Source organism: Porphyrobacter sp. MBR-49, from assembly GCF_053628655.1.
In genome coordinates, this window is record NZ_JBRJGU010000012.1 from 1 (window position 1) to 56386 (window position 56386).

The window sequence follows — 56386 nt, forward strand, 5'->3', positions numbered from 1 at the left end:
CCCGCATCGGCCTTGGTGGGCGAAGAGGGGAAGGGGTTCCGCTACATCCTGTCAGGCATGAACGCCGAACGCATCCTGATCGCGGCGGAATGCATCGGCGATGCCAAGTGGTTCATCGAAAAAGCCACCGCCTACGCCAAAGACCGTAGCGTGTTCGCGCGGCCCATCGGCCAGAATCAGGGCGTGCAATTCCCGATCGCGCGCGCCTATGCCCAGATGCGCGCGGCGGAACTGATGGTGCACCACGCGGCGCAGACCTATGATGAGGGCGGCAATCCCGGTGCGGAAGCCAACATGGCCAAACTGCTCGCCTCCGAAGCCAGTTGGGCAGCAGCCGACATGTGTGTGCAGACCTTCGGCGGGTTCGGTTTTGCCGAGGAATATGACGTCGAACGCAAGTTCCGCGAAGCGCGGCTTTATACCGTCGCTCCGATCTCTACCAACCTCATCCTGTCCTATCTGGCCGAACACGTGCTCGGCCTGCCGCGCAGTTATTGAAAGGGAGCGTCTTTATGAAGATCGATGGTTCGACCGCGGCTGTCGTTACCGGTGGGGCATGGCACCTCGCTAGGGCAGGGGAGTAGTGTCGTGACCTACGCCTATATAATCGATGCGGTGCGTACGCCGCGCGGGATCGGCAAGCTGGGCAAAGGCGCGTTGGCGCACCTCCATCCGCAGGATCTTGGGGCTACGGTTCTACGCGCCTTGCGTGACCGCAATGACCTCGACACCAGCCGTGTCGATGACATCGTCTGGTCTTGCAGTCAGCAACGCGGCAAACAAGGTGGTGATCTGGGCAGGCTCTCCGCCTTGTGGGCAGGCTATGACGTCAAGGCAAGCGGGGTGACGCTTGATCGCTTCTGTGGCGGCGGGATTACCAGTGTCGGCTTCGCTGCCGGCCAGATCATGGCAGGCTTCGAAGATGTTGTCATCGCCGGCGGCACTGAAATGATGAGCCATCATGCCGAGGCCGATAGTTGGGAGGAGGGGACGGGATTTGCCCGGCTGGGTCGTGCACGCGGCAATGAGGAACTCTACCGCGACCATCCGATATCTGCTGTGGGCGTAGCTGCCGATGCCATTGCGGCGATGGAAGGGATCACGCGGGCCGAACTGGAAGCGCTCGGGGTCGACAGCCAGCGCAAGGCCAAGCTGGCCCGGGATGACGGCCGCTTTGACCGCAGTATCGTGCCAGTCAGTAATCGTGACGGCTCGCTCGCGCTCGCGCATGACGAGTATCCGCGCCCGGACACGACATCGGAAAGCCTGGCCGGGCTCAAGCCAGCCTTTGTGGCGATGGAACAGGTTGCAGCCGCCACCGATGGCACAACCATGCGGCAAATGATCGAGCGCAAGTACCCGCAGCTCGAATGGGAGCCTGTCCATCACGCCGGCACCAGCTCGGGGGTCGTCGATGGTTCGGCAGCTTTGCTGCTCGCGTCCGAGCAAGGTTTGAAGGACAATGGCTGGAAACCCCGCGCACGAATAGTCACCGCCGTCAACGCTGGTGATTGTCCGACCCTTATCCTTAATGCACCCGTACCCGCTGCCCGCAAAGCGTTGGCGCGGGCCGGGCTCAGCGTTGAAGATATCGACGTGTGGGAGATCAACGAAGCCTTTGCGGTTGTGACTGAAAAGGCAATCCGTGATCTCGGCATCGATCGTGCCAGGGTGAACATCAATGGCGGTGCGATTGCGCTTGGGCATCCCATTGGCGCAACTGGCTCGATCCTCATCGGCACAGCTCTGGACGAGCTGGAGCGATCAGGCGGTCGATATGCCTTGATCACAATGTGTGCCTTTGGCGGCATGGCTCCGGCCATCATTATCGAACGTGTCGATGCCGTCGTGCATTCTTGAAATTGAAAGTCGATTGAAGGGAGATCGAAGTGCCAGGTGTGCTTGACGGCGTGACCGTTATCGAATTCGCCGGATTGGGCCCCGCGCCATTTTGCGGCATGATGCTGGCCGATCACGGCGCGCGTGTAATCCGGATCGAGCGTCCGGGTCACGCAGGTCGCTTTGGCGACAGCGGCAATCGTGACATCCTGAACCGTAATCGCGAACGGCTTGAGCTGGACCTCAAGCAACCCGAAAGTATCGCGCAGATCATGGAGCTGGCGCAAAGTGCCGATGCCCTGATCGAAGGGTATCGCCCCGGCGTGCTGGAGCGGCTGGGGCTTGGTCCGGATGAGCTACTGGCAATCAATCCCCGGCTTGTGTTCGGCCGGATGACGGGCTGGGGCCAGGATGGCCCGATGGCGCCGATGGCCGGGCATGACATCAATTACATTGCCCTGTCAGGGGCGTTGCACACCTATGGCCGAAAAGGCGAGAAGCCAACGTTCCCGGTAAACGCAGTCGGCGATTTCGGCGGGGGAGGAATGATGTTGGCGTTCGGTGTCGTCGCCGCGATTCTCAACGCCCGAAGCACAGGTGTCGGTCAGGTGGTCGATTGCGCGATGGTCGACGGTGCGGCGATCCTGTCGGCCATGACCTATACCTTTTTCGGGAACGGCCAGTGGCGTGACGAGCGCGGGGTCAACCTTCTCGATTCCGGGGCTCACTTCTACGACACCTATGAAACTGCAGACGGGAAATGGATCTCGCTCGGTTCCATCGAGCCGCAGTTCTATGCGCTGCTCATCGAGAAGGCCGGCCTCGCTGATGAACCTGACTTCGCGCAACAGATGGATCAGGAGCGGTGGGAGGGACTGAAGGAGCGCCTTGCACAACTGTTCCTTACCAAGACGCGTGACGAGTGGTGTGCCGTGATGGATGGCACCGACATATGTTTTGCCCCGGTACTGAGTCTAGCAGAGGCGCCTCGTCATCCTCACAATGTGGCCCGGAGCACGTTCGTTGAACAGGGTGGCATGACGCAGCCCGCACCTGCGCCGCGCTTTTCTGCCACACCGGCACCCAGGCCTCGGCTCGCATAGTCAGGCCTTAGTCCATTTCACCCATTCTCGGAGGGCAAACGAACCATGAACCAGATCGGCACAACTGAAGTAATAGATGGGGTCGGGATTCTCACGATCGACTATCCACCGGTGAATGCGCTCAGCGTGCATACGCGGCGGGCGCTAGATGAAGGTTTTCGCCAGTTCGCGGCTGACGATGACGTAAAGGCCATAGTCCTGATTTGTGCCGGTCGCACCTTCATCGCCGGGGCGGACATTTCCGAGTTCGGCAAAGACATGGGCGGACCAAGCCTGCAGGACGTGTTCGAGATAATCGAAAATGGCGACAAACCGGTTGTGGCGGCCATTCACGGAACCGCGCTGGGTGGTGGCTATGAGCTGGCGTTGATTTGCCACTACCGCATCGCGGTTCCCAGCGCGAAGGTCGGCTTGCCGGAGGTGGCTCTGGGCCTGTTGCCGGGGGCCGGGGGAACGCAACGACTACCGCGCATTGTTGGCATCCCGGCTGCGCTGGACCTTATCACCGGCGGAGCTCCGACTGGCGCGCGAAAGGCGCTGGAGTTGGGCATGATCGACGCGCTCGCGGAAGAGGGCAAACTTCGTGAAGACGCCATCGCATTTGCAGCAGACCTGATCCAAAAGGGCGGGCCGCTCACACGAGTCAGGGACCGGCAGGATAAAGTTGAGCCCTATCGCGGCAAGCCCGAGATCTATTCCGAATACCTGGCAAAGCACGCGCGCGCTTTCCGCGGGTTCAAGGCGCCTTTTAATATCGTCAAAGCTATTGAAGCGGCGGCTGAACTGCCATTTGAGCAGGGGATCGTGAGGGAGCGGGAACTGTTCCAGGAACTGGTGACCAGCACCGAAAGCGCCGCCCAGCGATATTATTTCTTTGCGGAGCGGCAAGGTGCAAAGGTGCCTGATCTTGCCAAAGATGTGCAGCCTTTGCCGATAGCAAAGGTCGGCGTCATTGGTGCAGGCACGATGGGCACCGGGATTGCCATGGCTTGTCTCGATGCGGGTCTGTCTATCACGATGGTCGAACGGGAAGAGGCTGCTCTCGATCGTGGTGCCGCGACCATTGCCGACACCTACAAGAAGCAGGTGGAAAGAGGGCGGCTAAAGCCGGATGTGGCAGAACAGCGGCTGGGGAAGCTTGACACTGCGCTTTCCCTTGATGCCGTCAAGGAAGCCGACCTGATCATCGAGGCGGTGTTCGAGGATATGGGTATCAAGAAGGGCCTCTTTGCCGAACTGGATTCAATAGTGAAGCCCGAGGCGATCCTCGCTTCCAATACCTCGTTCCTCGACCTCAACGAGATTGCTGTTGCGACATCGCGACCATCGCGTGTCGTCGGCCTGCACTTCTTCTCGCCAGCCAATGTCATGCGTCTGCTGGAAATCGTCCGCGGATCGGCAACGTCAGATACCACGCTCGCCACTGCCCTGAGTTTCGCCAAGAAGATTGCAAAAGTCCCGGTCGTCAGCGGGGTGGGGCCGGGCTTCATAGCCAACCGGGTCATGGCCCCGCGCAGCCAGCAGGCGCTGCAACTGGTGCTGCAGGGGCCTGAACCTGAGCAGATCGATCAGGCCATGTTTGATTTCGGGTTCGCTATGGGACCCTTCGCCATGGCGGACCTCGTCGGGCTGGATGTCATCGGTCGTGGCTCAAATGAACGCACACTCCAATCGGATCTGATAAAGATCGGGAGGCTTGGTCAGAAAAAAGGCGGTGGCTTTTACGATTACGATGCCAGTCGCAAGGCGACGCCAAGCCCGGTGGCCGCTCGGGTCATCGCGGATTTCGCTGCTGCGAAGGGCGTATCGACCAAGATCGAGTTTACGGCAGGCCAGATCGTGGAGCGGATGCTTTACCCGGTGGTCAACGAATGCGCCAAAATTCTCGATGAAGGGATTGCTGCAAGGGCCAGTGACATCGATGTCGCCTGCATTCTTGGCTATGGCTGGCCGGTCTACAAAGGTGGCCCGATGTTCTGGGCCGATACTGTCGGGCTGGGCAAAGTTGTTGAAGGCCTCGAAGCAATGGGCATGGAGCCGGCCAAACTGCTGAAAGAAAAGGCCACGAACGGCGAAAGCTTCGCGCGCGGCTAGGATGCAAGTGCGCGAACCAGATCCTTCTGCTGCTTCTGTCGAACCACGGCTTGCTGCAACCGTTCTGCTCGTCCGCGATGATCCGTTCCAGGTGTTGCTGGTAAAGCGCAGTGCAATTGGTTCGTTTCCGTCCCGCCGCGTTTTCCCGGGCGGCGTTGTAGAGAGGGAAGATATGGATGAGAGGTGGCGTAGCCTCTGTCGAGGCGGGGATGACCTCAACGCTTCCGATCTGGCATTTCGTATTGCAGGCATTCGTGAATGCTGGGAGGAAGCTGGCGTTCTGTGTATGGTCAATGGTGATCTCGATGGCCTGTCTGGTTCGAGAAGCGATGGTCTGTTCTCGCTCATGGAACGATGCGACGTGCATTTCGATCTGGGGCACATGGCTGACTTCGCCCACTGGGTGACGCCGCCGACTGCCCCAAAACGATGGGATACGCGGTTTCTCCTTGCCCGTGCGCCGCGTGATCACATCCTGTGCTGCGACGGTGTCGAAACTGTCGCAGCGGACTGGGTGGAACCGAAAGAGGTGCTGGAGCGCGATGCGGATGGCATTCACGGCCTCCTTTTTTCGACCAAGGCCAATTTGCATCTGCTGGCCCTGTCAGATTGCGTCGATGATGCACTTGAGGCTGCTCGCAATCGCCCTCTCTTTCGAGTGACACCGTCCGCTCAGCGAAAGGACGGCAAGTTTCTCGTTTCGATTCCATCTGAAGCCGGATATCCGGTCAGTGAAGGGTGGGTTGATGATGCTCCCCGGCTCTAGGCGATTGGCCTAGAATTCATCGATCAATCAGCTGGCGCGGTGTTAGTGGCCGAGCGCATCCACGGTGGAAATGTCAAACTTGCACAAGTTCAACAATTGCCGCCTGTTCGGCCATATAAGGCATATCACTCCCGCAGAGGCAGAAGCCCACTACTATTTGGCCGAGGAGGACGTGACTTGAGCGAGGAAACCGAGATGTCTGGACTTGTAACGGTTTTGCGCCGGTCGCCAGAGCGTTTAGAGCTCGAGGGCAGGAGACCGACGAGATGATGAGCGTTCCGAAGAGTTCAAGCAAGAGGCGGTATGGATCGCACTGACCAGCGGGCTATCGCGTGAGCGCATGGCCAAGGCTTGCTGTCACTGGCCATGACAACCATCGCGGGGAGTGCTAAATGCCAGCCTTCAAGATGGGCGCGATGGCCAACCAAAGTCCCGCCTTTATCCACAGAAGCACGGAGTGTTGGGGGCCAGATTGGGGGCCTTTGAATTTGCTCATTTCAAATATTGAATTGAATTCAATTGCTTGTGTAGCTTATTGGCTTCCCTTCACCCATTAGAGTAAGTCGGTGGAAACAGCCGCAACTGCGCGCTCTGTGGGGAATGCCTTGCAAAGTGGCAGCGAGTTTGCGATTCCGCGCTTATGCAGATTGGTCCTCGCGGTGGGGGCATGGCGAGGGGTGCTGATTGATAATGGCCGGTTATGAGGTTTCGCTAGAGCGCACGGCTACGCGGTGGAAGCAGAAATTGCGAAAATTCTTCGGGCCATGGGGCGTCTTTTTCCAAGGTTTTCTGGAGCATCCGGTGATGGTCGGTTCGATCATCCCGTCGTCCCGCTTCACGATCAGGAAGATGCTTGGGCCCGTTGATTGGGGCCGCTGCAAGCTGTTCGTTGAATATGGCCCCGGGGTGGGCACCTTCTGCCGCCCGGTGCTCGACAAACTGCGGCGCGATGGAACCTTGATCGTCATCGATACCAACAAACTGTTCATCGACTATCTCAATCGCACCATCAGCGACAGCCGCTTCATTGCCGTCCATGGTTCGGCGAAGGATGTGGAGGAGATCATCCGCGCGCATGGCCACGATCAAGCGGATTATATCCTGTCGGGCCTGCCATTTTCCACGCTGCCGGAGGGTCTTGGCCCCTGCATTGCCGCAGCTACCCATCGCGCGATCCGGCCGGGCGGGGCGTTCCTTACTTATCAGTTCAGCAAATCGGCCCAGAACCTGACCGCGCAGTATTTTGATCGGGTGGACAGCGGCTTTGAATTGCTGAACATCCTTCCCTGCCGCCTGGCCTGGGGCTGGAAGGACACCGAATAGGGGGCGGCGTTTCCACCGCCCCCGATTTCGGCGGGTTGCCCAATCGAGCGCAGGCGCACGTAGGCTATGCTGTCGGTTCCGGCCGATCAGAATTGGAAGGTTTCCGATGACCACCCCACGCGAGTATTTTGTCAGCCATCTTGAATGCGGGCTCACCGGCACACGCCATGAGGCTGGCCAGATCCATGGATTGTCGCCAGCCGGACGGCCGCTGCTGGTGCGCTATGATCTGGATGCCCTGCGCGCGGCGGTGACGCGCGAAACCTTTGCCGCGCGCCCGGAGACGCTGTGGAAATGGCGCGAATTGCTGCCTTTGGCCGATTTTTCCAATCGTCTTGAACTGGGCGAGGTCGCCACTCCGATCCTGCCGCTTGAACGCACGGCGGCGCGGCTGGGCGCACGGGCGGTGCTGGTCAAGGATGAAGGCCGCCTGCCGACCGGATCGTTCAAGGCGCGCGGGTTGGCACTGGCGCTGTCCATGGCCAAGGAGTTAGGGGTTGCCAAGATCGCCATGCCCACCAATGGCAATGCCGGCGCGGCGGCGGCGGCCTATGCAGCGGCGGGGGGAATCGAGGCGGTAATCTTCGCCCCGGAAGAAACGCCCGAAATCAACATCCGCGAAATCGCGGCATACGGCGCGCGGGTTTACCGGGTCAACGGCCAGATCGATGATTGCGGCAAGCTGGTTGCGGCAGGCAAGGACGCGCAGGGGTGGTTTGATCTTTCGACGCTGAAAGAACCCTACCGGATCGAAGGCAAGAAGACGATGGGGCTGGAACTGGTCGAACAGCTCGGCTGGCGGGTGCCCGATGTGATCTTTTATCCGACCGGGGGCGGCACCGGGCTGATCGGGATGTGGAAAGCCTTTGCCGAACTCGAAGCGATTGGCCTGATCGGCCCCGAACGTCCGCGCATGGTGGCGGTGCAGGCCGAAGGCTGCGCGCCGATGGTGCGCGCCTATGAGCAGGGGGAACGTCACGCTGTGCGCTGGGATGATCCGGCCACCGTTGCTGCGGGCATTCGTGTGCCGCAGGCGGTGGGCGATTTCCTGATCCTTGACGCGGTGCGCGAAAGCGGCGGGTTTGCAATTGCCGTGTCCGATGCTGCCATCGAAGAAGCGGTATCGGCGGTCGCCCGCGAGGACGGCACGTTGCTATGCCCGGAAGGCGGGGCGACGCTTGCGGCCTATGAAAAGGCGCTGCGCAATGGCCTGGTCAGCGCGGATGAGGAGGTTCTGCTGTTCAATTGTGCATCAGGGCTGAAATATCCGCTGGCCGATCAATCGCGGCGGCTTGACCGGCATCAGCCAATCGACTGGGCCAATTTGTGATCAGCTGAATTCTGCGCCCCATGCTTATACCAGCACGCTGAGATGCTCACGCATCACGCGCTGGAATTGCTCAAACGCCGCACAGGCTTAACCAAAGCGCGATGAGTCAGACTCATCGCGCTTTGGTATTACTCCGCTATTCGCTTGGCCGGGGTGATGGTTTGCGCTGCGATGTCATCGGCGTGGAACGGCAGGCGGTGCCAGGCCTTGGCGGCGTAGGCGTTGGTCTGATCGGTGAAGTGCGCGGAGGCCGGGTCGGTCGACTGGCTGTAGCTGAGGATCGCGTCGACCACCGGGCCAGCATCATCAAACCCTACGATTTGGATATAGCTGGTTCCGTGCACCGGCACCAATCCGCCGCCGGGTGCAGGGCGCGCGTCCTGATAATTGAGCACGCCTGCGGTGCCGGGGCCGCCGTGGATGGCGATGCGCTGATCACCGTCCCGCCATTGTTGCACGCTGCCCCATTCGGCATCGAGCGCAATCCCGGCGGCATCAAGTTCGGCCACCGCATCGCCCAGCGCGGCCAGCAGTCTGTCACCGATGGCCGCGGTGTTGAGATCGCGCGGGGTGTTGACCGGATCGGCGGCATCGAACGGCACCGCCCACAGTCCGGGGATGCGCGCAGCCTTGGCCCAGAACGCGCGGAACAGCGCCGCGCCCTTGCTGGACGCTTCATAGCGGCGATCCCAGCCCGCCAGCGCGGTGCAGCCGCGTGATGGCTCGGCAGCGTCCGCGCACAGCGCCAGCAGCGGTTCCAGCGTCATATCAGCGGCCAGCGTCTTGTTGGCGAACACCATCGCCTTGGCCCGCGCCCGGTCAACCTTGCCCGCTGCCAGCAGCGCCTCGGTTTCGGTGAAGTTCGACCGCACCCGCAGAGTCAGCTCGCTGGTATGGCCGCCAAGGATTGGCGAAAGCGCGGCGTGCGGCATGCGCGGATTGCTGAGCCAGTAGCTGTTGTTGGAGTTGGTGAGGTATTCGCGGGCGATGGTTGCGGCCTGATCGCTGGCGGGCATCAGTCCCGGTTCGGGGGTGCCGGGGGCCACGTCCCAATCACATTCCGCGCGCGTGCCGTCGAGCAGCGTGGCGAGCGAGGCGAACAGCCCGGAAATCGGGGTGGAACAGGCGGCGATCTTGGCTGCCGAAACATTGGGAACAGCGGTCACATCGGCGTGCAGCGCATCGCCGTGGCGATCCGCCGCGATGGTGTTGACCCACGGAATGCCGAGCGTTTCGCTCACCGCTGCGTTGATCTCGCCCACGCTTTTCGCCTGACCGATCCGCAGCCAGGTGTCGATCGCGCGCATATTGCCGCGATTGGCATCCTTCATTGCAAAGGCACTGGTCGCGCTCCACGTTACGCCCGATTGCGGGGCGACGAACACGGGGCCGTGGCGGGTGGAATAGAGCGTGCGGGTGACGTCCGGCGCGCCATCGGGCATCGGCACGGTCACGGTAAGCGGGGTCATCGCCACGCTTTCACCGTCGACCATATAGCGCGTCGGATCAGCCGGATCGAGCGTCAGCGCAAAAAGCGTGAAATGCCGCGCGGCGGTGACGGTGTGCGTCCAGGCGACATCGCGGTTAAAACCCAGCGTCGGGATCGGCGAACCGGCAATGCCCACCCCCATCGCGTCATAACCATCAGGGCCGCTGACGTGCATCTGCCAGAACCGGCTCGGCCCGTTCCACGGGAAATGCGGATTGCCGATCAGGAAGCCGCGCCCATCCGAAGTGGCATCGCCGCCGAATGCCCAGCCATTGCTGCCCAGCCCCAGCTCGTCCGCACGGGGAAGCGTCTGATCGAACCGGGCGAGCGTCTTGCCCGGAGGCGCGGCATTGGCGATGCCAGATGCCAGCGCCAGCGAACTTGCCAGCAGCATCTGTTTTTCGGTGAGGCGCAGCACATCATCAAGCGTGATCGGCTGCACCCAGGCCTTGCCCCGGCATTCGGCGGGCACACCCTCCGCGCCAGCATCTTTCAGGAAGCGGTTGTAGCCCGCGACATAGCCTTCGGCCAGCAACAGCGCCTCACGGCCTTGCGATTTTGCGCCTTTGCGCAGCATCGGCAGATCAATCATCGCGCGGAAGAACACGTCGGAAGAAAGGTTGTCGACCTCCTGAAAGCCCAGCACTGCCTTGGCTTCCGGCCCGAAATGCTGCGAGCGCGTGCCCGCCACGGTCGCGAATTCCTCTGCCAGCAGGCACAGGTTATCTTCGGCATAGGCATAGGCGACCCCGTATCCGACCCCCTGCCAGGTATCGGCGGTGATATGCGGGATGCCGAAAGTGGTGCGGGTGATGCTGGCTTCGTATCGGCTCTTGGCCTCAGCCTCGGCCACCGGGGTCAATGCCAGCGCAGCGCAGCCAACTGCCAGAACCGCAATCCGCTTCATCGTCTCTCTCCCGCATGCCTGTTATCAGTTGTCGGGAGAAACCTATCGGCAAGTGCTGGGAAAAGTAAAGGGGCGCCCTGCCATCCCGGCAGGGCGCCCCTTCATGCCAGCAATTGTGCCTGAGATCAGAACGCGGCCGTAACCGAGAACACTATGGTCGCATCAGCGATCTTGCCGCCGTTCAGTTTGGAAAAATTGGGTAGCAGAAATGCGCTGTCGGCAGCCGAGATGTCGGTGTCTACATAGGCGGCTGACAGCGTCAGCCCTTCAATCGGCACAACATCAATGCCCAGCGACCAATCGAAATAGGTGCCGGTCGGCGCGATGCTGGTGCCATTGGGGCCAAGCCCGGCATTGCCATCCGAATAGCCGATATGGGCATTCAGCGTGACCGGCGTACCGGAAATGCCATAGGCCGCGTCGCCATACAGGTAGAGGTTGTCTTCCTTGTCGCCCGGATCATCCGGGATACCGGCGGCGGCCGCCGCGCCGGTCAGGAACACCTTGCCCAGCGCCTCTTGCGACGGCGCGTAGGCGACCCCTGCGGTCAGCGATAGCGGGCCGATATCACCCGAGACACTGGCGTAAAGTTCGGCGAAATCGCTGGTGTCCGCGCCTTCGGGATACATGAACCAGGTGAGCCCCAGATCGAAATTGGCATTACCCGCGCTGAAGGCATAGCCGGCGATCAGGTCAAGTTCCGTATTGGCGCCGCCAAAGGTGCCCCATCCGGCGAGGCTAGAACCCCAGGTGCCGACATAAAAGCCGCTTTCATGGCCGATGGTAAAGCCGCCCTGGATGGCGATACCTTCGTCAGACTGCGAAACGCCGCGGAAGCGGTAGTCCGATGTCAGCGTGGCGCTGCCCGAAACGGTGATTGCCGGTTCGGCATCATCAGCGTGGCTGGCGGTGGCAAGGTCAATCGGTTCGATCGCGCGCAGCGAGCCAGCAGCCGGTTGGCTTTGACCGTCAGCGATTTCAAGAATGGGGCCGACATCGGCGTCTTGCGCTTCTCCGGCAAAGGCGGGAGTGGAAAGACAGGCGACGAGAGCGACGGCGGAAGCAGCCGAGGCAAAACGAATAAACATAAGGAACGCTCCATAGAGAGGGTTGGATCGTTCCACCTGCGTGCTGCGCGGAGCCTCTTGTTCTTTTGATCGGGCATCCGTCGCGGCGCACTCATGGCCTGCCAGATTCTTCGCACTTGCACAATTGTTTTGCGACCGGCCTTCCTTACATTCCGTTTGTTGCGTTGCAAACTTGCATCAGTCGCAATTGCGCTTTGCCCTCACGTTGTGCGCAAGCTCTCCATGTCGATCACGAAGCGGTATTTGATATCGCTGGCTTCCATCCGGTCATAGGCGTTCTGGATATCCTGCATCGCGATCACCTCGATATCGGGCAGGATGTTATGCTCCGCGCAGAAATCGAGCATTTCCTGTGTTTCAGCCAGCCCGCCAATGCCGCTGCCGGTCAACACCTTGCGGCCCAGCAGCACGCTGGTGTGCAATTCGGGCATCATCCCGATCATCCCGACCAGCACCTGCACCCCGTCGACCCGCAACAGGTGCAGATAGGGCACCACATCGTGCCGCACCGGAATGGTGTTGAGCACCATGTCGAACGTGCCGCGCGCGGCCTTCATCGCCACTTTGTCTTCGGTGTTGAGAAAGGCGTGCGCGCCCAGCTTTTCGGCATCGGCGCGCTTGCTTTCGCTGCGGCTGAGCACGGTCACCTGTGCCCCCATCGCCGCTGCCAGCTTCACCCCCATGTGCCCCAACCCGCCAAGCCCCGCGACGGCGACCTTGCTGCCGGGGCCGGTCTTCCAGGTGCGAAGCGGTGAGTAGGTGGTGATCCCGGCGCACAGCAACGGCGCGGCTTCGGCGCTGGGCAGGTTGGCGGGGACTTTGAGCACGAATTCCTCGCGGCACACGATCCGTTCGGAATAGCCCCCAAAGGTGGGTGTGCCATCGTGCCGGTCAACGCCGTTATAGGTGCCGGTATTGCCGCCATCGAGGCAATATTGTTCAAGATCAGCGGCGCAGTGGCGGCACTCCATGCAGGCATCGACCATGCAGCCAATCGCCACCCGGTCGCCGACCTTGTGACGGGTAACGCTCTCGCCCACAGCGCTGACCGTGCCGACGATTTCGTGTCCCGGCACAATAGGATATTTGGTAAAACCCCAATCGTTGCGCGCTGTATGCAGATCGGAATGGCAGATGCCGCAATGGCTGATTTCGATCAGCACATCATCATCGCGCAACCCCCGGCGGATGATCTGCATTGGCCCCACGCCGCTATCGGGCGCAGTCGCGCCGTAAGCTTTGGTGGGGTATTCGTTGGTTTGGGCAGGCATGATAAATCCTTTTGTTCGAGCACTGATCGCACCCGAAGGGTTCGCAAGTGCACCAAAGTGTTCCGGTGCCCGTCGGCCGGTAGGCCGCCCCTCGGAGGCGCTGGCGAAGCCAGCTAGCCGTGAGAGATCATTTAGGCGGCATTCTGATCGCCCCGTCCAGCCGGAACTGGTGGCCGTTGATGTAGGAATTGCGGGCAATTTCCAGCACCAGCGATGCAAACTCCTCCGGTTCGCCGAGCCGTTTGGGGAAGGGCACGGATGCGTTCAATTGCGCCCACATCGGCGGGTTGCGATCTTTCATCCCCAGCATCAGCGGGGTCGCGAAGATGCCCGGCATGACTGAATTGACCCGGATGCCCATGTCCATCAGATCGCGCGCCATCGGCAGGACGAGACCATTCACCCCGGCCTTGCACGAACCATAGATCACCTGCCCGATTTGCCCGTCCTGCGCAGCGACGCTGGCGGTCAGGATGATCGCGCCGCGTTCACCATCATCATTCACCGGATCGGCATTGGCCATGCCCAGAGCCGAGATGCTGGCGACGCGGTAACTCGCGACCAGAATCCCTTCCGCTCCGAAGGCGTAATCCTCGGTCGAAAGGCGTTTGAACGCGCCCGCCTGCTTGTCCCACCCCAGCGTCTTGCCGCGCCGTGAAGCCATCGCGCAGTGCAGCGTCACACGTTCCTGCCCGTGGGCCGCGCGCGCGGCGGCAAACCCGGCTTCGACGCTGGATTCGTCCATGATGTCGACATGGTGGAATGTCCCGCCAATCGCGGCTGCGTGGGCTTCACCCGCTTCGTCGTTAATGTCGAAAATTGCGACTTTCATGCCCGCTTCGGCAAAGGCCTGCGCGCTCGCCTTGCCCAACCCACTCGCGCCGCCGGTGACTACCGCTGCCATGCCCGGTTTGATCTTCATCGGTTCATTCTCCCACTGTCATGTTTGCCCGATGCTAGGCGCTTGCGCGGCGGTGCGCCACACCTCTCATTGCGGCAATTGCGCAACATTTCATCATGTCATTGATCCGTCATTGCGCGGTCGCGTGTCTGTCATTGCCCGCGGTTAAGCGCGTCCCCGGAAGCGGCCCCAAGTCGGGCCAGCACAGGGGAAATACCACATGATTCGCACCCAATTTCTCGTCGGCAGCGCGGCTGCGGCGCTCACAATCGGTTTGGCCGCGCCTGCCTTTGCCAACACTGCCGATCCGCAGGCGACCGCCGCTGCGCTGCAATCGGGCGGGGCCTTGGCCGAGACTGACGAGAGCGAGGACGACCGCATCCAGACCGCCAAGGAAATCGTCGTGCAGGGGAGCATCGGTTTTCGCAACCGCAGCGATTCTGCCGAGCCGATTCTGGTCTATGATGAAGAATATTTCCAACGCTTCGAACCGCTGACAGCGGGCGATGCGCTGAAACGTGTTCCGGGCGTGACCTTCCTGTCGGACGTGATCGAAAGCGATGGCGCACGGCTGCGCGGGCTTGACCCGGGTTATACCCAGATCCTGATCAATGGCGAACGGGTGCCGGGCGGCCAGTCCGACCGTTCGTTCTTCCTTGACCGCATCCCGGCCGAATTGATCGAGCAGGTCGAAATCGTGCGCTCGTCATCAGCGCGGCGCACCGGCGATGCGGTGGCAGGATCGCTCAATATCAAGCTGCGCGACGGGTTCTCGCTTGATGGCGGCTATGTGCGCGCGGGCGGACTGTTGTTCGACGATGGCGAATTCAAGCCTTCGGGCGGGTTTTATTACGGCGGCGAATTGGCCGGGGGGCGCGTGCTGATCGGGGCGAACGTGCAAGGGCGTTACAACCCCAAGGAAAAGTTCAGCCAGCGGTTCACCGACTCGCCCGAAAACAACCCCAATTTCCGCACCGAAGATTTCGACAACCGCGAAGACCAGACCGATACCCGCGACGGCACTGATTATGCCTTCAATGCCAGTTGGGGGATCGAGACCGAAACCACCGAGTTCGAAATCCTCGGCAATTTCGTGCGCACCGAACGCACTGAGGATGAACGCTCGTTCGAATATGACGATCCGACCGCGATCAACGGCCCGGTGCGCACGGCCAATCCCGGCAACCTTTTGACCGACAATGCCAACGTCAATGATATCACCACCGAAAGCTGGTCAGTGATCGCCAAGCTGGATCACGAATGGAGCCTTGGCGAAACCCAATTGCGGGTTGGCTACGCCAACTTCACCGATTTTCAGGACGAGTTTGAATTTGAGGTCGATTTCGACCGTTCAACCCCGCGCTTTACCGGCGACCTTCAGGTGGTCGACATCGATGACACGGAGGTTTTCGTCAATCTCGAACACGAATTCGAGCTGAGCGATAACCTGGAATTTGCCATCGGCGGGTTCTGGCAGGACAAGGATCGCGACACCAGCCTGCAGGCGGTGCGCAGCCGTTTCAACCTGACCGCGGCTGACCGCGAAGGATATGACCAGTTCACCCGCAATCCGGGCGAATTTGCGCCTGCCACCTTCCCGCCGCTCGATGCAACGATCACGCGGATTGAGGAGAAGCGCAAGGATCTCTATGCGTTGGTCGAAGGCGAGTATGACAGCCTCACCTTCGAAGTCGGGATCCGCTGGGAAAACACCGATGTGCGCATCGCCGACCTTGGCACGCCGGGTGCGCCTGAAATCACCAGCGATTACGACAAGTTCCTGCCGTCAGCCTCGCTGAAATATGAATTGGGCGATGGCCGTGTCACCCTGTCAGGCGCGCGCACGCTGCGCCGCCCGCGTTTCGATTTCCTGACGCCCAACCTGCTGGAGGCGGAACTGGGCGACAATGACTTCCTCGGCAACCCGCTATTGCTGCCGGAAACGGCGTGGGGCGGCGATCTGGGTTACGAACACAAGATCGGCAAAACCGGGGTCATCGGCGTCAATCTGTTCTACCGCGACGTGTCCAACCTCACCGAAATCGCCACCGTGCTCGATGCAGGCGGCGCGCCGGTCGAAGGTTCGGAAGGGCCGGGCACCTTTGTGTTCACCCCGCGCAACACCGGCAGCGGCGAAGTTTACGGGATCGAATTCGACGCCTCGTTCAGCCTCGCCTTTGCCGGCCTGCCCGACACCGGGGTGTTCGGCAACCTCGCGCTGCTCGATAGCAGCATCAGCGACGAATTCGGCAAGCGCCGCTTCAACGACCAATCCAAATATGTCTACAATTTCGGGGCGATCCAGAACCTGCCCGATTTCGGCGCGGCGTTCGGCGCGACCTACCGCAAGCAGGGTGAGGCGTTTGGCCGCGTGGTGGCAAGGGAAGTCTTCACCCGCTACGGCGCTGACTTGGAAATCTTCGTTGAAAAGCGGTTCGGTGACAGCCTGACCATCCGCGCGGTGGGATCGAACCTGCTCGACAGCACCAAGGATGAAGATTTCAACAAGTTCAACACGGTGCAGGAGCAGTTTGACCGCGATTTCGATGAGTTCGAACTGGAAAGCGAACGCGCCGGGCCGGTGTTCCAGATCGTGGCGAGGTATGCATTCTGATGATCCGGCCCTTTCACGGCTTCGCGCTGCTGACGATCGGGATCGCTGCTGCTTGCGCGACAGTGCCCCCGATCATCGGCGATCCGGCGGTGACTGTCACCGCAGTGGCGGAAACCGTCCCCGTCGGCACATCGAACGCGGATGCCGCCGATGATCCGGCAATCTGGCGCAATCCGGCCAATCCTGCGGCCAGCCTGATTGTCGGCACCGACAAGAAGGGCGGGCTGTATGTCTATGATCTGAAAGGCACGCAGCTTTCGTTTTTGCCCGCGCCGGGGCTGAACAATGTCGATCTGGTCGATCTGGCCGATGGAACGATCCTGGTTATCGCCAGCGACCGCAGCGATCTGGCGACGGCGCGGCTGTTCCTCGCGCTGCTTGACCCCGAAACCGCTGCTCTGACCCCGGCGGGCCAGATCGCGGTCGGGCCGGGAGAGGGTTATGGCATCTGCATCGCCAAGTCTTCCAGCAGCGTCGATGTAGCGGTGTTCAGCGCCCCCAAGAACGGCATCATCTACCGCACCATCATTACGCGCGGCGCAGCGGGCTTTGCCGGGGCCACCACCACGCTCGCCACCGTGGCGAGCCAGCCCGAAGGCTGCATCGCCGACCCGCGCACCGGCACGCTGTATATCGGCGAAGAAGTGGACGGGATCTGGGCGATCGACATGACCACCGGGGCCAAACGCATGGTCGCATCGGTCGATAACAAACTGCTGGTCGCCGATCTTGAAGGCCTCGCCATCGCACCCGAAGGCGATAACGGCGGTTATCTGGTGGCGTCATCACAGGGGGACAATGCCTACGCCGTGTTCCGTCTGCCCGATATGACCCCGGTGGGCCGGTTCCGCATTGCGGCGGGCACGTTTGGCAGCACCGAGGAAACCGATGGGATTGAACTCGACAACCGCGATTTCGGCCCGGACTTCCCCGGCGGCATCTTCATCGCGCAAGACGGGATCAATCCGCCCGCTGCGCAGAATTTCAAATATGCGCGGTGGGACGAAATTCTTGGCTTACTGGAGGCAGGGCAGTAAGCCGGGGGCATGACCATACCCTTCACGATCACGCCCGACCGTCGCCGCTTTCTCGGCGCGACCGCCTCTGCCTTTGCCGCGCTGGCAGCCAGCGGTTGTACGAACCGCAGCGCACCTGCAGGCAAGTCCCGCGCCGTCGCGGCAGGCAGCGGGTTTGGCGGTTATGGCGCGCTGGTGCCCGATCCGGAAGGGTTGCTCGATCTGCCCGAAGGGTTCTCCTACCGCGTGGTATCGCGGCTGGGTGATAGAATGGATGACGGCGGCACCGTGCCCGACCGCGCCGACGGCATGGGCTGTTTCGATATCGGAAATGGCGAAATCGCGCTGGTGCGCAACCACGAATTGCAGCCGCATCATGACGCAGGCGGCCCGATTGCCAAGGGGTTTGGCAAGCGTAATGGCGTGTTCGTTCCCGGCGGCACCACCACCATCGTGCTCGACGCGGCGACACTGGCGGTCAAACGCCAGTTCCGCAGCCTTGGCGGAACAATCCGCAATTGTTCGGGCGGGGTGACGCCGTGGGGCACCTGGCTTTCGTGCGAAGAAGCGCCGACCGGGCCGGGCCAGCGCTATGGTGATGGGCTGGAGCGCAATCACGGCTGGGTGTTTGAAGTTCCCGCTGCCGCGCCCGGTCTGGTGGACGCCGTGCCGCTCACCGCGATGGGCCGTTTCAACCACGAAGCCGCCGCCGTCGATCCGGCGACCGGCATCGTTTACATGACCGAAGATCGCGATGACGGCGTGCTTTACCGCTTCGTGCCGAACGTGCCGGGCAAGCTGGCCGATGGCGGGCGGTTGCAGGCGATGGTGATCGATGGGCTGGCCGATACGCGCAACTGGAACAGCCCCGCCATGCCGGTGGGCCAAAGCTACCCGGTGGGCTGGGTCGATCTCGACGGCGTGGAAGCCCCCAAGGATGATCTGCGCCAGCGCGCGGTAGCCAAGGGCGCAGCGCTGATCGCGCGCGGTGAAGGGCTGCATATGGGCACGGGCGAAGTGTTCGCCTGCGCCACCAGCGGCGGCGCCAAGGAATTGGGCCAGATCTTCAAACTGACACCGGGGCTGGCGGGCGCACCCGATAGGGTCGAACTGTTTTTCGAAAGCGAAAGCACCGATCAGTTCAACTATGGCGACAATCTGACCGTTGCCCCCAATGGCCACCTGATCGTGTGCGAAGATCAATATACCGACGTGGTCGACAACCACCTGCGCGGGGTGACGCCGCAGGGCCGCGCCTATGAATTTGCGCGGCTGCGCATCCAGACCGAACCGGCAGGCGCGTGCTTCTCACCCGATGGCAAGTGGCTGTTCGTCAACGCCTATTCCCCCACCGCCACGCTGGCCATTACGGGGCCTTGGACGGCTTAGGGAACGGGCCTTAGGCCATGGACGGCTTTCTGCTCGCGCTGTTGCTGGTGTTCGCGCTGGCGCTGGGCGGGCGCGATCAATGGTTGGTTGCGCAACTGGCCGATGCGTTGGAGCGCAGTGCGCCCTTGCTGGTGATCGGTGTCATGACGGCGACGATCAGTGCGGCGGTGATGGCATGGGTCGGCGCAGAGTTTGCCGCGCTGCTGCCGCGCCGCGCAGCGCAGATGCTGGTCGCCTTTGCGCTGGGTCTGGCCGCGCTGGAACTCGCCTGGCCGGTGCGGATGAAGCCGCCGCAAGAACCCACCCGTTCGCTCGGCGCCATCGCCATCGTGCTGCTGGCGCGTCAGATTGGGGATGGTGCGCGCTTCGTGGTGTTTGCACTGGCGGCGTGGGCCAATCTGCCTGCCGCCACCGGGTTGGGCGGCGCGCTGGGCGGTGCGGCGGCGGTGGCGCTGGGCTGGGGCGTGGGGACGGCTGGGCTGGCGCGCTGGCCGCTGCGCCCGTTACGGCTGGGGCTGGCCTCTGGCCTGATTGTTGCGGCGCTATTGATCGGTTTGAACGCTCGTTTCGTGCCATTGTGATCGCTTTATACGATTATTGCGGGTGATTATCTTGTGCATCCCAATGCGCGGCGGCGCTGATGGCCGAACAGCAGGTGTGGTTCCTCAAGGCGTTACTGGCGTAATCGCGGCCGATTGCTACAAGCGGGCTGTTTCCGGTTATCCGGGAGCAGCCCTTTTGCTATATGCAGGCCCATGCCCAACATCACCATCATCGCAAATTCCGATACGCGCGCGATTGCCGATTGGCTGGCACGCTATCTTGGCACCGCCGGATCAACGCCCGCAATCACGATTCCCGGCGGATCGACCCCGTTCCCGATCCTCGCTGACCTGATCGCACACCATGCGGACAGCATCGATTGGGCGGGGTTGTCGGTCTGGCCGAATGACGACCGGATCGTGCCGGAGGATCACGAAGCATCGAACACCGGAAAGATCCGCGCGCTGATCGAACCCGCCGGTGCACACATCGCCGCCTTGGCTGAGGATGCCGTGCCGCCGCATTTCGCGCTGACATGGCTGGGCATGGGGGCGGATGGTCACATCGCCTCGCTGTTCCCCAACACCAACCCGCAGCGTGATGATCCGCTGGCCATTCGCCGCCTGACGCCTGACCCGCTGCCCGCAAATGCGCCGTTTGACCGGATCACGCTGACCATTCCTGCGCTGCTGGATACCGACGCGATTGTGTTCACCCTTGGCGGGGCGGCGGATAAGCGCGCGGTGTTTGACGCGGCACTGCGCGGCGAGCATGATTTGCCAATCGCACGGCTGCTGCGCGGCGCGCAGGAACGCGGCGATATTCCTATTACTGTGTTTGCATGATGCCCCATGTCCTTCCCGCTCCGCTGCACCGCGCCCTGCTGCCACTGGCGCACCTTGTCAGGCATTATTGGCGGCGCTTGCGCAAGGAGCCGATTGCGGGGGTCAGCGTCATCATCACCAATCTGAACGGTGATGTGCTGTTGCTCAAACATTCCTATGGCCCGGAAGTGTGGGGGCTGCCCGGTGGGGGCCTCAAGTCAGGGGAAAACCCGCTTGCCGCAGCGCAACGCGAGGTGTGCGAAGAAATCGGCATCACACTGGCCCGGATTGAAGCCATCGGGGTGATCGAGGAGGTCATTTCGGGCGCGCCGCACACCGCGCACCTGTTCGCCGCGACCTGTGATCAGCGGCCCAAACCCGATCGCCGCGAGATTATCGAGGCGCGGTTCTTCCCGTCGCATTCGCTGCCCGAACCGCTGGGCCGCATTACCCGCGCCCGGATTGAGGCGTGGCGCGCGCGGGGGATGGGGGAACGCAGCTAAATCAGCCGCAATTGCGCATCGTCGCGCGGCGCTTTGCTCTCATCTGCCCCTTCAAGATTGCCGAGCGTCAACCCCATCAGCCGGATCGGCTGAGGCAGCGGCAATTCCGCCGCCAGCAGACCGCGGGCGAGGGCGGCAAACTCCTCCCGGCCGGAAACCCAATGCGGCACGGACGCAGCGCGGGTCATGGTGCGAAAATCGCTGAATTTCAGTTTGAGCGTGACAGTGCGCCCACGCGCTTGCGATGCCTCGATGCGTTCCCACACGATGGCGATGATATTCTCCAGCGTTTCGCGCAAAGCCGCGCCGCTGCCGATATCCTCGCTGAACGTCCGTTCCCCGCCGACCGATTTGCGCACGCGGTGCGCGGCGACGGCGCGCAGGTCGATGCCGCGTGCGGCGCGGTAGAGGTAATCGGCCATGCTGCCGAAATGCGTCCGCAGAAACGCGATGTCCTTGCCCGCCACATCCGCCCCGGTGGCAATGCCGAGCGCCTGCATCTTTGCCTCCGCCTTCGGCCCGACCCCGTGGAACCGCCGGATCGGCAAGCCCGCCACAAACGCCGCGCCTTCGCCCGGGCGGATCACGCACAGCCCATCGGGCTTGTTCTGATCGCTGGCAATTTTGGCGAGGAACTTGTTGTAGCTTACCCCCGCGCTGGCGGTCAGGCCGGTCTTGGCGCGGATTTCCTGCCGGATCAGCATGGCGATGCGGGTGGCGCTGCCGATGCCCAATCGATCATCGGTGACGTCGAGATAGGCCTCATCCAGACTCAGCGGTTCGATGACGGGCGTGTAATGTTCAAACACCCGGCGGATCTGGCGGCTGGCTTCCTTGTAAGCATCAAAGCGCGGGCGCACGAAAATGAGATCGGGGCACAGGCGCTGCGCGGTGACAGACGGCATCGCGCTTCTCACCCCGAACTTTCGCGCTTCGTAACTGGCCGCCGCCACCACCCCGCGCCCGCCGGCCCCACCAACCGCCACCGGCAGCCCCCGCAATTCCGGATTGTCGCGCTGTTCAACGCTCGCGAAGAAGGCGTCCATATCGACGTGGATGATCTTGCGCAGGCCCGGCTGATCATCGGGCGCGTCTGCGTCGCCTTGGGGTGCAGGCGGATCAGTTTCCATCAACCCAGAATAGAACCTTCATCGCTGCGAAGGAACTGTTGCTGGAAATTTTCACCCAGCGCCTCATTTTGTGCATATGCGAAAAGAACTGTGGCCTTCGGGCAAACCTCTTGGCAAAGGCCACCGCATGGCTACGCCGCCCGCCCCTTCATCCCCCGCCCACACGGCGCGTCATAAGCCCTTGGGCGAACGCGAGCTGTTGTGGATGATGGCGATGCTGATGGCGCTCAACGCCTTTGGCATCGATGCGATCCTGCCCGCACTGGATGCGCTGGCGGCTGACCTTGCGGTTGCAGGCAATGACCGGCAATTCGTGATCGGGGTGTATCTGCTTACCGCCGGGATGGGCGCGCTGGTGCCGGGCGCGCTGGCCGACCGCTTCGGGCGGCGGCCGATCCTGCTGGGGGCGATTGCGGTCTATATCGTGCTCTCGCTCGCCAGTGCGATTGCGCCGACTTACGATGCGTTGATCGGTGTGCGCGCGGCGCAGGGGTTTTTCGCCGCCGGGATCATTGCGCTGCCGCCCGCGATCATCCGTGACCGCGTGGGCGGCGACAAGATGGCCCGGATGATGAGCGTGATCTTCGTCATCTTCCTGATGGTTCCGGCGATTGCGCCGTCGATCGGCGAAGTAATCCTGATGGTTGCCGATTGGCGTGCGATCTTTGGTGTGATGGCGGCGGCGGGCGTGGGCATGTCGGGCTGGGTGTATTTTCGCCTGCCCGAAAGCCTTGCCCCGGAAAACCGCCAGCCGATCCGCCCGCGCACGATTGCGGTCAATATGACCAGTGCGCTCGCGATGCCGAGCGTGGTTGGCTATGTCTTCGGCAGTGCGCTGGTGTTCGGGGCCTTGTTCGGCTTCATCAATTCCTCGCAGCAATTGATCACCCAGACCTTTGGCGCGGGTGACATTTTCCCGCTGGTGTTTGGCATCTGCGCGGGATCAATGGCGTTGGCGAGCTGGTCAAATTCGCGCATCGTCGAAAGGTTCGGCGCGCGGCGGGTGAGCCACACGGCGTTGTTTGCCTTTATCGCGGTGAGCATCGTGCAGGTGATCTTCGCGTTCCAGCCGGGCGAGCAGCTGTGGCACTTCGTCCCGCTGATGGCGATCAACATGGCGCTGCTCGGCTTTATCGGCAGCAATTTCGGCGCGATTGCGATGAACCCGTTTTTTGCCATCGCGGGCGCGGCAAGTTCCGCCCATGGGTTCGTGCGCATGACCATGGCGGCGCTGCTGGGCGGGGCGATTGGTTATGCCTTCGATGGCACCGCGCGCCCGCTGGCGCTGGCGCTGTTGGCGAGCGGGCTGACCTGTCTGGTGCTGGTGTTGCTGAGCGAAAAGGGCAAGCTGTTCGGGCCGTCCGATGCCGAGGCGGGGATGGGAAGGTAATCCTCCCCCTTGGGGGAGGGGGACCATGCGCAGCATGGTGGAGGGGACTCACCGCAAGCGCCGCCTTTCGCTGAGACTCCCCTCCGTCAGCGCTTGCGCGCTGTCACCTCCCCGCGCCGGGGAGGGTTACTCCGCCCCCAACCGCCTCCACGCCAGCCCGGCAAATTCGCACAATAGCGGGCGCGTGTCGCGGGGGTCGATGATGTCCTCGACATTGAAGCGTTCGGCGCTGCGGAAGGGCGAGGTGACTTTGGCCAGCCGTTCGCGGATTTCCTCCAGCAAGGCTTGCGGATCGTCGGCGGCTTCCAGTTCGGCCTTGTAGGCCACCTCCAGCCCGCCCGCGATGGGCAGGCTCCCCCAATCGCCGCTCGGCCAGCAGTAGCGGTATTGATACGCTTCCGCATTGCTCATCGCGCTGCCCGCAATGCCATAGGCGCGGCGCAGGACGATGCTGGCGAGCGGCACGGTGGCGCGGTAGATCGCGTTCATGGCATTGACGCCGTAACGGATCGTCCCCGCCATTTCCGCCTCGCGCCCGATCATGAAGCCGGGGTTGTCGACCAAGTGGACGATGGGGAGCCGGAACTGGTCGGCGAGTTTGACGAAGCGTTCGACCTTCTCGCTGGTCTTGGCCTCCCACGATCCGCCGAGATAGCTGGGATCGCTCGCCACCACCGCCACCGGCCAGCCATCGAGCCGCGCGAGCGCGGTGATCGCTGCGCGGCCCCAGTGCTTGCCTATTTCGAACAGGGTGCCTTTATCGAGCACCATGTCGAGACAGCGGCGCATCGAATAGACCTGTTTGGGATCGCGCGGGACAAGGCTGAGCAACGCTTCCTCGCGCCGGTCGGCGGGATCATCACAGGCGGCACGGCGGGCGGGTTGCCCGACATATTCGGGCATGAAGCTGAGGAAATGCCGCGCACGGGCGAAGGCTTCGGCCTCGGATCCCACCTCGTCATCAACCACCCCGTTGCGAGTGTGGATGTCGACCCCGCCAAGCTCTTCCTTGGCCTGTTGGTGATCGGTCGCGCCCTTGTAGCCCTCTCCCAACCCATCGACCACCGCCGGGCCAGCAGCGAACAATTGCGAAAGCCCGCGCACCATGATCGAATAATGGCTCGCCACCACCCGCGCCGCGCCGAGGCCTGCAGTCGGCCCCAATGCGAGCGCCACGACCGGCACGGTGTCGAGGTTCGTCACCACATCGCCCCAGCCAGGCACCGCGGGGATATAGGTCGAGCCGATCTGTTCGAGCGTCTTGACGCTGCCACCGCCGCCGGTGCCGTCGATCATGCGGATGATCGGCAGCCGCAATTCGTGCGCCATCATCTCGGCCTGCACCATCTTGCGCGCGATGCCAGCGTCTGCCGCGCCGCCGCGAATGGTGAAATCGTCGGCGGTGGCGACCACCGGGCGGCCATTGATCAGCGCCTTGCCGAACAGGAAGGGGGCGGGGGTGACGCCTTGAAGATCGCCGTTGGCGTCATACTTGGCGGAACCGGCAATCTTGCCGATCTCGCGGAAGGAGCCTTCGTCGCACAAAGCCGCGAGCCGCGCGCGGGCGTCCATCTTGCCGCGCCCGTGCTGCCGCGCAACCTTGTCCGCGCCGCCCATCTGCTCGGCCAGCGCCTCGCGGGCGCGCAGTTCTTCGAGTTCCTTGGCCCAGGTCATTCCCTCTCCCTCATCCCGTCATTGCGAGGAGCCGCAGGCGACGCGGCAATCCAGAGTCCAACGCAAACCGCTCTGGATTGCTTCGCTGTCGCTCGCAATGACGAAAAGTGGGAGGGACCCAAAACTCTCCATCGTCATCCCAGCTTGCGCTGGGGTGACGGGTTACGTTTCGGAAGAAGCAGGCACCACGCGGCACAACACCGCTTCAACCTGCACCTGCCCGCCCGCGCTGACCGCCAGCCCCTCGACCACCCCGTCGAACGGCGCGGTGAGGGCGTGTTCCATCTTCATCGCCTCGAGCACCAAGAGTCGCTGCCCGGCGGTGACGGCCTGCCCCTCGGCAACATCGACCGCGATGACCTTGCCCGGCATCGGCGCGACGATTGCGCCATCGGCGGCAGAGGCTTGGCCGGTGCCGTCGTGGCGAAGCGACAGCATGAATGTGCGACCACGGGCGACCACCAATGCGTGTTCGGGGTAGATCACCTTGCTGGCCGTCAGGCTGTCATGTGCGTCTGAACCATTCGGCAGGTCTACCCAGACTGCATCGAGATTGGCGGGAAGCGTCGTCCCCCCGACGTTGACAGCTGCAATCTTGCGTGGCGGTTGGTTCAGCCGAAACCCCATCGGCTTGTTCCGGACCGCGAAGTATGTTCCCCCGAAGGCCTCTATTGCGAAGTCCGTGGCGAGTTCGCTTGCTGCATCGTCGATCAGCGCCTGAGGCGGCAGATCGAGCGATTTGAGTTCATCGGCGTGTTCTTCAATGAAGCCGGTCGAGAGCCTTCCTTCGCGGAATGCCGAATGATCGAGGCATTCGAACAGGAAGGAGCCGTTCGATACCACTGGCCAAGTCCAACTGCGGCCGATGACCTGTTTGAGGTTATCAATCGCATCCTCGCGACTTGCTGCATGGGTGACGAGCTTCGCAATCATGGGATCATAATTCGGGCTGATGGCGTCGCCTTCTTCGACGCCTGTTTCGATCCGGTCACTGGGCCCGTAATCGCACAGATGGAAGTGTTCCAGCCGCCCCGTGCTCGGCAAAAAACCCTTCGCCGGGTCTTCCGCATAGAGCCGCGCCTCGATGGCGTGGCCGTTGATCGACAGCTCGTCCTGCCGCTTGGGCAACGGCTCACCGCTCGCGACCCTCAATTGCCACTCCACCAGATCGACCCCGGTGATTTCCTCGGTGACGGGGTGTTCCACCTGAAGGCGGGTGTTCATCTCCATGAAGAAAATGCGGTCGGCGCGCAGGCCGTCGCTCGCATCGGCGATGAATTCGATCGTGCCTGCGCCCTCGTAATCGACCGCTTTCGCCGCGCGCACGGCGGCGGCGCAGATCGCCTCGCGGGTGGCGGGGTCCATACCGGGGGCGGGGGCTTCCTCGATCACTTTTTGGTGACGGCGCTGGAGCGAGCAGTCGCGCTCGAACAGGTGGACGACGTTGCCGTGGGCATCGCCGAACACCTGCACCTCGATATGGCGGGGCGAGGTGATCCACTTTTCGAGCAATACCTCGTCATTGCCGAAGCTGGCCTTGGCCTCGCGGCGGCAGGATTCCAGCGACGCGGCGAAATCAGCCGGGTCATCGACCTTGCGCATCCCCTTGCCGCCGCCGCCCGCGACCGCTTTGATCAGCACGGGATAACCGATCGCCTCGGCCTCCTTGGTCAACCGCTCCACCGATTGATCCGCGCCGAGATAGCCGGGAGTGACGGGAACGCCCGCCGCCATCATCAGCGTCTTGGCCGCGTCTTTGAGGCCCATCGCGCGGATGCTGGCAGGCTTGGGGCCGACCCAGATGAGGCCAGCGTCGATCACGGCCTGCGCGAAGTCGGCGTTCTCGGAGAGGAAGCCATAGCCCGGATGGATCGCGTCCGCCCCGGTTTGCTTGGCAGCGGCGATGATCTTTTCGCCAACGAGATAGGATTCCGCAGCGGGCGAGGGGCCGATATGCACCGCCTCATCAGCTTGGCGCACGTGCAGCGCCTTGGCATCGGCATCGGAATAGACCGCGACCGTGGCCACGCCCATGCTGCGCGCGGTGCGGATGATACGGCAGGCAATCTCGCCGCGATTGGCGATCAGGAGTTTGGTGATCATGGGGATGGGGTTAGTCTAGGTTTCGACGAAAGAAAACCACTCCGACTATAGTCTTCCCGGGCTTGACCCGGGACCCCACTTCTTTTCCCACCTCGAAAAAAGCGGGACCCCGGATCAAGTCCGGGGCGACGGGGAGGGAGTGGCGGGCCGAAAATCCGCGATGCCCCAGTCGATCCCGCCCTTGGGCACCTTCTCGCGGTTGATCACCGCCGATAGGAACGCGCGCACGCCATACAGCGCCTTTTCCGCGCGCGGCACATAGGTGCGGCTGTTCCACGCCTCCGGCCCGCGCGCCCGCACCTTGCGGCCAATCGCGCCGTAAATGCGCGCGGCGGACAGCACCGCCCAGCGGCTGCGGAAGGGGAGTTTCGCCGCGCCCACCCGCGCCGCCGCCTCGTGTTTCTCCACCAAAGCCACCAGCCGCGCGGCCATCGCGGCCAGCTCCTTGCGGTGGTGCGGTTTGGTGTGCTGACCGGGTTCAATGTCCTGCTGCACCAGCCATTCGATCGGCAGATAACACCGCCCCGCCGCGTCATCTTCAACGATATCGCGGGCGATGTTGGATAGCTGGAACGCCAGCCCCAGATCATTCGCCCGGTCGAGCGTTTCCTGATCCCTCGGGTCAACCCCCATCACCACCGCCATCATTACGCCGACCGCGCCCGCCACGTGGTAGCAATAGCGCAGCATATCGGCCTCGGTGCGCGGGCGCCAATCTTCCGCATCCAGCTGAAACCCGGCGATCACATCCTCGGCCATTTGCGGGGTGAGGCCTACCTCGCGCGCCACCAAGCCAAACGCATCAAACCCCGGATCGCCTGTCGGCTTACCCGCAAAGGCCAACGCGGTAAGCCTGCGGATATGGGCAAGCCGCGCGCCCAGATCGGACTGGTCGCCCAGCACTCCGCCCATTTCCTGATTATCGGCAATATCATCACACCGGCGGCACCATGCGTAAAGCAGCCACGCCCGCTCGCGCGTTTCGCGGTCGAACAGGCGTGCGGCGGCGGAAAAGCTTTGCGATCCCACCTTGATCGCCAGCCGTGCGTGTTCGACCAGCGCGGCGCGTTTGGCGGGGGCGACCGTCATTTCCAATTATGTGCATCCCCGCGTAGGCGGGGACCTCGTGCAATGTGGCGGGAGGTCCCCGCCTGCGCGGGGATGCGCACTTCGGGGAACATTACAGCTCCTCGGCCTTCATGCGGAAGATCGGGGTGTGCGGCTGATAATCGGCCATCTTGGCGAGCAGTTCGGTGATCGTATCCGCCGCGATCAGGATGTTCTGGTGCGCGGGCCGGACAAACCCGACCGCCGCCATTTTCGCGTTGAAAGCCAGCAGATCGTCATAGAAGCCAAAGGCGTTGAGCACGCCGACCGGATCGGAGTGATAGCCCAGCTGCGACCAGCTCATCGCCTCCCACAGCTCGTCCATCGTGCCGACCCCGCCGGGCAGGGTGATGAAGCCATCCGACAGATCGGTGAATTTCTGCTTGCGTTCATGCATGCCTGATACGCTGATCAATTCATCGCAATCGTGATTGGCAACCTCGGCGCGCACCAGCGCTTCGGGGATGATGCCGATGACCTCGCCGCCTGCGTCCTTCGCGCCCTTGGCGACCGCGCCCATCAGACCCAGCCTGCCGCCGCCATAGACCAACCCGATCCCGCGCGCGGCCAATTGCGCGCCGACATCATAGGCCAATTGCACATAGCGCGGGTCTGCGGGCGAGGCCGAACCGCAATAGATCGCAAGTCGTTTCATGCGCGTTCCTCCCCTGCAAGGGGAGGGGGACCAGACGCAGTCTGGTGGAGGGGCGAGCAGGTCATGCGTTCAATTCTCTCATCACAGATTTGCACCAGCCGCTGAACCACAGCCTCGATATCTTCAAGCACAAGTTTCGCCGGAATGCGCGTTGTGGCGATGCCCTGCTGCCTCAAAAACGCCGAGCGAACCGCATCCTTGGCGATTACTGAAGCACTATCATGCGCCTTTCCATCAACTTCGATCGCCAACCGTGCCTTGGTGCAAAAGAAATCGATGACGTAAGGCCCTGCCGGGTGCTGGCGGCGGAACTTGTGGCCTCCGGGACGCTTGCGCAGTGCTTGCCAGAGGGCGACTTCCGGCGGAGTCATTTCGGCGCGGAGTTTGCGGGCGAGTTTCACAGTGTCACTTTGACCTCTGATTATCGCTCGCCCCTCCACCATGCTGCGCATGGTCCCCCTCCCCTGAAGGGGAGGATTCACGCGCCCACCTTCGCCAAGTCTTCCAGCATCAATCCCGCCGTTGCCTTGGCGCTGCCGACCACGCCGGGAATGCCTGCGCCCGGGTGGGTGCCTGCGCCGACAAGGTAGTAATTGTCGATCACATCATCGCGGTTGTGGCCGCGCAGGTAGGCGCTTTGCCACAGCACCGGTTCAAGGCTGAAGGCGCTGCCCATGTGGGCGTTCAGATCCTGTTTGAAATCCTTGGGTGCATAGCTGAATTTGGTCACGATCCGGTCGTGGATGTCGGGGATCAACCGGCGGCCCAGTTCATCCAGGATCATTGTTTCCAGCTTCGGCCCGACTTCGTCCCAATCGAGCGGCATCTTGCCCATGTGGCTGACGGGGACGAGCGCGTAGAAGGTGCTTTTGCCTTCGGGCGCCATGCTCGGATCGGTGACGGTCGGGTGGTGCAGGTAGATCGCGAAATCTTCGGGCACCACGCCGTGTTTGTAGATATCGTCGAGCAGGCCTTTGTAACGCTTGGCGAACAGGATCATGTGGTGCGGGATACCGGGCCAGGTGCCCTCCAGCCCGAAATGCACCACAAACAGCGAGGGGCTGAAACTCTTGCGGTTCAGCGATTTGGCCATCCGCTTGCCGCGCTCGCTGCCCGACAGCAGGTCTTTGTAGGAATGCATGATGTCGGCGTTGCTCGCCACCGCATCGAACCGCTGACGGAACCCGCCTGCCGTTTCCACTTCGGTTGCCTTGGTGCCGAGCGTGTGCACCTGCACCACCGGATCGCCGATGCGCATTGTGCCGCCGAGCCGTTCGAAATGGCGCACCATGCCGGCGATCAGCCGGTTGGTGCCGCCGCGCGCCCACCATACGCCGCCGTCTTTCTCCAGCTTGTGGATCAGGGCATAGATCGATGATGTGTTCATCGGGTTGCCGCCCACCAGCAGCGAATGGAAGCTGAAGGCTTCGCGCAGCTTGGGGTGTTCGATATAGCGCGACACCATCGAAAAGACCGAACGCCACGCCTGTTCCTTGATCAGCGCGGGCGCGGCTTTCAGCATCGATTTGAAATCGAGGAACGGTTTGGTGCCGAGTTTCAGATAGCCTTCTTCATACACCCGCGCCGAATATTCGAGGAAGCGGGCGTATCCGGCCACGTCCGCCGGATTGAGCTTCGCGATTTCGGCGTTGAGGCTGTCTTCGTCGTTCGAATATTCGAAGTTGGTGCCGTCTGGCCAGTTGAGGCGGTAGAACGGCATGACCTTCATCAACTCGACATCTTCGGCGATGTCGTGGCCGGTCAGCTGCCACAATTCTTCAAGGCAGGGCGGATCGGTGATGACCGTCGGCCCGCCGTCAAAGGTGAAGCCTTCGCGCTCCCAGAAATAGGCGCGCCCGCCGGGCTTGTCGCGGCCTTCGATCACGGTGGTGGCGATGCCCGCCGATTGCAGCCGGATCGCCAGCGCCATGCCGCCAAAGCCTGCGCCGATCACGCAGGCGGTGCGGCCGGCGTAACGTTCGGCAAGGGCGGGATGGATGCCCTTGGCACCGGGGGTATCCGCGAGATTGAGCTTCACATCGGCGCTCATGCCGGGGTCTCCATTTTCAAAGGCTTGGTGTCTAAAGGTTTCCCTGAGGAAAATAGCGCACGAACGGCGCGTCCGATAGCTACGGGAGGCTTGCCGGTGAGGATGCGTAGCCGATCGGGCCAGGTGGAAAGTCCGGCATAGAAGCGTTCGACCAATGCGCCTTGCAGCGCGTAGAAATGTTCGAACACCACGACGCGCTTGTTGGGCTCGGCAGCCTCGAACAGCATCCGGCTGAGCATCCGGTAATAGGCGGTGGCGCGCCAGTGGCGTTTGGCCCGGCGATGGCAGAAGGCGGCCAGTTCCTCGCCCGTCAGCGCGGGCCGCGCGGCGATCACCTGCGCGATGGCGAGCGCATTATCGACCGCAAACGGCAGAGTGTAACTGGTAAGCGGGTGCGAAAATCCGCCGCGCGCGCCTGCCAGCGCCACGCCGGGGATCGCCACTTCGGCCAGCGCGGCGTTGAAATCTCCGCCCGAAATCACTGGCAGGATGCCAGCTTCCTGATCCACCACCTCGCCCTTCCACCCGTTGCGATGGGCGTAGTCGGCCACGCGGCCTTTCAGCACCTCGGCGTCCATGCGCGGTTCGTCGGCGTAGTAGGTGTCTTCCACGAACACCTCGGTGGGCGATAGCGGCAGGACATAGACAAAGCGATAGGCCGCGCCGTTGCCATAGGGCGCGACCTGATCGACGCTGGCGTCCATGATGACGGGGCGGGTCAGGCCGTGGGGTTTGTCGCAGCGCAATTGCTGGCCAAGGAACACCTGCCAGCCGCCTGCCAGCTGCGCGGAAGAACGGAACGCGCGGCAATCGATCACGCGCTTGGCCGCCAGCCGCGTGCCATCGGCCAGCGTCACCCCGCCCGCATCAAGGCTGGCCGCCTTGGTGCCCAGCATCACGCGGTCAGCAGGCAATTCGGCAATCAGCTTGGCATGAAACTCCGCGCTGGCGAGCGAGCGGTAAGCTGTCGGTAAGGTGCGGGCCAAGGCGGGAAAGGTGATGTCATAGCCTTCATCCCAAGCGTTGAGCGCGAAGCCCGCCATCAACCCCTGCGCCTGCGCCCCAAGATCGGTGGCAAACCAGCTCCAGCGGTGGTGCCCGCCAAGGCTGCGCCCGGCCTCGACTAGCGCAAACCGGCACCCCGGCGCATGGCGGTGCAGCGCCAGCGCGATCAGCCCGCCCGCCAACCCGCCGCCGACGATGATCACATCATGCGGCGTTCCAGCGTTGATTTGCGGGGGTTGCGGTGAATTGGCCATGCCCTGCGGCCCTAGGCGAGGGCGCGCCCGACGGCAATGTTGCGCGTGGAACGGGGGCTTGCCTTGCCGCACCACTCGGCGCATCACCGCGCAACGCAAGAACATTCGAGGGAAGAGGCGTTTCATGACAGCAAAGCTTGGTAAGCGCATGGCCGGTGTGGCCGTGCTGGCGGCGGCACTGGCCGCGCCTGTGGCCGCGGAAACCGTGGCGATCCGCGCGGGCAGCGTGCTGGCCGACGCCGCGAGCGAGCCGAGCGGCCCGGCGACGATCATCGTCACCGATGGCAAGGTCGTGTCGATCACGCCGGGACATGGAGCGGTGAGCGCCGACCGCGAGATCGACCTTTCCGCCAAGACCGTGCTGCCCGGCCTGATTGATCTGCACACCCACCTGACCGGCGATCCGGGCGGCGATTTCTGGAAGGAAGCGACCGAGCCTGATGAATGGGGCGTGGTCGTCGGCGCAAAGAATGCGCTGGTAACGGTGCGCGCAGGCTTCACCACCGTGCGCGAAGCGGGCAGCGCCACCGAAACCGCCTTTGCCTTGCGGCGTGGCACCGCCGAAGGGTTGGTTCCGGGCCCGCGGATCATTGCCGCTGGCCCGGCGCTGGCGATCATCGGCGGCCATGCCGATGTCAACGGCTTCCGCCCGGAAGTGAATGAACTGCTCGACAGCGGTTTCACCTGCACCGGGGCCATCGAATGCGCGGCCAAGGTGCGGCTGGCCAGCCAGAACGGATCGGACGTGATCAAAATCACCGCCACCGGCGGGGTGCTGAGCCAGCAGGGGCGCGGGTTGGAAGCGCATTTCACGCCAGAAGAAATGAAGGCGATTGCCGATACCGCCCACTCGCTCGGATTGAAGGTGATGGCCCATGCCCACGGCGCGCGCGGCATCCAGCAGGCCGCCGAAGCCGGGATCGATTCGATCGAACATGGCACCTATCTTGATGAAGCGGCGGCGCGCGCGATGAAGGCCAATGGCACGGTGCTGGTGCCGACGCTGATGGCGTTGGAAGGCGTGTCCGAAGGGCTGGGCAAGGGCGTCTATACCCCCGTGGTTGAAAACAAGATTCGCGCCGTGCAGCCGCTGATGGCCTCGCTCGTCAGCCGCGCGCGGCAATTTGGTGTGACCGTGGTGTTCGGCACTGATGCGGGCGTGTTCCAGCATGGCCGCAATGCTGAAGAATTCGCATTGATGACAAAGCAGGGCATGTCGAACCGCGAGGCACTGGCCAGCGCCACCACCGGCGCGGCCAAGGTGCTGGGTATGGAAACCGAGATCGGTCGGATCGCCCCCGGCTATTCCGCTGATATTATCGCGGTGGATGGCAACCCGCTGGCCGATGTGACCGTGCTGGAGAAGGTTGGTTTCGTGATGGTGCGCGGGCGGGTGATCGAGTAACTGCCAAACTGTAACCTGCTGCGGGTTTGCCGCGAACCCGCAGGGTATGAAACATCCACGCCTGATTGTGCTCGCCCCGGTTGTTGCCATCGTCAGTTTGGGACTCACCAGCCTTGCTGTGGTTGGTGCCAACCAGACCGCCAGTTCGAACGATACCGCCAGCGCGCAGCCCGTGCTGGTCAGCGCCCAACGCCCGCCGTCGCGGTGGACAAGCGAATTTTCGACTGATTTTAGCAAGTCGATCATCCCCTTTGACGAAGTGAGCGAAGGCGGGCCGGGCAAGGACGGCATCCGTTCGATTGACAACCCGCAGTTCGCCCCGGTCAATGCCCGCTATCCGATGGAGCTTGGCCCCAAGGAACCGGTCATCAGCTTCAGCCATAACGGCGAAGCGCGCGCCTATCCGCTGCGCATTCTGATTCGCCACGAAATCGTCAATGATGTGATTGGCGGCCTGCCAGTCACCGTCACCTACTGCCCGCTCTGCGATAGCGCGGTGGTGTTTGATCGGCGGTTTGATGGCCGGGTTCTGGATTTCGGGACGACCGGCAAACTGCGCTTTTCGGACATGGTGATGTATGACCGGCAGACCGAAACATGGTGGCAGCAATTTGTCGGCGGCGGGTTGATTGGCGAATATGCGGGCCGCGAATTGACGATGCTGCCATCGCGGGTCGAATCGCTGACGCTGTTCAAATCACGCTTCCCCGGCGGCCAGATCCTGCTGCCCGCTGTCGAAATGACGCAGGTCTATTTCAACCCTTACGAAAATTATGACGGGCGCAATCGCCCCTATCCGTTTTTTGAAGGCGATCTGCCGCAGGATATTGAACCGATGGCGCGGGTGGTGGCGGTGGGAGACAAGGCATGGAGCCTGCGCAGCCTGTCACGTCAGGGCCGGATCGAAGATGGCGATATCGTGCTGACGTGGACGGCGGGGCAGAACTCCGCAGTCGACACGCGCGACATTTCGCGCGGACGCGATGTTGGCAATGTGGTGGTGCAGCGCAAATCCGAAGGCGGATTGGTCGATATCCCGCACGATGTGACCTTTGCCTTCGCCTTTTTCGCGATGCGTCCGGGCGGGGAGATTATCGATGAGTAATGTGGCTATGCAGCCGGGGAATACCGGCATGATCGCGCGCGTGATCGCGGCACTGCTGGCGGCGCTGGCGCTGGGCCTGATGGCCATGCCTGCCGCCGCCGCGCAGGTGCAGAAATTTGACGAACAGGTTCTGGCCAAGGCGCAGGCGCAGGGCCGCCCGGTGCTGGTTGATGTCTATGCCGATTGGTGTTCGGTGTGCCGGGTGCAGCACAAGCAGATTACCGCGATTACCGCCGATCCGGCCTATGACCGGCTGCTGGTGCTGCGGCTGAATTATGACACCCAGAAAGCCGAACGGCGCAAGCTGAATGTGCCGCGCCAAAGCACGCTGATCGCGTTCAAAGGCCGCACTGAAACCGGGCGGGTGGTCGCCGCGTCCGATCACGCCACGATTGCCGCGCTGTTGCAATCGACGCTGAAATAAACGGGCTGCGCGATCCCGCGTCGTCGGCTATGGGCGGGCGGCGTTTCCCCCGATCAAAGGATACCCCCGATGTCGTTTCTGCCTTCCCTGCCGCGCCGCACCAATCTGACCGACGTGATGAAGGCGTTTCCGCTGGCGTGGGAACCGATGCTGGATTTCCACGATGTCGTGCTGCGCGGTGAAAGCCCGCTTTCGATTGGTGAGCGTGAACTGATCGCCGCCTATGTCTCGGCGCTTAACCAATGCCATTTCTGCTACAACGCGCACCGGGTCTATGCCGAAAGCTATGGCTATGCCCCCGAAGTCTGCCCCGCGCTGATCGATGACCTGGCCAGCGCGCCGATTGATGACCGCCTGCGCCCGGTGCTGGCCTATGCGGGCAAGCTGACGCTGCACCCCGCACAAGTGACCGACGCCGATATTGCCGCGATCCTTGCGGCGGGCTGGGATGAGCGCACGGTGGCCGATGCCAACAAGGTGACGGCGCTGTTCAATTACATGAACCGCGTCATTCTGGGCATGGGCGTGGATGATTTCGAAGATTACTACGGCCGCCGTCTGGCCGCTGTGCGCGAACAACCCATCGAGGAACGCCGCGCCGCCAACACCGCCGACATCGGCAGCCAGCATTACCGCAAGTTCGGGGTGCAGCTGGGTCTGGTCAACGCCTGACCCTAGAGGCCTGACCCTGCGGATGGGGCTGGATTCCCCTCCCGATCTGATCTAACCATAGCCATCCCCGGGGAGCTCGTGTGAGCTGAGAGGCAGGTGTCACGCCCTGCGACCCGTCGAACCTGAACCGATTAATATCGGCGGAGGGAGCGGGCTGGTCTGATCGCCACAAGTCCGCGCTCCATCCGCTTTGAGGAGAGAGCAGACATGGCCGACATCAATTCACCGGTAGAAATAGGCGTCACCACCGGGCCGATCCGCGGCAGCCGCAAGATTTACGTCGGCGCGCGCACTGGCTCTGGCATCCGCGTTGCCATGCGTGAGATTGACCTTGAGGGCGGGGAGCCTTCGGTGCGGGTTTACGACACCTCCGGCCCCTATACCGATCCCGATGCCGCCATCGACATCAACGCCGGCCTGCCGCAACTGCGCCGTGACTGGATCATGGCGCGCGGCGATGTTGAGGCTTACGACGGGCGCGAGATCAAGCCTGAGGATAACGGCCAACTCGGCCCCGACCGCAGCGGCGGCGTCCCGCAGTTCCCCCACCCGGTCAAACGCCCGCTGCGCGCGCGTGCGGGCATGAACGTCAGCCAGATGCACTACGCGTGCCAAGGCATCATCACGCCCGAGATGGAATATGTTGCCGAGCGCGAAAATATCGGCCGCGAAATTGCCGCTGATCTGGTGCGCGACGGGCAAAGCTGGGGCGCACAAATCCCGACCATCATCACGCCGGAATTCGTGCGCGATGAAATCGCCCGTGGCCGCGCGATCATCCCCAACAACATCAACCACCCCGAAACCGAACCGATGGCGATCGGGCGCAACTTCCTTGTCAAGATCAACGCCAATATCGGCAATTCTGCCGTGGCATCGAACGTGGCAAGCGAAGTCGACAAGATGGTATGGGCCACCCGCTGGGGTGCGGATACGATCATGGACCTGTCCACCGGGCGCAACATCCACGACACCCGCGAATGGATCATCCGCAATTCCGCCGTGCCCGTCGGCACCGTGCCGATCTATCAGGCGCTCGAAAAGGTCGGCGGGGTGGCCGAGGAGCTGACCTGGGAAATCTTCCGCGACACGTTGATCGAACAGGCCGAGCAAGGCGTGGATTACTTCACGATCCACGCTGGCGTGCGCCTCGCCTACGTCCCGATGGCGGCCAAGCGCGTCACCGGGATCGTATCACGTGGCGGCAGCATCATGGCGAAATGGTGCCTCGCCCATCACAAGGAAAGCTTCCTCTACGAACATTTCGACGACATCACCGAAATCATGAAGGCGTACGACATCGCCTATAGCCTTGGCGATGGGTTGCGCCCCGGCAGCATCGCGGATGCGAACGACGAAGCGCAATTCTCCGAACTCTACACGCTGGGCGAACTCACCCATCGCGCCTGGGCGCAGGATGTGCAGGTGATGATCGAAGGGCCGGGCCACGTGCCGATGCACAAGATCAAGGAGAACATGGAAAAGCAGCTGCAGGTGTGCGGCGAAGCTCCGTTCTACACCCTCGGCCCGCTCGTCACCGATATTGCGCCGGGGTATGATCACATCACCAGCGGCATCGGCGCGGCGCAGATCGGTTGGTATGGCACGGCGATGCTGTGTTACGTCACGCCCAAGGAACATCTGGGCCTGCCCGACCGTGACGATGTGAAGGTTGGCGTGATCACCTATAAACTCGCGGCCCACGCGGCGGACTTGGCGAAAGGCCACCCGGCGGCGCAGGTGCGCGACGATGCATTGAGCAAAGCGCGGTTCGAATTCCGCTGGCGCGATCAGTTCAACCTCAGCCTCGACCCCGAAACTGCCGAGCAATATCACGACCAGACCCTGCCGGCCGAAGGCGCGAAGTCAGCCCATTTCTGTTCGATGTGCGGGCCAAAGTTCTGCTCGATGCAGATCAGCCAGGACGTCCGCGATTTCGCCGCCAAGCAGAACGAAAGCCCCGAAAGCTTCCTCGCCTCGGAGAAACTGGGCGCGGATACGGCCGAGGCCAGCCGTCAGGCGGCGATCAAAGGCATGGAGGAAATGAGCCGCAAGTATAATGAAGGCGGCCGCGAACTTTACGTTGGCGCAGGCGGGCGCGAGCACGACTAATCGCAATCCCCCACGATTGGCGGCGCTGGATTGACTGGCCCGGCGAAACGGCAGACACTCCGCATGGGGCTGTGTCATTTGGGGGATCGACATCATGAACGCTTATCGCCTGCTGCAAATCCTGCTGGTCGCTTTCGGGGTGGTGTTCTGCCTGATCTGGCCGCTGGCGATCGTCTGGCCATCCGGCTGGGCGTGGCACGAAGGCCCGCCGATGGCCTCGCAATATTACATGATGATCGTGGGGGTTTACGCGACGCTGGGCGTGTTCATGATCCTCGCCGCGCGCGATCCGCTGAAGCACGTTTCGCTAATCTGGTTCGTCGCCGTGTCGAGCGCGGTTCACGCCGCGATCATGGCGGTGCAATCGCTGGACGATCCGATGCACCGCGGCCATCTGCTGGGCGATGTCCCGGCGCTGCTGCTGGTGACGCTGGCGTTTGCGGTGCTGTTGCCCAGGGCGCAGCGCGGCGCGGCGGCGTAACCGGCGCACGGCGGCTAGTGTCAGGGACAAGGGAAAACGAACGAATGCAAGTTGCAAGAGCAAGCGGGCGCATGAGCGGGCAAAGAGCCGCAGGGCTTGCGTGGATTATAGCGGCGATGGTGGCGGTTGGATTGGCTGTTTCGGCGTTCCAGGCCCAGGCATCCGCCACCGCCACGCGGTTCGACCCGGCGGCGTTCTTCACCGGTCGGACCACCAGCCAGGGCACGCTGAAGCAGATCCTTTCTTCCACCAAGACCACCCGCGTTTCCACCTTCGGCACCCGCCAGCGCAACGGTGACATGGTGCTGGAACAGGAAGTGACCATCGGCGACCAGCCGACACGCTACCGCACCTGGCGCCTGCGCGAAACATCGCCCGGCCAATTCGGCGGCACGATTTCCGACGCCGCCGATGATCTTTCGGGCACTCTGGCTGGCGATACCCTGACGCTGACCTATACGATGGACAACCACCTGCGGATCCACCAGGTCATCACGATCAACCGCGACGGCCAAAGCGCCAGCAACGTGATGCGCATCCGCCGGTTTGGCATCACCGTGGCCCGGCTGACCGAGACGATCCAGCGCGAGCGGTAATTGCAAAGCGCGACAGGTCAGGCTGATCGAGCCTTGGGGTTAGCGCGCTGGGATTAGCGCGCTTGCGTCAGCCGTTCTTCATATTCTCCAGCCCCTTGATCCCGCCGGGCTTCTGGCTGGGCTGACTGGCGTTGGTCTTCGGCCCCTTATCCTTCTTGGGCTTGCGCGCTTCCTTGCTTTTCTTCTGTTGGCCCTTGGCCATCGGCTGTTCCTAACGGGCGAAATGCCCGCCGCGAGGCGTGGGCCTGATGGGGGGTGGTGTCAATGTGGGGGGGCATTCCTCCCCTCCCCGTGGGGAGGGGTTGGGGGTGGGAGGGCGGTTGCTGATGTGGGAATTGGGTGCAATGCTAGATCGGTGACGCCCCGACGGCCTATTTTTCAGGCACCAGCTTCTCCACCAACACCCGCAATTCCCCCGGCGTTGTGTGTCCGGCGACCACCTCGTGATAGCCGATCCCGGCTTTGCGTAGCGCCTCTTTCTTTACTGCGTCGCGAGCCGCCGCGCTGGTGCCAGTATGGTGGCCTTTGCCCTGATATTCCAGCGCGTGCCGGACGCAGCATTTTTCGTCCATCAGCGCAAAATCGACCCGCTTTGAGTTGACTGCGAAGTAAGCGTCTCGGTCTGGGCTGGCGAGGAATTCACCAAGGCTGACTTGTGCCATCACTTGCCAGCCGGGGTTGCGGGCGATCACGGCTTTGTCGAGCGCAGTAAAGACATTGGCTTCAGAACGATTGAGCAGTGGGCGCTGCGCAAATTCGGCTTTACTCACAATCTTGAGCTGGTCGGCAGCGTAATCCGCGCTGGGTTCCTGCTCGCGACCTCTGTGGCTTATCGGAACGAGCTTCGCTTTGTCTTTCGCATAATTGCGTCTTCGCCAATACGCTTTGCGCTTCTGCGCGTTATAGTGATTGGTCAGGCGTTCAACACCTATGCCGATGGCCGCGCCAATGCCAAGCACGACCAATAGCACCATGGGGCGAACAAGAAGGACGTCTATGGACTCCATGCGGGACATTAAATCCTTTATGTTCTCATGAGTGTATGCGGATCCTTAGGTTATCACAACCCACCCCCTCTCCACCGTCCCCACACCCTAACCCCGCGCCAACCCCACCAGCACCCTATCCAGCGCCTGCAAGAACCGCGAGCGGTCCGCCTTGCTGAACGGCGCGGGGCCGCCTCCCACTCCGTCCATCCCGGCGCGCAGGTCGGCCATGATTGCTCGGGTGGCTATCGCTCCTCCGATGCTGGCGGGGCTGAATTCGTCGCCATTGTGTTTCAGCACCCGCGCGCCCGCTTTCAGGCAGCGGTCGGCCAGCAGGATGTCGGCGGTGATGACCACGCAGGTGTCTTTGGGCAGCGCATCCGCAGCCTCGGCAATCCAATCATCCGCCGCGTCGAAGCTATCGCTGACCACCACCCGCCGGATGCGCGGGCTGTCCGGGATGCGGAAGGGGGCGTTGCTGACCACGCGCACGTGCACTTCGGGGCGGGGGGGCTTGAACCGCTCGGCAACGCGATAAATCTCGTCCTTCACCGGGCAGGCATCGGCGTCGATCAGGATGATGATGGGTGACATCGCGCCAGTCTAGAGCATCGTGCTGAAAAGTAGGAACCGGTTTTCGGTTTTTAACGATGCGACAAGAAAACTGGAGCGGGGCGGGCGCGGTAAATGGTACTGCGCGCTTTCCTACACACTCCGACCTCGGCCATCCTGCCCGGATGAAGCACACAGCCGCCCTTATCTCGCACGTCTTGAGGCACCCCGTCGCCCGGGCCGGTTTTCGGTTCCTGGACAGTGTAACATGTGTCTCCTACACGGCGCAGCCAAGGTGCAGCCAAGCAGCGCAAACGGTGCCGCAGGCACCGCAAGGCCGACCGGCCGCCCGCAGCGACCGAAGGGCGCGAGGATTTCGCATCGCGGACGCGATGCGGAACACAAGGAATCCACAAATTAGGCGTTTGGCGCAAACCGTGCTACACCATCGGGGCTGGCGTCGAAATTTGCGACGGACTTCGAAATTTGCGCTCCGCCGCTTGCCATCGGGCCCGCACACGCGGCTCCCCACCGGCCCCGGCGTTAACCAGACGACGACTTCCTTTCATCGGACGATACGAAGCACTATCCCGCCCGCATGTCGCGGAAGGGCAATTGATTGTTCTTGAAAGGAACAGACTATGAGCAAGACCGGAACCGTAAAGTTTTTCAACACCGACAAGGGCTATGGCTTCATTCAGCCTGACGATGGCTCGTCGGACAGCTTCGTGCACATCACTGCCGTGCAGGCAGCAGGCATGCACAGCCTCGATAAGGACCAGCGCCTCAACTACGATCTCGAACAGGGTCGTAACGGCAAAGAAAGCGCTGTGAACCTTTCGGCCGCTGACTAAACAATACCGGCAGGGCGGGGCGCGATGGTGCTCCGCCCGCCATTCCCGGCCCGCCCCCGCGGACGACCAGAACCGGACGACCGCCTCCCCCATCTCCCGGCAGGATATTCTTGATGGCCCAGACCTACGAATTCTACTGCGAACGCGCGAACGAAGCAGCAGCGCTTGCTGACCGCGCGACGCTCGACAATGTGCGGGAGCGCGAATTGCGGTCGGAAAAGACCTGGCGCGGGCTGGCTGAACAGGCGCGCAAAACCGCAGAAGAACGGGTGAAGGCCGATACCGTGCGCGCGGAAAGACGCGCCGCAGAAGCCGCCGACGCAGCTGAGGCGGCAGAGGCAGTTTACTCGGACAATTGACCGCGCAGGTCTGGAAAAAGCGCAGGTTCCTCCCCATGTTGGAAGTGGCAAAAGCCACAACTCAGCCAAGGAGACAGCCGCGATGACCACCATGCAATTCCAGTTCAATTCCGATAGTTCGGTAATGGGAACAGCGGATGTGGCGACCCGGATCGAACAGCAGGTGCGCCACCGGCTCGCCCGATTCGAAGACCGGCTGACGCGGCTGGAAGTCCATGTCAGCGATGATAACGGACGCAAGGGCGGCGGCGATGACAAGCATTGCACCATCGAAGCGCGCCCGCGCAGCGGCCGCCCGATCGGGGTGACAGGCAAGGCGGGCGATGTTGACGCAGCGGCGCGGATTGCGGCGAATACGATGGCAGAACGGCTCGAACGGGTATTCGGCAAAGCAGAACGCCACCGCCACGATCCGTCGCCCGATAAACTGCTTTAGATGTTCAGTGTCTCGCTTGGCGGAGGAGCCCCTCTGGCTTGAGTCGGATACGGGCTTCAGCCTCAGACTCGATGAGCTAATCGCATCGTGCTCTGGTTAAGCCCGTTCGGCGCTTGAGCGTAAGACCGTATGCCCCTCTCAGCGGCTGGCCTCAATCTGGGCGCCGACAACAACCCAGGGCAGCGCGATGCGCCGCCGAACGCTCATAGAACTCCCAGCCGCGCTGGGCCTTGATGGCTTGCAGTTTCGAGGGTGATGCGGACTTCCGACGTGCCGAAAGTGGAACGAACACCATAAGGAGCGGGGCGGCGGAAGACCCATGCCGAACTTCTCCGATGGAGATAATGATGGCCTTCCAAGCGCTACATTCTGCCTCTGCTACAGACCACTTTTGCAGAAATTTTGTAGAAAAGCGAACAATAAAACACATGAATTATAACGTGTTGAACTAAATTAAGCGCTTACGGAGAGACTGGCGGAGAGGGTGGGATTCGAACCCACGTTACCGTTGCCGGTAAACCGCATTTCGAGTGCGGCGCATTCGACCACTCTGCCACCTCTCCGCGAGGTCTGTCGCACACGGGTGCGCCGCGTGGTCGGGGCGGCAGGCGACAGGGAGCGCGCGCGTTAGCCCAAGCATTGCCCCTTGCCAAGTCCCGGAAAGCCACAAAATGCGGGCATATCTCGCACCTGCACCATCGCGCTGCTTGTTTTGGCGCGTTGAAAGTCCATATTCCGCCTATGGAACGCGCAGAGTTCTTCTCAAGTCAGGCCGGGCGCACCATTGTTGCCCCGCGGCAGACCCGCGCCCGCTTCGGCATCGGAGACGTGGTGCGCCACCGCCTGTTCGCCTTTCGCGGCGTGGTGTTCGATATCGATCCGGTCTTTGCCAATAGCGAAGAATGGTATCAGTCGATCCCCGAGGATATCCGCCCGCGCCGCGATCAGCCGTTTTATCACCTGCTCGCCGAAAACGAGGATTCCTCCTACGTTGCCTATGTCAGTCAGGGCAATCTGGTGGCGGATGCCGATGGCGGGCCGGTCGATCATCCCACGGTGCGCCAACTGTTCGACAGCTTCAAGGACGGGCGCTACAAAATGCGCAGAGCCCTGACCCATTAGGAAGTTCAGCTTTTCAGTTTCCAGCCTGAACGCAGCAGTGCATAGGTACCCGCCGCCAGCGCTGCGTTGACCACCGCCAGGCCCCCTGCAGCCGCGATTACAGTCGTGCTTGACCCCATGTCGGTGGCCCCCAGAAAGCCATAGCGGAAGCCCGAAATCACATAGAAAAACGGGTTCATCCGGCTCACCCACTGGAACGCGGGATCAAGGTTGTCGATCACGTAAAACGTGCCCGACAGCAGCGATAGCGGGGCGATGATGAAATTGGTGATCGCGGCGTTGTGATCGAACTTTTCAGCCCAGATCGAGGTTGCCAGCCCCAGCGTCGCCAGCAACAGCGACCCCATCAACCCGAACCACACGACCGCCCAGGGGTGCGCCATACCGAGCGATACGCCCGGCCACAGCGCCATCGCCAAGGCAACGGTAAAGCCCACCGCAATCGCGCGGGTGATTGCGGCGGCGATAATCCCGCTCATCAACTCGCCCGGCGAAAGCGGCGGCATCAACAGGTCGATGATCGTCCCCTGCATCTTGCCCGCCAGCAGTGAAAAGCTGGAATTGGCGAAGGAATTCTGCATCATCGCCATCACAATCAGCCCGGGCGCGACGAAACTCGCAAACGGCACGCCGAGCACTTCGCGTCCTTCGCGACCCAAAGCGACCGTAAAGATCGCCAGAAACAGCAGCGTGGTAAAGGCGGGTGCCCAGATCGTCTGCATCTGCACCTTGAGAAATCGACGCACCTCCTTCATATAGAGGGCGAACAGACCCACGCGGTTGATCCCGGATATCACCGGGACACCGCGAGGGGAAAACCGGGCGCTTCCACCGGTCTTGTCAGACAGGTTCTTTTCAGTCACGGGAGCGGCGCGGAAAACGGGTTTAATGAAGCTGGTTCGGCCATGGCACAGGTGCCTAGGCTGCGCAGGGTTTCATGACAAGTATCCGCCGCAAGCACAGGAACAGGTAATACATATGAGCTGGACGGACGAGCGCATCGAGACGCTCAGAAAAATGTGGGAAGGCGGCGCCACCGCCAGCGAGATCGCAACCGAGCTTGGCGGGGTCAGCCGCAATGCTGTGATCGGCAAGGCGCATCGGTTGGGACTGAAAGCGCGCCCTTCCCCGGTGAAGGCCAACGACAAGAAGAAGGCCCCGGCCTCAAGGAAGCCGGTTGCTGCGCCCACGCCCGCTGCCGCGCCGCGTTCCGACGCAGGCGAGCGGACGGCCGCAATCGCGCCCCAACGTGCATCAATCCGCCCCACGGTAGTCGCAGCCCGGAGCGACGTGGCCGAACAGAGCAGCCACACAGGCCCCTCCCAGCCAGTTCCTAACCCGGCGTCCGATCTGCCCAAGATTGTTTCGGTCGGCCCCGGTGGCTTCCTGCGTCAGGGCCCCGGTGATCAGCAGCCCCCGATCCCACCCGCTCCGCCGCGCCGCCTTGTGCCAGCCAAGCCGAGCCCGGAAATCGCCGACAAGACCAGCCTGCTCGATCTGTCGGAAAAGGTCTGCCGCTGGCCGATGGGCCATCCCGGCGAACCTGATTTCCACTTCTGCGGCCAGCAGGTGAACCCCGGTTTCCCCTATTGCGTGGAACATTGCGGCCGTGCCTATCAGGCGCAGCTGCCGCGCGGCGTGCGTCGTCCGCCACCGCCGCTCCCGTTCGGTGGCCCGCGCGTGCGTTAGGATCAGGACTTCTGTGGTTGCCGCCCGTGATGCAAGAGGGTTCCCACATTCCAGCTCGGTGCTCTATGTCGGTTTGGCGCTGCTGCTCGCGAAGGGTGAAAAATTGGTATCGAGGTCGAACAGGTCGACGCCCTCGGCGGACTTCAGCTTGTTCACCAATACATAAGTCACCGGAGTCAGCATGGCTTCCCACGCCACTTTCAGCGCCCAGTTGGTGACGATCACGGTCAGCACATCCTGCGTCGTCCAGATGCCGAGGAACGCGATCGGGTAAAAGATCAGGCTGTCGACGCCTTGGCCCACGAAGGTCGAACCGATGGTGCGGCTCCACAACATCCGGCCTTTGGTCAGCACCTTCATCTTGGCCATGACGAAGGAATTGACGAATTCCCCGGCCCAGAACGCGGTGATCGAAGCAAGCACGATCCGCCAGGTGCTGCCGAACACTTCTTCGTAGGCGGCCTGCCCCGTCCAGCTATCGGCGGGCGGCATGGCGACCACGACAAAGCTCATAAACGCCATGAAGGTAAGCGCGCCGAACCCGGTCCAGATCACCCGGCGCGCCTTGGCATAGCCATAGACCTCGGTCAGCACATCGCCGATGACATAGCTGACCGGGAAGAACAGAATGCCCGCGCCAAAGGTATATCCCGCCACGGTGGATAGCTTGGCCGCGCCGATCAGGTTCGACAGCAGCAAGATCGCCACGAAGGCAGCCATGACGATGTCGTAATAGCGGAAGCTTCCGGGTGCGCGGCTGGTGGCGATGATCCCGTCGGCAGGATCGCGGTCAAACGCGGCGGCGGGATCGGAAGGAGAGGTGTTTTCCATCGATAGACCGGTTAGCGCGATTCCCTTGAGCCGCAAAGCGCGCTATTGGGCTTCCCGGCGCGCGCCCGTAGCTCATCTGGATAGAGCGCGAGACTTCTAATCTTGAGGTAGCAGGTTCGAGTCCTGCCGGGCGCGCCAAGTCCTTGTGCGATTGCACTAAAGATGCACCATCGGTGCATAAAGCTGCGCCGCGATGAGGTGCATTATACAGGCCGCACAAAGCGTGAACTTCAGCGTTTGAGTGCGCACAGCGACTCATACAAATATCAGGTTGCAGCGAAAGCCCCTCATTTTTGCAAATGAGGGGAACGGGGATGCTAGCTACGAAGTGCTTCCTACGCCTTCGCGAGCTACGCCGGTTGAATATTGATCGGTGCGATCCTTTACGAGGGTCGTCTTCCTGCCAGCGCAGTTCGGAAATCGTCGGTAGGAGCTAGAAATACTAGGCTATGCCTCATCCGCGGGGGCCTACAGCCGCGGGGCCAGCTTCACTCTATCGAGGATGTGCCAAGCCTGAAAGGCTGCCATAAGCTGACGCACTTCCCTAGCTGTCGAGAAGTGCTGGAGATAGATCGACCACAACGCCATAGCTTCGAGCGGTGCGCGGCGATGCCATTTAAGCGGCGTCGACTCTGGTCCTGGCATATCAAGGCCAAGCGCTTCTCCACTGGCGGTGATCTGGTCATCGCTGCAACACAGCGGAAGCAGTGTCGTTCCGGGTAACACCCGCGCAAGTCGTCCATTATCGAGAAGCGGAAGGCCGGCGCTTAGATTGTCGGTGCATTGCAGATATTCCGTCCATGGCTGGCGAACCAGCAGCTGGGCATTATCGGGGATGATGCGGCAGATATCGGCGATGATTGCATCCCGATCCTGGATCGGGTCGAAACGCGCATGGACCAGCTCAAAACTTGCTTCGCTTTTTCCGACCCGGGTTACGGTGAACAGCGCGATACTCGAGATTCGTGAGCCACGCTGGAGCTCTGGGGCTGTGCGGACAAAGACGAGTGAGGACAGGATCTGCGGATGGCTGAGGCGGATATGGCGCATCGGATCAGCTTCCAGTTGGAATTGCGCGACAGCACGATGAAGGACGACTTGGGGCGGATTCGCAGCCACAGCGTGCCGTTAATCTTGCTCCGGCATGGTTGTTCGGGCGCTGATATCGCGATCACAGAAAGCAAGCTTCATGAAGTGCTCGCTTAGGGCCCGCGCGCCTTCGCTTGACACCATTTCGCTCCAGTGGTCCCAGCGATCGATTCGCTCGACCAGCCAGAGGTAGAACTGATCGCGGGCATAGGAATCAGCAGCAGGCCATGACATCGTCCACAAGGTGCTCCGCACTGGGATCTCATTTGTGATGTGGAGGCCAATCAGTTTTACACTTGGCAAACCATCGATTGTGTCCGTCGCAAACCTGTGAAGCATGCGCTCGGCAACCTGCTCCGCTCTTTTCACCTTGTCTGCTGCATCCGCCCAATCTTCCCGGCCGCCATTCGACCGGTTGGCCAATATCCAGTCCATGCCGACATTGTCCTCGGCATCATCGAGCTTTCTGGTGGCGATCAGCATCGCCAGAACTGCCCGGCCTTCGTGAGTCAAGCGGTCGCGGTGATTGGTAATCAATCCGGCCGCAATTAAGAAGGCGTCGAAAAAACGCGCCAGATGCCCGTCGGCCTGGAAAATGTCTCTGACGCGCTCTTCTTCGCCGACAAAGCGGCCATCCACTATGGCCAGATAGCTCGCTATGAATTCCAGCGTAGGGTCACTGCGAGACGGACACAGACCAAGACGCCCTTCCCAGAACGCCTGACGGACTGAGCCCCAGGTGCGCCCATCCTCGTCTACCAGTGGCGGCTCTCCGGGGACATCGCCGGTGGAAACCAACCAGTATCCCCATGGCAAGGAAGGGTGCCTGCCATTGCCGTAGCGCGTGCTTGAGTCCCCTCCGAATTCGTTGAACCGCCCGATCATCACGCACCGCCTTTCGTGCTGGCGGGTGGCGGAAGTAAGCGCCGCAAATGGTCAGATTCCGGATGGTCCGCCTGTGCTTCCATCATCGATTTAAGTTTACGCGCCAGCTTGATGCAGTTTTCGTAGACGAAGTGCTGATCCCGATAGACGTCGCCCTTGCGGCGATCCACCGTGTTGTCGGGAACCAGATCTCCCGGGTGGTTGGTGTCGAACCCAAGCCACCAGACATCTTCATGGAATTCATCTTCGGTAGTCTGGACACTGCGGTAATCCTGCACCATCCTGACCCTGGTTACATGACATACGGTGTATCGTTCCTTCCTTGGCTTGCCCCATGCAACCCTCGCAAAACGGTTAACCTCACAGGCCTTGCTATATGTCACCCCTCCGTGAACGACTCGCGCAATCCCAATCGGAATTGCGTCAACATTGAAGCCGAATAAGGGATGGACCGGCCCAACCCCCGTATAGCCCGAGATTGTCCCGTCCTCTTGGCGAAGCATGATGCAGCCAAGTCCGGTCTCCGCGTCGATCCACGCCACCTTGTCCGCTTCATTGTGCCACGGACCGTCGCCATCCGGCTTCCTGTCCGGGTTGTGGTAAATCTGAAGGGCAGTGATGCTTGTGCCTGCCACAGGATAGGCAACTGGTGCTTCGTTAATCAGGCCGTCGGGCAATTTTGAAGCCTCGGCTTTAGTGACTGCGCCTCTTTTTGCTGGTCGTTTTGCCATGATTGCTCCTTTCTAAGCACGTGTTTAAAAGTAGACATGTGAGATATGTGCCACCTCCACCCTTGTCAAGTATATAAAGCTAGACATCGAGGGTGGCCGTATTAGCCTTTGGGTCATATCGCCAGCTCATTGAGCTATTTGCGTCGGCGGTAGCGGTCGAATGCGGTCAGCCGTGTGAGGCGTGGGCCAAGGGTTCTAGCGAGCTTGCCAGGAGCATAGACTTCGTGGGCAAGCCATGCCTCTTCCTCAGGGAAGTCACGATCGAAGACTTCCCGCCACCACAGCTTGGCGTCGGGATCCCATCTGTAGCCCCGCATTCTCAAGACATCCTTTGTGGAAATAGAGGCCCCCACAGCCTCGATCAGCCAGCTATCGCCAGACGAGCTTGCATCAAGCTCCCACAAAAAGGTCCGCCCATCGGTGCGCTCGTGGGAGAGCAAGGTGATCACAGCATCGACATCGCCTTCCGCGCGATGAGCGTCATAGAACCAGCCGAGTTGCGTGCACAGCCAGCCCAGGGCACGTCCTTCGAATCCGGCCGCGCGCCAATCGATTTCCGAACAGGAACACGCCCAGCGCGACTGAGGAAGATTGGGCAGGCGACGCTCAACCAGGGGCCGGTCGAAGGCTGCATTGTGAGCGATGATGACTGAGGCTGACGACAATACGTCAATGGCAATGCGGTCATCAATCCTACGGCCAACAAGATCCTGATCGGTGATGCCGGTGAGCCTGATAACGTCTTCGGACAGGGGAACGCCTGGATCCTCTCGCCACGACCACGATCTGCCAATCTCGACGATATGCCCAGAGGGCCCATACTTGAAGCGGCGCACAGCCAATTCGATGACTTTGTCGTTCTCCGGATCGAGACCGGTTGTTTCGACGTCGACGACAGCTGCGACATTAAGCGGGTCGTCAGGATCACCGAAGCCTGTCTCACCGACTGCAAGGTGTATGCGCCGAAGCTGACGAATGTCGGAGGGTTGCGGATCAGGCATGGGCAACCTCCAGCTCCCTTCCAAGTCCATCGACATCGATGAGTGCCTCGAGTTCGTCGCCATCGATATCGAGTTCGAGGCCCAGGCCATGCAGCAGAATAGCTTTGCAGCATCCATTTCTATCCATGCAGGCTTCGATTGGAGGCTGACCGCGGAACAGCGCAAGCGACGCAGTCATCCAGGCCAGAGGATCGACGGCCAAGCCTTCACGTTGCATCCGCGCGCCCGTCTCGGCCGCCACGCAAGCAATGCGGATGAGAGCAACGCGGTCGACTACTAGGGTTCCGCCAGTCTTCGATCCTAAAGGGTCGAGATTCCAATCAGGTGAGCGTCTCGATAGCTCGGTGTCACCTACGCTACTAATAGTGCCGACACTACACATGGCACTTCCTCCTCTCTGTCCATGCCAAGAAATTCAGCATGGTCAGGGGGTATATAGCTTATTACTTCAATTATTCAATAGGTATTGAGGCATTGAATATTTCTTGCCTTTAGCGAGGGTCAGGGTTATCTTTCAAATATGGAAAAATCAGATGTTGTCGCGAAACTTAGTGCTCTTGCTCAACCAGTCCGCCTGGACATTTATCTTGCTATCGCAGCTCACCCCAATGGCTTGTCTTCAACCCGGGTAGCGGAAGAGGCTGGTGCAATGCCGACGAATACGTCGGTGCATTTGTCAGTGCTCCGAAATGCAGGGCTGGTGACAGCGACGAAGGTTGGCAGGACGGTTACCTACCGGGCAGATACCGGTTCAATGAGCGGACTCGTCCAATTCCTTTCGGACACCCAGTAGGGCGAACACTAATCTTCAGCACCACTCTCGGGCGCGAAGACCAGAGTGGCTCGCATTACCAATAGCGTTCCAGTCCGAGATCGTGAGGATCAAGCAAGTTTGGCTCCCAAACATTGATATTGGCACTTTCCCCGTCTGTCGGGGAAACGAGCAAGCCGCCATACCAAAGAACGTCACGGGCCACGTCAGCAACGATATCAAACTGTGCTTCATCATCCCAATCTGGTCCGAGTGACCAGAGCCGCCTTAAGGCCGCAACCAAATCATCTAGGAAAGGCCGAAAGCCAGCTTGGTCAATTGCTATTTGCGCCTCGTCACTCAGGCAAGCCTGATCATCCAACCCATCGAGATGTCCATAGGCGTATGAAGCAATGCGCATCGGCTCCAACAGCGGAGCTGCGATTTCTAGCGCAGCTCGGTCCAAATCGTTATGCTGCCAGAAGGAGGTCCGCGCCGTTTCCGACTTAGTGGCGGACACCCCTAAAACTCCAATCAATCCCTCCTCGTAACGTTCAAGCTGCTGTGCGCCAAACATCGCGCTCAGTCGGCAAGCTGCATATTCCTCCCAGCAGGCTTCGACGATCGGAGCAAAAAAGGCCTCAACGTAATCCGAGTAATTGGCTTGCAGAATTCGTCCGGGAAACGCGCGGTCCTTTTCTGTCGTGACCTCCACGTGCGCGCATTCATGAGCGAGGAGGTAAAGGGTGTCGGAAAATCCAACACCTTCCTCACCGTCCTCAGTTTCTTCTAACCCGTGCAGGTAATGCGCATTGAAGACCATGTGGACCTTCACGGCACCATCCCGCAGGACTGCGGGAGCCATCGCGACCCCGACAAGCTGATCGTCATTTGAACGGGTAAGCGGTCGAAGCCCTTCAACTCCGCGGTCAAGGCCGAGGAGAGCATCATCGTAATCGTGCGCGACGGTAACACCGTCGAGGCGCTCCAGATTGATGTATCTGCTGATAGACCGGATGTAGCTCGCTACAGCGTTGGCCATTGCCGTGGCCACAGCATCGTCCTGAAAGCCCTGCATCGAAAACGAGATCGTCGAAGGTGCGGTTGGAAGGGGATCAGCATGGGTGTTCACCGACAATGCTCCTCTTGCCTGTCAGCCTGATAGTTCACACAGGTCACGAGCGGGTCCCCTTACAGCTTGGATAACGGGAGCAACCCCAGAACGAGTTGCCGGCATTGCGACCGCGCCTTGCAACACGCCTGACCATTCTCGATCCACATCTTGGGCAGGACACCCCTCCACTGGCAGTCGCTGGTGGAGGTGGTGGCGAAGGGGAAGGAGAGGGGGACAGGACAGTTTGTCGAATTGGCTTCGGCCGTGCGGTGCTCGGAACTGGGATTGCCGCACGTGCAGGTCTCGAAGGTTTAGGAATCCCCAGAAATGCAAGGTCGGCTTCGAGCTGCGCCCTTTGTTCGGCGAGTGCGGTCAACCTTGGGTTCGCTTGCTGCAGTCTTGAGCGCATCCCAGCTGCTGACTGCTGGAGTTCAGCCTGCCCCCCGTCAATCTTCTTTGCCAGTGCAGATGCCCGATTGGCGAAATCAGCATCGAGCTTCGCTTGTGCAGCAGCGTCAGACGGCGTCGGGTTGGGATTGTATTGAAACCGCCGTTCGAGCCCAGCTCTCCACTTCATGAGCTTGTCGGCGGTCGCTGGCCCAAAGCCAGGTATATTCAAGATGGCGTTCTGCTTGACGTCGGCCGCAGACTCGATGCCGTAGGAGACAAGCACCGCCTTCTTGGCCTGACCAATACCGGAGATGCTAGCGCGCCTGATCAGGAAACGATCAAGATACTCGGTAAGTTGACGGTTGCGCCGGTCATTCTGAAGCTTGGTCTGAGCCTTTGCCTTCTTGGCACTGAGGCCTTTGTATTCCTCAACTGCATCTTCAAGCTCGAGGTGCAGATCGATCAAGCCAGTCAGGCCTGTCGACTTTCGCCATTCCGAAAGCGCTCGATCCCATTCGCTCTCTGTCTGGCTATAGATCCGACGCCACTCGGCCTTGTCAGGGCCGCCCTTATCGAATTGACTCCAGGCAACGCCGAAAGCGATCAGCCATACGATGAAGGCGTCAGGGAAATAGGCAAAACCAGCAACGCCGCCAGATGCCGCAGCGCCAGACAATAGCTTGTAGCCTATCTTGCCGGACTTCGCCTTCTTTGCATCCTCGCTGGGATCGAGATTGAACGTTGGGACGGGTGGGGACGCGGTGTTGGGATCAGGCAGCACCACAGCTTTGATCGCCGCCCATGCCTTATCGACGTTGAAATTTACGAGGTTAACGGTCGCCTTGCCCACGGTAGCGACAGTCGAGATGAAAAGCATGGCGCCGGTAGCGGCTTCCATCCGGCACCATGGGCACTTCTTCGCCGTTGAGGGGTAGAAGTGCATTCCATCGGTGCTGCACCGGCTGAACTGACGCTCCAGTCCCTGCAGCATCGACACCCATTCAGATGCTGAAGGCCTATCAGCGGGATTGAGCCCAAACGCCCGCTCAAACCCGTTGGATATGTCGGCGGGAAAATCATCGAGCGACGGGAGAATGCCGGGCGGTGAAACGCCTGTTTTTCGATTCCTGCTGTAGGCGAACAGGTTCGCAGCGATCATTTGATCAAGGGAAAGATCGCTGCCCTTCAGCTGTCCCGCGTAAGGGTGCCGCCCCATGAAAAGCAGACGGAAAATCGAGACCGCCAGAGCGAAGTTATCATGCTCCTTGGTGCGGGGAACCCCTTGCAGTGATCGTCCATGCAACTCAGGTGCGGTGAAATCTGGCTTGCCGACAAGGCACGGGTAAAGCTTGCCGCCGATTTCGAACTGAAAGCTGTCCGCGTCGATCAGGGCAACCATCGCCTCTGAGGAGACCAGAATGCCTGACTCATTCAGATCGCCGATCACGCAAGGCGAACTATGCACCTGTGCAACAGCTCGAGCCGTATTTGCAGCCGCCCGCACAAGGAAACGGAAGTCAGCCTTGGGGAAATGCGTCTTACGGTCTTTCGGGCCATAGAGTTGATGCAGCTCGTGAAAGCCCTCCACCAGCCTCATCGTGAAGCCGGCAAACTCGCCAGATCGCAGGCTGACCAAGCTATCCGGATAGGCAACAAGGCTGGATGACTGAGCGAGGCCATTCTTGACCATGGCTGAGACTTTGGCTTCGCGGTCAGCGCGCTTATCTTCGAAATAGACCTTTACGGCTTTGCGATAGGGGCCATCCAGCAGATAGACGGTTCCCTCGCCACCCTTCGCGATCTGCTTCGCTACCGGCAATCGCTTACCGCCGACGTAAAGTTCAGGCAGCTTCATCGTGACGACAGAAGCAGCAATGTCTTGTCATCGTCCGTTTTATCGCAGACCTTCGGACCGCGCAAAAAGGCGGCGAGCGCAGACGACAGTTTGGCATCCTTGCCCGGCTCATTCAGGGCATCGACCGGAGCGATCATGGTGTTGAAGAACGGCTCATGAGGTGCATCATTGCGATGATCGAGAACTAGGTTCTCAATCCCGTCGCTGAAGACAGCGAAGCCCGTCCACTCCCCTTCGTGCCTTTCCAGACGAAGACGGGGCATCGGATCATCGGTGGCGAAATAGGTTGTCGAAGCAAACTCGCCGTTCTCGGGCGGAGAAATTGTTTCCCACGCAGCCCCCGTGCGAGCAACTATCGCTCCGTCGCCAATATGCGCCGTCAGGATCTTGTTTCCGGTAGCCACGAGCATCACCAACGTTGAGGCAAAGGCACGCCGGGTCGTTTCTCGTTGTTCGGCCGCCATTGCAAGCCGATCACGTGCTGAATCTACCCAAGACCAGACGTCATCATCTTCTGGAAGCACTCGACCAACGCGGAAATGCGCACGGAGCGACTCACTCAATGTCCGGACAAGGACCGATGCACCCTCTCCCCCGAACGGGGCAGAACCTGCACCATCACACACAATCGCACATAGAGCCCCGGAGCCGGTCAAAAAACAGGACATTGCATCCTGTTTCCTGGTCCCGAGCCGCAAATGTGAACTGCCTATCTCAGAGGCTGCGGCCCACCGCCAAGCCATGACAGACTAGCCTGCAACAGCCCATCCATCTGGTGCCATAGGGTTTACCAGCGCCACTTTATCGCTAGGTGTCGACTGGGAGACCGAGCTTAGCGAGCTTGAGAGCCAAGCGAATAGTTCACTAAATGCAAGGCCCCTGAGCATCAAGGGCTGCCTCGTCGCGATCTGACCAAGCACGCCGATGTCGGCACCTTGAACGCCAACAGCGTAGAACATAAATTCGTTACGCTCCTCGCCTTCATGGACGAGCCTTGCAGCATTCTTCCAGCTGTCAGTTGGTGCTCCATCAGTGATCAAGAACACCCACGGCCGGTAATACTTGATGGAGTTTGCGCGGTAGCGGTCCTTTCGCTCACGGAGCAGTTGAATGCCCCGCTCTATCGCCTCGCCCATAGGGGTCGCACCAGACGGTCTCAGAGTCTCAGGATAAAAGCCATCAATCGTCGTGAAGTCTTGCTGCACCTCGACTGGACCGAAGGTAACAACCGCGATCTCGACCCGTTTCGATGCCAGGGAATCTTGGCTGAGTTCATCGCGGAACTGCGCGAGACCGTTGTTGAGCTCTTCGATTGGCCTGCCGGACATCGAGCCCGATACGTCAAGGAGAAGGACCACAGGGCAACGCTGCTCTGGGTTCTCCGCAAATTCAGGATCCCCAAACGGCTGCTGCTCGAAGTCATTGTCCATACGATCTCGCTCCCTTGCTCGAAGCCTAACCGATTTTATCCGATTATGCCGATGCTTACACTCACACTTCTAAGGCGAGACGCCGCCTCTGGTCAATGCGTTCGGCACACCTGACCTCTGGACTCTGGGGCAATGACCATTGTGGAGGAGGAACTTGGAGCAATCTGTAGAACATCCTATAAGTGCCTGAATCATGGGGACTGCATGCTAAACACGATTGAAATCGAGGAAAGTTTGGAGACGCTCGTCGGTGATGTAGCGGACCGCACCTGCACGTTGCACGACTTCCCCTTCCGGCTAATGGAAGCCTACTCCGCATCCAGAAACGAGATCGCTAAGCTCAGGATGAAGCATTCTCCGGGGCTCATGGCCGCCGACTTGGTATGGCCAAAGAAGCTCATTTATCGAGCAGCCGATCGTGGCCAGGTTCAATCGACGATCGAGACCCTCAAGGCCTCACTCATCGGGAAGAACGGGAAGGTAGCAAAAAGCGTCCCCCGGTTCTTGATGAGCACAGATGGCGATGAGTTCCTGTCAGTCGATCTTAAGACGGGCGAAACACCGGCATTCGACCGTCTTGCCGACTTGCCTGTAAACTATGACTTCCTGCTTCCGATGTTCGGTGTCGAGCGGTATCAGCCGGCGCCGGAAACCGTCGCTGATGTCCGCGCGGCTCGGCACATGGCGAAATTCCATGATGCCATCCGGGACGCCAACCCTGATTGGGGCGATGATCGCGTCCACGATCTCAACCTCTTCATGACCCGGCTGCTGTTCTGCATGTTTGCAGAAGACACCGGCATTTTCCCTGACAAGCTGTTCCTCGAGACTTTACGCCGGGAGGCTGTCGATGTCGGTGGATCCGACACGAAGCGAGTCATCGAAGACATCTTCCTCGCGCTGGACATCGCCGACAAGGTCACTAGGCGGGCAAAAGGCGTCCGATCACAGCGTATTGCGGCTGACTTCCCGTATGTGAACGGCGGTCTGTTCCGCGATCATACCGAGGTGCCGAACTTCAATCGGCGGGCCCGACGTCTGCTGCTTGAGGCTGCTGGGCTTCACTGGGATCAGATCCACGCAGACATCTTCGGATCGATGATCCAGGCAATCGTCCAGACTGACATGCGGGCCGACTTCGGCATGCA

Annotated in this window: 55 protein-coding genes, 2 tRNA genes and 1 riboswitch (1 of these 58 cut by a window edge); of the genes, 30 read left to right on the forward strand and 27 right to left on the reverse strand. The window is 61.4% G+C overall.

What is annotated here, in order from left to right:
* The 7 genes from ACSSV3_RS14045 to ACSSV3_RS14075 form a co-directional block, all read left to right on the forward strand.
* A partial coding sequence (locus ACSSV3_RS14045) for an acyl-CoA dehydrogenase family protein (protein ID WP_354327036.1) occupies positions 1 to 498 on the forward strand: 498 nt, incomplete at its 5' end.
* Positions 499 to 588: 90 nt separating this feature from the next.
* Positions 589 to 1860 carry an acetyl-CoA C-acetyltransferase gene (locus tag ACSSV3_RS14050; protein WP_354327035.1) on the forward strand — a complete coding sequence of 424 codons (1272 nt, stop codon included), beginning with the start codon at positions 589 to 591 and terminating at the stop codon, positions 1858 to 1860.
* Positions 1861 to 1889: 29 nt separating this feature from the next.
* Positions 1890 to 2942 (forward strand): CaiB/BaiF CoA transferase family protein, encoded by a 1053-nt coding sequence (locus tag ACSSV3_RS14055; protein WP_354327033.1) that lies wholly within the window; start codon positions 1890 to 1892, stop codon positions 2940 to 2942.
* A gap of 45 nt (positions 2943 to 2987) precedes the next feature.
* Positions 2988 to 5036 carry a 3-hydroxyacyl-CoA dehydrogenase NAD-binding domain-containing protein gene (locus ACSSV3_RS14060; RefSeq protein ID WP_354327032.1) on the forward strand — a complete coding sequence of 683 codons (2049 nt, stop codon included), beginning with the start codon at positions 2988 to 2990 and terminating at the stop codon, positions 5034 to 5036.
* A 1-nt stretch (position 5037) separates the two neighbouring features.
* Positions 5038 to 5802, forward strand: a complete 765-nt coding sequence (locus ACSSV3_RS14065) for an NUDIX hydrolase (protein WP_454184821.1) — start codon at positions 5038 to 5040, stop codon at positions 5800 to 5802.
* Positions 5803 to 6492: 690 nt separating this feature from the next.
* Positions 6493 to 7125 carry a class I SAM-dependent methyltransferase gene (locus ACSSV3_RS14070; protein WP_354327029.1) on the forward strand — a complete coding sequence of 211 codons (633 nt, stop codon included), beginning with the start codon at positions 6493 to 6495 and terminating at the stop codon, positions 7123 to 7125.
* A 106-nt stretch (positions 7126 to 7231) separates the two neighbouring features.
* Positions 7232 to 8455: a threonine synthase gene (locus ACSSV3_RS14075; RefSeq protein ID WP_354327028.1), complete on the forward strand. Its 1224-nt coding sequence runs from the start codon at positions 7232 to 7234 to the stop codon at positions 8453 to 8455.
* Between the two features lie 128 nt (positions 8456 to 8583).
* Here the strand turns inward: ACSSV3_RS14075 and ACSSV3_RS14080 are convergent, their stop codons facing one another.
* The 4 genes from ACSSV3_RS14080 to ACSSV3_RS14095 form a co-directional block, all read right to left on the reverse strand.
* Positions 8584 to 10851, reverse strand: coding sequence for a penicillin acylase family protein (locus ACSSV3_RS14080; RefSeq protein ID WP_354327026.1), 2268 nt, complete (start codon positions 10849 to 10851; stop codon positions 8584 to 8586).
* Positions 10852 to 10976: 125 nt separating this feature from the next.
* Positions 10977 to 11939, reverse strand: coding sequence for a TorF family putative porin (locus tag ACSSV3_RS14085; protein WP_354327025.1), 963 nt, complete (start codon positions 11937 to 11939; stop codon positions 10977 to 10979).
* Positions 11940 to 12139: 200 nt separating this feature from the next.
* The gene (locus ACSSV3_RS14090) at positions 12140 to 13210 is read right to left on the reverse strand and encodes an NAD(P)-dependent alcohol dehydrogenase (RefSeq protein ID WP_354327024.1); all 1071 of its coding nucleotides are present in this window, start codon (positions 13208 to 13210) and stop codon (positions 12140 to 12142) included.
* Positions 13211 to 13337: 127 nt separating this feature from the next.
* Entirely contained in the window at positions 13338 to 14132 is a 795-nt protein-coding gene (locus tag ACSSV3_RS14095; protein ID WP_354327023.1) for an SDR family oxidoreductase, read from the reverse strand.
* A 199-nt stretch (positions 14133 to 14331) separates the two neighbouring features.
* On the opposite strand from ACSSV3_RS14095, the gene ACSSV3_RS14100 reads away from it, so the two are divergent.
* The 6 genes from ACSSV3_RS14100 to ACSSV3_RS14125 all read left to right on the forward strand — a co-directional run bounded on the left by ACSSV3_RS14100 (position 14332) and on the right by ACSSV3_RS14125 (position 21000).
* A complete protein-coding gene (locus tag ACSSV3_RS14100; RefSeq protein WP_354327022.1) occupies positions 14332 to 16725 on the forward strand; it encodes a TonB-dependent receptor plug domain-containing protein in 2394 nt (797 codons plus the stop codon).
* Positions 16725 to 17762 (forward strand): phytase, encoded by a 1038-nt coding sequence (locus ACSSV3_RS14105; protein WP_354327020.1) that lies wholly within the window; start codon positions 16725 to 16727, stop codon positions 17760 to 17762. The genes ACSSV3_RS14100 and ACSSV3_RS14105 overlap by 1 nt, the downstream gene beginning before the upstream one ends.
* A gap of 9 nt (positions 17763 to 17771) precedes the next feature.
* The gene (locus tag ACSSV3_RS14110) at positions 17772 to 19130 is read left to right on the forward strand and encodes an alkaline phosphatase PhoX (RefSeq protein WP_354327018.1); all 1359 of its coding nucleotides are present in this window, start codon (positions 17772 to 17774) and stop codon (positions 19128 to 19130) included.
* A 17-nt stretch (positions 19131 to 19147) separates the two neighbouring features.
* Positions 19148 to 19711, forward strand: coding sequence for a hypothetical protein (locus tag ACSSV3_RS14115; protein ID WP_354327016.1), 564 nt, complete (start codon positions 19148 to 19150; stop codon positions 19709 to 19711).
* Between the two features lie 174 nt (positions 19712 to 19885).
* The gene (locus ACSSV3_RS14120; RefSeq protein WP_354327014.1) at positions 19886 to 20518 is read left to right on the forward strand and encodes a 6-phosphogluconolactonase; all 633 of its coding nucleotides are present in this window, start codon (positions 19886 to 19888) and stop codon (positions 20516 to 20518) included.
* Positions 20515 to 21000 (forward strand): NUDIX hydrolase, encoded by a 486-nt coding sequence (locus ACSSV3_RS14125; RefSeq protein ID WP_354327011.1) that lies wholly within the window; start codon positions 20515 to 20517, stop codon positions 20998 to 21000. The genes ACSSV3_RS14120 and ACSSV3_RS14125 overlap by 4 nt, the downstream gene beginning before the upstream one ends.
* On the opposite strand, the gene dinB is transcribed toward ACSSV3_RS14125, so the two are convergent.
* The gene (gene dinB, locus ACSSV3_RS14130; protein WP_354327009.1) at positions 20997 to 22130 is read right to left on the reverse strand and encodes a DNA polymerase IV; all 1134 of its coding nucleotides are present in this window, start codon (positions 22128 to 22130) and stop codon (positions 20997 to 20999) included. The genes ACSSV3_RS14125 and dinB overlap by 4 nt on opposite strands.
* Before the next feature lie 127 nt (positions 22131 to 22257).
* On the opposite strand from dinB, the gene ACSSV3_RS14135 reads away from it, so the two are divergent.
* Entirely contained in the window at positions 22258 to 23520 is a 1263-nt protein-coding gene (locus ACSSV3_RS14135; protein WP_354327007.1) for a multidrug effflux MFS transporter, read from the forward strand.
* Between the two features lie 126 nt (positions 23521 to 23646).
* Here ACSSV3_RS14135 and ACSSV3_RS14140 read toward each other — a convergent pair whose 3' ends face one another.
* The 7 genes from ACSSV3_RS14140 to crtY all read right to left on the reverse strand — a co-directional run bounded on the left by ACSSV3_RS14140 (position 23647) and on the right by crtY (position 32368).
* Positions 23647 to 25194: an acyl-CoA carboxylase subunit beta gene (locus tag ACSSV3_RS14140; protein WP_354327005.1), complete on the reverse strand. Its 1548-nt coding sequence runs from the start codon at positions 25192 to 25194 to the stop codon at positions 23647 to 23649.
* Positions 25195 to 25356: 162 nt separating this feature from the next.
* Positions 25357 to 27297: an acetyl/propionyl/methylcrotonyl-CoA carboxylase subunit alpha gene (locus ACSSV3_RS14145; RefSeq protein ID WP_354327003.1), complete on the reverse strand. Its 1941-nt coding sequence runs from the start codon at positions 27295 to 27297 to the stop codon at positions 25357 to 25359.
* Between the two features lie 114 nt (positions 27298 to 27411).
* Positions 27412 to 28386 (reverse strand): phytoene/squalene synthase family protein, encoded by a 975-nt coding sequence (locus ACSSV3_RS14150; RefSeq protein ID WP_354327002.1) that lies wholly within the window; start codon positions 28384 to 28386, stop codon positions 27412 to 27414.
* Between the two features lie 91 nt (positions 28387 to 28477).
* Entirely contained in the window at positions 28478 to 29059 is a 582-nt protein-coding gene (locus tag ACSSV3_RS14155) for an LOG family protein (RefSeq protein ID WP_354326999.1), read from the reverse strand.
* Positions 29056 to 29511 (reverse strand): endonuclease domain-containing protein, encoded by a 456-nt coding sequence (locus tag ACSSV3_RS14160; RefSeq protein WP_354326998.1) that lies wholly within the window; start codon positions 29509 to 29511, stop codon positions 29056 to 29058. Before ACSSV3_RS14160 ends, ACSSV3_RS14155 begins: the two co-directional genes overlap by 4 nt.
* A gap of 26 nt (positions 29512 to 29537) precedes the next feature.
* Positions 29538 to 31109, reverse strand: coding sequence for a phytoene desaturase (locus tag ACSSV3_RS14165; protein ID WP_354326996.1), 1572 nt, complete (start codon positions 31107 to 31109; stop codon positions 29538 to 29540).
* Positions 31106 to 32368 carry a lycopene beta-cyclase CrtY gene (gene crtY / locus ACSSV3_RS14170; protein ID WP_354326995.1) on the reverse strand — a complete coding sequence of 421 codons (1263 nt, stop codon included), beginning with the start codon at positions 32366 to 32368 and terminating at the stop codon, positions 31106 to 31108. Before crtY ends, ACSSV3_RS14165 begins: the two co-directional genes overlap by 4 nt.
* 124 nt (positions 32369 to 32492) lie before the next feature.
* Between crtY and ACSSV3_RS14175 the strand changes: the two genes are divergently transcribed.
* The 7 genes from ACSSV3_RS14175 (at position 32493) to ACSSV3_RS14205 (ending at position 39163) form a co-directional block, all read left to right on the forward strand.
* Entirely contained in the window at positions 32493 to 33773 is a 1281-nt protein-coding gene (locus ACSSV3_RS14175; RefSeq protein ID WP_354326993.1) for a metal-dependent hydrolase family protein, read from the forward strand.
* A gap of 46 nt (positions 33774 to 33819) precedes the next feature.
* Complete coding sequence (locus tag ACSSV3_RS14180) at positions 33820 to 34878, forward strand: DUF3179 domain-containing protein (RefSeq protein WP_354326991.1); 1059 nt, start codon at positions 33820 to 33822, stop codon at positions 34876 to 34878.
* Positions 34871 to 35302: a thioredoxin family protein gene (locus tag ACSSV3_RS14185; protein WP_354326988.1), complete on the forward strand. Its 432-nt coding sequence runs from the start codon at positions 34871 to 34873 to the stop codon at positions 35300 to 35302. Before ACSSV3_RS14180 ends, ACSSV3_RS14185 begins: the two co-directional genes overlap by 8 nt.
* 69 nt (positions 35303 to 35371) lie before the next feature.
* Entirely contained in the window at positions 35372 to 35974 is a 603-nt protein-coding gene (locus tag ACSSV3_RS14190; RefSeq protein ID WP_354326986.1) for a carboxymuconolactone decarboxylase family protein, read from the forward strand.
* A gap of 58 nt (positions 35975 to 36032) precedes the next feature.
* A riboswitch (TPP riboswitch) is annotated at positions 36033 to 36140 on the forward strand.
* Between the two features lie 41 nt (positions 36141 to 36181).
* Complete coding sequence (gene thiC / locus ACSSV3_RS14195) at positions 36182 to 38086, forward strand: phosphomethylpyrimidine synthase ThiC (RefSeq protein ID WP_354326984.1); 1905 nt, start codon at positions 36182 to 36184, stop codon at positions 38084 to 38086.
* Between the two features lie 94 nt (positions 38087 to 38180).
* On the forward strand, positions 38181 to 38567 hold the full coding sequence (locus ACSSV3_RS14200; RefSeq protein ID WP_354326982.1) for a DUF6632 domain-containing protein: 387 nt from the start codon (positions 38181 to 38183) through the stop codon (positions 38565 to 38567).
* Between the two features lie 71 nt (positions 38568 to 38638).
* Complete coding sequence (locus ACSSV3_RS14205; RefSeq protein ID WP_354326980.1) at positions 38639 to 39163, forward strand: DUF3833 family protein; 525 nt, start codon at positions 38639 to 38641, stop codon at positions 39161 to 39163.
* Between the two features lie 67 nt (positions 39164 to 39230).
* Here ACSSV3_RS14205 and ACSSV3_RS14210 read toward each other — a convergent pair whose 3' ends face one another.
* The 3 genes from ACSSV3_RS14210 to ACSSV3_RS14220 form a co-directional block, all read right to left on the reverse strand.
* Complete coding sequence (locus tag ACSSV3_RS14210) at positions 39231 to 39365, reverse strand: hypothetical protein (protein WP_354326979.1); 135 nt, start codon at positions 39363 to 39365, stop codon at positions 39231 to 39233.
* Positions 39366 to 39534: 169 nt separating this feature from the next.
* Complete coding sequence (locus tag ACSSV3_RS14215) at positions 39535 to 40170, reverse strand: DUF2726 domain-containing protein (RefSeq protein ID WP_354326978.1); 636 nt, start codon at positions 40168 to 40170, stop codon at positions 39535 to 39537.
* 87 nt (positions 40171 to 40257) lie between these two features.
* Positions 40258 to 40743: a YaiI/YqxD family protein gene (locus ACSSV3_RS14220; protein ID WP_354326977.1), complete on the reverse strand. Its 486-nt coding sequence runs from the start codon at positions 40741 to 40743 to the stop codon at positions 40258 to 40260.
* A 599-nt stretch (positions 40744 to 41342) separates the two neighbouring features.
* Here ACSSV3_RS14220 and ACSSV3_RS14225 point away from each other — a divergent pair.
* From ACSSV3_RS14225 to ACSSV3_RS14235, 3 genes are all read left to right on the forward strand, one after another.
* A complete protein-coding gene (locus ACSSV3_RS14225) occupies positions 41343 to 41555 on the forward strand; it encodes a cold-shock protein (protein ID WP_067407366.1) in 213 nt (70 codons plus the stop codon).
* Positions 41556 to 41668: 113 nt separating this feature from the next.
* Positions 41669 to 41914, forward strand: coding sequence for a hypothetical protein (locus ACSSV3_RS14230; protein WP_354326976.1), 246 nt, complete (start codon positions 41669 to 41671; stop codon positions 41912 to 41914).
* Positions 41915 to 41996: 82 nt separating this feature from the next.
* On the forward strand, positions 41997 to 42350 hold the full coding sequence (locus tag ACSSV3_RS14235; protein ID WP_354326975.1) for an HPF/RaiA family ribosome-associated protein: 354 nt from the start codon (positions 41997 to 41999) through the stop codon (positions 42348 to 42350).
* A gap of 203 nt (positions 42351 to 42553) precedes the next feature.
* Here the strand turns inward: ACSSV3_RS14235 and ACSSV3_RS14240 are convergent, their stop codons facing one another.
* Together ACSSV3_RS14240 and ACSSV3_RS14245 are read right to left on the reverse strand one after the other, a co-directional pair.
* Entirely contained in the window at positions 42554 to 42709 is a 156-nt protein-coding gene (locus ACSSV3_RS14240; RefSeq protein ID WP_354326974.1) for a DUF6538 domain-containing protein, read from the reverse strand.
* A gap of 114 nt (positions 42710 to 42823) precedes the next feature.
* Positions 42824 to 42913 (reverse strand) — tRNA-Ser (locus ACSSV3_RS14245).
* 178 nt (positions 42914 to 43091) lie between these two features.
* Between ACSSV3_RS14245 and hspQ the strand changes: the two genes are divergently transcribed.
* Entirely contained in the window at positions 43092 to 43472 is a 381-nt protein-coding gene (hspQ, locus tag ACSSV3_RS14250; protein WP_354326973.1) for a heat shock protein HspQ, read from the forward strand.
* Between the two features lie 5 nt (positions 43473 to 43477).
* Here the strand turns inward: hspQ and ACSSV3_RS14255 are convergent, their stop codons facing one another.
* Positions 43478 to 44335: an ABC transporter permease gene (locus tag ACSSV3_RS14255; RefSeq protein WP_354326972.1), complete on the reverse strand. Its 858-nt coding sequence runs from the start codon at positions 44333 to 44335 to the stop codon at positions 43478 to 43480.
* A gap of 115 nt (positions 44336 to 44450) precedes the next feature.
* Here ACSSV3_RS14255 and ACSSV3_RS14260 point away from each other — a divergent pair, with 115 nt between their 5' ends.
* A complete protein-coding gene (locus ACSSV3_RS14260; protein ID WP_354326971.1) occupies positions 44451 to 45161 on the forward strand; it encodes a GcrA family cell cycle regulator in 711 nt (236 codons plus the stop codon).
* 63 nt (positions 45162 to 45224) lie between these two features.
* Here the strand turns inward: ACSSV3_RS14260 and ACSSV3_RS14265 are convergent, their stop codons facing one another.
* Complete coding sequence (locus tag ACSSV3_RS14265) at positions 45225 to 45992, reverse strand: queuosine precursor transporter (protein ID WP_354326970.1); 768 nt, start codon at positions 45990 to 45992, stop codon at positions 45225 to 45227.
* Between the two features lie 61 nt (positions 45993 to 46053).
* Between ACSSV3_RS14265 and ACSSV3_RS14270 the strand changes: the two genes are divergently transcribed.
* Positions 46054 to 46130 (forward strand) — tRNA-Arg (locus tag ACSSV3_RS14270).
* A gap of 330 nt (positions 46131 to 46460) precedes the next feature.
* Here ACSSV3_RS14270 and ACSSV3_RS14275 read toward each other — a convergent pair.
* From ACSSV3_RS14275 to ACSSV3_RS14290, 4 genes are all read right to left on the reverse strand, one after another.
* Positions 46461 to 47042 (reverse strand): hypothetical protein, encoded by a 582-nt coding sequence (locus tag ACSSV3_RS14275; protein ID WP_354326969.1) that lies wholly within the window; start codon positions 47040 to 47042, stop codon positions 46461 to 46463.
* A gap of 78 nt (positions 47043 to 47120) precedes the next feature.
* Positions 47121 to 47966 (reverse strand): hypothetical protein, encoded by an 846-nt coding sequence (locus ACSSV3_RS14280; RefSeq protein WP_354326967.1) that lies wholly within the window; start codon positions 47964 to 47966, stop codon positions 47121 to 47123.
* Positions 47966 to 48697 (reverse strand): hypothetical protein, encoded by a 732-nt coding sequence (locus ACSSV3_RS14285; protein ID WP_354326965.1) that lies wholly within the window; start codon positions 48695 to 48697, stop codon positions 47966 to 47968. The genes ACSSV3_RS14280 and ACSSV3_RS14285 overlap by 1 nt, the downstream gene beginning before the upstream one ends.
* A gap of 134 nt (positions 48698 to 48831) precedes the next feature.
* Positions 48832 to 49698 (reverse strand): 3'-5' exonuclease, encoded by an 867-nt coding sequence (locus ACSSV3_RS14290; RefSeq protein WP_354326964.1) that lies wholly within the window; start codon positions 49696 to 49698, stop codon positions 48832 to 48834.
* Between ACSSV3_RS14290 and ACSSV3_RS14295 the strand changes: the two genes are divergently transcribed.
* Together ACSSV3_RS14295 and ACSSV3_RS14300 are read left to right on the forward strand one after the other, a co-directional pair.
* On the forward strand, positions 49697 to 49978 hold the full coding sequence (locus ACSSV3_RS14295; RefSeq protein WP_354326962.1) for a hypothetical protein: 282 nt from the start codon (positions 49697 to 49699) through the stop codon (positions 49976 to 49978). The two genes, ACSSV3_RS14290 and ACSSV3_RS14295, sit on opposite strands and share 2 nt — an antisense overlap.
* Positions 49979 to 50218: 240 nt before the next feature.
* Positions 50219 to 50491 carry an ArsR/SmtB family transcription factor gene (locus tag ACSSV3_RS14300; protein ID WP_354326960.1) on the forward strand — a complete coding sequence of 91 codons (273 nt, stop codon included), beginning with the start codon at positions 50219 to 50221 and terminating at the stop codon, positions 50489 to 50491.
* 55 nt (positions 50492 to 50546) lie between these two features.
* Here the strand turns inward: ACSSV3_RS14300 and ACSSV3_RS14305 are convergent, their stop codons facing one another.
* The 4 genes from ACSSV3_RS14305 to ACSSV3_RS14320 are packed head-to-tail and all read right to left on the reverse strand — an operon-like array spanning position 50547 to position 55238.
* Positions 50547 to 51581, reverse strand: a complete 1035-nt coding sequence (locus ACSSV3_RS14305; RefSeq protein WP_354326958.1) for a hypothetical protein — start codon at positions 51579 to 51581, stop codon at positions 50547 to 50549.
* Positions 51582 to 51624: 43 nt separating this feature from the next.
* On the reverse strand, positions 51625 to 53808 hold the full coding sequence (locus ACSSV3_RS14310; RefSeq protein WP_354326956.1) for a topoisomerase DNA-binding C4 zinc finger domain-containing protein: 2184 nt from the start codon (positions 53806 to 53808) through the stop codon (positions 51625 to 51627).
* Positions 53805 to 54551 (reverse strand): PP2C family serine/threonine-protein phosphatase, encoded by a 747-nt coding sequence (locus tag ACSSV3_RS14315; protein ID WP_354326954.1) that lies wholly within the window; start codon positions 54549 to 54551, stop codon positions 53805 to 53807. The genes ACSSV3_RS14310 and ACSSV3_RS14315 overlap by 4 nt, the downstream gene beginning before the upstream one ends.
* 6 nt (positions 54552 to 54557) lie before the next feature.
* Positions 54558 to 55238: a vWA domain-containing protein gene (locus ACSSV3_RS14320; protein ID WP_354326952.1), complete on the reverse strand. Its 681-nt coding sequence runs from the start codon at positions 55236 to 55238 to the stop codon at positions 54558 to 54560.
* 132 nt (positions 55239 to 55370) lie between these two features.
* Here ACSSV3_RS14320 and ACSSV3_RS14325 point away from each other — a divergent pair, with 132 nt between their 5' ends.
* Positions 55371 to 56386, forward strand: the start of a protein-coding gene (locus ACSSV3_RS14325) for a class I SAM-dependent DNA methyltransferase (protein ID WP_354326950.1). The gene runs 1789 nt beyond the window's last position; the window shows 1016 of its 2805 coding nt (coding positions 1-1016); the start codon lies at positions 55371 to 55373; the stop codon falls past the right edge of the window.

Coding starts and splice junctions, on each gene's coding strand:
- ACSSV3_RS14060 (WP_354327032.1), top strand. CDS start 2,988: ATGAACCAGATCGGCACAACTGAAGTAATAGATGGGGTCGGGATTCTC.
- ACSSV3_RS14065 (WP_454184821.1), top strand. CDS start 5,038: ATGCAAGTGCGCGAACCAGATCCTTCTGCTGCTTCTGTCGAACCACGG.
- ACSSV3_RS14070 (WP_354327029.1), top strand. CDS start 6,493: ATGGCCGGTTATGAGGTTTCGCTAGAGCGCACGGCTACGCGGTGGAAG.
- ACSSV3_RS14075 (WP_354327028.1), top strand. CDS start 7,232: ATGACCACCCCACGCGAGTATTTTGTCAGCCATCTTGAATGCGGGCTC.
- ACSSV3_RS14080 (WP_354327026.1), bottom strand. CDS start 10,851: ATGAAGCGGATTGCGGTTCTGGCAGTTGGCTGCGCTGCGCTGGCATTG.
- ACSSV3_RS14085 (WP_354327025.1), bottom strand. CDS start 11,939: ATGTTTATTCGTTTTGCCTCGGCTGCTTCCGCCGTCGCTCTCGTCGCC.
- ACSSV3_RS14090 (WP_354327024.1), bottom strand. CDS start 13,210: ATGCCTGCCCAAACCAACGAATACCCCACCAAAGCTTACGGCGCGACT.
- ACSSV3_RS14095 (WP_354327023.1), bottom strand. CDS start 14,132: ATGAAGATCAAACCGGGCATGGCAGCGGTAGTCACCGGCGGCGCGAGT.
- ACSSV3_RS14100 (WP_354327022.1), top strand. CDS start 14,332: ATGATTCGCACCCAATTTCTCGTCGGCAGCGCGGCTGCGGCGCTCACA.
- ACSSV3_RS14105 (WP_354327020.1), top strand. CDS start 16,725: ATGATCCGGCCCTTTCACGGCTTCGCGCTGCTGACGATCGGGATCGCT.
- ACSSV3_RS14110 (WP_354327018.1), top strand. CDS start 17,772: ATGACCATACCCTTCACGATCACGCCCGACCGTCGCCGCTTTCTCGGC.
- ACSSV3_RS14115 (WP_354327016.1), top strand. CDS start 19,148: ATGGACGGCTTTCTGCTCGCGCTGTTGCTGGTGTTCGCGCTGGCGCTG.
- ACSSV3_RS14120 (WP_354327014.1), top strand. CDS start 19,886: ATGCCCAACATCACCATCATCGCAAATTCCGATACGCGCGCGATTGCC.
- ACSSV3_RS14125 (WP_354327011.1), top strand. CDS start 20,515: ATGATGCCCCATGTCCTTCCCGCTCCGCTGCACCGCGCCCTGCTGCCA.
- dinB (WP_354327009.1), bottom strand. CDS start 22,130: ATGGAAACTGATCCGCCTGCACCCCAAGGCGACGCAGACGCGCCCGAT.
- ACSSV3_RS14135 (WP_354327007.1), top strand. CDS start 22,258: ATGGCTACGCCGCCCGCCCCTTCATCCCCCGCCCACACGGCGCGTCAT.
- ACSSV3_RS14140 (WP_354327005.1), bottom strand. CDS start 25,194: ATGACCTGGGCCAAGGAACTCGAAGAACTGCGCGCCCGCGAGGCGCTG.
- ACSSV3_RS14145 (WP_354327003.1), bottom strand. CDS start 27,297: ATGATCACCAAACTCCTGATCGCCAATCGCGGCGAGATTGCCTGCCGT.
- ACSSV3_RS14150 (WP_354327002.1), bottom strand. CDS start 28,386: ATGACGGTCGCCCCCGCCAAACGCGCCGCGCTGGTCGAACACGCACGG.
- ACSSV3_RS14155 (WP_354326999.1), bottom strand. CDS start 29,059: ATGAAACGACTTGCGATCTATTGCGGTTCGGCCTCGCCCGCAGACCCG.
- ACSSV3_RS14160 (WP_354326998.1), bottom strand. CDS start 29,511: ATGCGCAGCATGGTGGAGGGGCGAGCGATAATCAGAGGTCAAAGTGAC.
- ACSSV3_RS14165 (WP_354326996.1), bottom strand. CDS start 31,109: ATGAGCGCCGATGTGAAGCTCAATCTCGCGGATACCCCCGGTGCCAAG.
- crtY (WP_354326995.1), bottom strand. CDS start 32,368: ATGGCCAATTCACCGCAACCCCCGCAAATCAACGCTGGAACGCCGCAT.
- ACSSV3_RS14175 (WP_354326993.1), top strand. CDS start 32,493: ATGACAGCAAAGCTTGGTAAGCGCATGGCCGGTGTGGCCGTGCTGGCG.
- ACSSV3_RS14180 (WP_354326991.1), top strand. CDS start 33,820: ATGAAACATCCACGCCTGATTGTGCTCGCCCCGGTTGTTGCCATCGTC.
- ACSSV3_RS14185 (WP_354326988.1), top strand. CDS start 34,871: ATGAGTAATGTGGCTATGCAGCCGGGGAATACCGGCATGATCGCGCGC.
- ACSSV3_RS14190 (WP_354326986.1), top strand. CDS start 35,372: ATGTCGTTTCTGCCTTCCCTGCCGCGCCGCACCAATCTGACCGACGTG.
- thiC (WP_354326984.1), top strand. CDS start 36,182: ATGGCCGACATCAATTCACCGGTAGAAATAGGCGTCACCACCGGGCCG.
- ACSSV3_RS14200 (WP_354326982.1), top strand. CDS start 38,181: ATGAACGCTTATCGCCTGCTGCAAATCCTGCTGGTCGCTTTCGGGGTG.
- ACSSV3_RS14205 (WP_354326980.1), top strand. CDS start 38,639: ATGAGCGGGCAAAGAGCCGCAGGGCTTGCGTGGATTATAGCGGCGATG.
- ACSSV3_RS14210 (WP_354326979.1), bottom strand. CDS start 39,365: ATGGCCAAGGGCCAACAGAAGAAAAGCAAGGAAGCGCGCAAGCCCAAG.
- ACSSV3_RS14215 (WP_354326978.1), bottom strand. CDS start 40,170: ATGGAGTCCATAGACGTCCTTCTTGTTCGCCCCATGGTGCTATTGGTC.
- ACSSV3_RS14220 (WP_354326977.1), bottom strand. CDS start 40,743: ATGTCACCCATCATCATCCTGATCGACGCCGATGCCTGCCCGGTGAAG.
- ACSSV3_RS14225 (WP_067407366.1), top strand. CDS start 41,343: ATGAGCAAGACCGGAACCGTAAAGTTTTTCAACACCGACAAGGGCTAT.
- ACSSV3_RS14230 (WP_354326976.1), top strand. CDS start 41,669: ATGGCCCAGACCTACGAATTCTACTGCGAACGCGCGAACGAAGCAGCA.
- ACSSV3_RS14235 (WP_354326975.1), top strand. CDS start 41,997: ATGACCACCATGCAATTCCAGTTCAATTCCGATAGTTCGGTAATGGGA.
- hspQ (WP_354326973.1), top strand. CDS start 43,092: ATGGAACGCGCAGAGTTCTTCTCAAGTCAGGCCGGGCGCACCATTGTT.
- ACSSV3_RS14260 (WP_354326971.1), top strand. CDS start 44,451: ATGAGCTGGACGGACGAGCGCATCGAGACGCTCAGAAAAATGTGGGAA.
- ACSSV3_RS14265 (WP_354326970.1), bottom strand. CDS start 45,992: ATGGAAAACACCTCTCCTTCCGATCCCGCCGCCGCGTTTGACCGCGAT.
- ACSSV3_RS14275 (WP_354326969.1), bottom strand. CDS start 47,042: ATGCGCCATATCCGCCTCAGCCATCCGCAGATCCTGTCCTCACTCGTC.
- ACSSV3_RS14280 (WP_354326967.1), bottom strand. CDS start 47,966: ATGATCGGGCGGTTCAACGAATTCGGAGGGGACTCAAGCACGCGCTAC.
- ACSSV3_RS14285 (WP_354326965.1), bottom strand. CDS start 48,697: ATGGCAAAACGACCAGCAAAAAGAGGCGCAGTCACTAAAGCCGAGGCT.
- ACSSV3_RS14295 (WP_354326962.1), top strand. CDS start 49,697: ATGGGCAACCTCCAGCTCCCTTCCAAGTCCATCGACATCGATGAGTGC.
- ACSSV3_RS14290 (WP_354326964.1), bottom strand. CDS start 49,698: ATGCCTGATCCGCAACCCTCCGACATTCGTCAGCTTCGGCGCATACAC.
- ACSSV3_RS14300 (WP_354326960.1), top strand. CDS start 50,219: ATGGAAAAATCAGATGTTGTCGCGAAACTTAGTGCTCTTGCTCAACCA.
- ACSSV3_RS14310 (WP_354326956.1), bottom strand. CDS start 53,808: ATGAAGCTGCCTGAACTTTACGTCGGCGGTAAGCGATTGCCGGTAGCG.
- ACSSV3_RS14315 (WP_354326954.1), bottom strand. CDS start 54,551: ATGGCTTGGCGGTGGGCCGCAGCCTCTGAGATAGGCAGTTCACATTTG.
- ACSSV3_RS14320 (WP_354326952.1), bottom strand. CDS start 55,238: ATGGACAATGACTTCGAGCAGCAGCCGTTTGGGGATCCTGAATTTGCG.